Origin of the sequence: Nonomuraea rhodomycinica (assembly GCF_013363995.1) — a bacterium.
Lineage (GTDB): Bacteria > Actinomycetota > Actinomycetes > Streptosporangiales > Streptosporangiaceae > Nonomuraea > Nonomuraea rhodomycinica.
The window spans coordinates 480,413-536,441 of sequence record NZ_JABWGO010000005.1 but is presented as its reverse complement, the minus strand read 5'-3'; the positions used below and the strand labels follow the sequence as shown (position 1 = coordinate 536,441).

Sequence of the window (56,029 nt, the reverse complement as noted above, 5' to 3'; positions counted from 1 at the left end):
GCCGTGCGAGCCGGAGCGCATCCGCGGTGACCTCGACGGGTCGCTGCCGCCCGGGCTCGACGTGCTGGACGTCGTCGAGGCGGGGCCGGGAGGGCTTGCCGAGCGCCTGGAGGCCTCGGAGTGGGAGGTGCGGTTGCCGGGTGCGGATCCCGAGCTCGCCGGGGTGGCGGTGGAGAAGTTCCTCTCCGCCGGGGCCGTGGAGGTCGAGCGCCTCACCAAGAAGGGCCCGCGCCGCTTCGACGCCCGCGAGGCCGTGCTGAGGCTGGCGGTGTCCGAGGGGACAGGTAGAACCGCAGCTCAGGTGCCCGGACAGTCGTGTGTCATACTGCGCATGGTTGTTCGGCACATGACGCCTGCCGTTCGACCCGACGATGTGCTCGCAGGGCTGCGCCTTGTGGCCGACTTCGCGCCGCCGGTCCCCCCCGAGGTGACCAGGCTGGCGCAGGGGCCGCTGGACGTCGGCACCGGTGCGCTCGCCGACCCGTTCGACCTTGACCGCGAGACCACGCGCGGCGGCGAAGCGGGACCGGTGGGTGAGCACGTCGCCGGTTAAGGGAGTGTCCCGCACGCGTGGGGCACGACCGCTGACAGGACTTGGCGCCCGTGCCCCTTGGCGGGGGCGCGGGCGGACAACGAAACACGAGAGCTCCTGCGCGGCGCGGCGACGCGCCCGGGAGCTGACGGGAGAGCGCCCGCATGCTCGAGAACGAGCCCAACACCGGGGCCACAGGCTCCGACGGCGGAACAACTGAACAGTCACCCACCACCCCGCGACGCAGGGTCGCGAGCCGGCCCGCCGGGCCGCCGCCCGAGATCCCCGAGGACGAGCCCGCTCAGGTGACCGTCTCCGCGGCCGAGGCGGCGGCCGTCTCCGCGGCCCGCGCCCCGGAGACGACCGGAGGCGACGGCCAGGAGACCAGCGCGGTCGAGGCCGCGGTCGCGGATGCCGTCGCGGAGGCCGTCTCCGCGGGTGGCGAGGACGACGGCGCCGCCGAGGCCGAGAAGCCCAAGCGATCCAGGACGCGTTCGACGGCCACCACCTCGCGCCGCCGTACCAGCAGGAAGGCCGAGGAGGCCGAGCCGGCCACCACGGGAGCGTCGGCCGGCGCCGCCGACCAGAGCGCCGAGCAGGCCGCGCTGGAGACCGCCGACCGCGTGCTCGCGGCCGAGACCACCGCACCGGACACCGGGGCGGCTCCGGAGAGCGGCGCCGCCGAGACCGAGGCCGAGGCCGCGCCGGTCCGCCGCCGGCGCACCCGCAAGAAGGCGGAGCCCGAGGCCGCGACCGTCGCCGAGGCGACCGGCCCGACCGGTGACGCCGGCGCGATCGGCACCGAGGCCACCGCGATCGGCGCGGACACCTCCGCCGGCGGCGACGCCGCCACGGCCGGGTCCGCCCGGGCCGGGAGCGACACCGGCACGGACGCCCAGGCCGCGAGCGGCGCAGCGGACTCCGCGCGTGCGGGGCGGGCCGCGAGCGACGCCGTCGAGGAGGACATCCTCGACGAGCTGCCCGAGGACGAGCCGCTCGACGACGAGCCCGCCGGCGAGGACCTCGACGAGGACACCGACCGGCCGAGCCTGCTCGCCGACCCGTTCGGCTTCTCCGCGCGCCGCGCCGACGAGCCGGACGCCGTGTTCCAGCGCCCCGCAGCGATCTTCGCGCCGCTGTTCCAGGCGCCCGACCCGAGCCAGGCCCAGCCGTTCCGGCCCGAGCCCGTCCGCGCCGAGCCGGCGCGCCCCGAGCCCGAGGCGGCCGACGACGCCGACGAGAGCGACGAGACCGGCACGGACGACGTCGACGCCGTCGACTCCGACTCCGACCAGGAGGAGGAAGAGGGCGGCAGCCGCCGTCGCCGCCGCCGCAGGGGCGGCCGCGGCCGCGGCAAGGCCCGCGAGCGCGACGACTCCGACGCCGACGACTCCGACGAGGAGGGCGACGAGGGCGAGGACGAGCAGCCCGAGGAGCAGCAGGAGGAGGAGAGCTCCAGCTCGCGCCGCCGGCGCCGCCGCCGCAGGCGCGGTGCCGACGACGGCGCCGAGCCGTCCGGCGACGACCCGCCCAACACCGTGGTCCGCATCCGCGCGCCGCGCTCCGGCCGCGCCTCGCTGGTCGACACCTCCGCCGACGGCGTGCAGAGCGTGCGCGGCTCCACCCGGCTGGAGGCCAAGAAGCAGCGCCGCCGCGAGGGCCGCGAGCTGGGCCGCCGCCGGCCGCCGATCATCACCGAGTCGGAGTTCCTGGCCCGGCGCGAGTCGGTCGACCGGATGATGGTGGTGCGCCGCCAGGGCGACCGCACCCAGATCGCGGTGCTGGAGGACGGCGTCCTCGTCGAGCACTACGTCAACCGCGAGGCCAGCCAGTCGTACGTCGGCAACGTCTACCTCGGCAAGGTGCAGAACGTCCTGCCCTCGATGGAGGCGGCGTTCGTCGACATCGGCAAGGGCCGCAACGCCGTCCTGTACGCCGGTGAGGTCAACTTCGACACCGCCGGCCTGGAGGGCCAGCCCAAGCGCATCGAGTCGGCGCTGAAGTCCGGCCAGTCGGTGCTGGTGCAGGTCACCAAGGACCCGATCGGCCACAAGGGCGCCCGCCTGACCTCGCAGATCAGCCTGCCCGGCCGCTACCTGGTCTACGTGCCCGACGGCTCGATGACCGGCATCAGCCGCAAGCTGCCCGACAAGGAGCGCACCCGCCTCAAGAGCATCCTGAAGAAGGTCATGCCGGAGAACGCGGGCGTGATCGTGCGCACGGCGGCCGAGGGCGCCTCGGAGGATGAGCTGGCCCGCGACGTCGCCCGCCTGTCGGCGCAGTGGGAGAACATCCAGAAGAAGGCCAAGTCCGCCAGCCCGCCCGAACTGCTGTCGGCCGAGCCCGACCTCACCATCCGCGTGGTGCGCGACGTCTTCAACGAGGACTTCAGCTCGCTCGTCGTGCAGGGCGAGGAGGCGTGGGAGACGGTCGAGGAGTACGTCAAGTACGTCGCCCCGCACCTGGAGGAGCGGCTGTCGCGGTGGGACGGCGACCAGGGCGACGTCTTCGAGTCGTACCGGATCGACGAGCAGCTCGCCAAGGCCATGGAGCGCAAGGTGTGGCTGCCCAGCGGCGGCTCGCTGGTGATCGACCGTACCGAGGCGATGACCGTCGTGGACGTCAACACCGGCAAGTTCACCGGCCAGGGCGGCAACCTCGAGGAGACCGTCACCCGCAACAACCTGGAGGCGGCCGAGGAGATCGTCCGCCAGCTCAGGCTGCGCGACATCGGCGGCATCATCGTCATCGACTTCATCGACATGGTGCTGGAGTCCAACCGCGACCTGGTGCTCCGGCGGCTGCTGGAGTGCCTGGCCCGCGACCGGACCAAGCACCAGGTGGCCGAGGTCACCTCGCTCGGCCTGGTCCAGATGACCCGTAAGCGGGTCGGCCAGGGGCTGCTGGAGGCCTTCTCCACGCCGTGCGAGTGCTGCAACGGGCGCGGGCTCATCGTCTCCACCGAGCCGGTGGAGGCCAAGCCCGAGCCGCGGGGCACGCAGGGCAAGATGTCGGTGGAGAAGGCGGTGGCCGAGAAGCTGAGCGACAAGGGCGCGGAGAAGGTTTCCGCGGCCAAGGACTCCTCCGGCCGTGATACCGTGACCGGTGCGCTTGACGACGTCCCGGTTGAGGACGACCAGGCCGGCCAGTCTTCCGGCAGGGGGCGGCGACGCTCCCGCCGAGCCAAGTCCGCCGAGTAGCCCCCTGAGTGGCTGCTCGAAGGACTGTCCGACGATCCGTCCGGTTCGCTTCGGGCACCGTTAATCCGGTACCCTAGTGGATCGGTGCGTCAGGTGACGTGCCCTGTTGGCGCGCCCACTCGGTTCGTTGGTTCCAGACAGGACGGGTGCGGGCGCAGCACTCGGCAGTCAACGGCCGTCCCGTCCGGGACGGCCGTGGATCGCAACAGTAGACAGTAGAAGGGTTCCGCGGTGTACGCGATCGTTCGTTGCGGCGGCAGGCAGCAGAAGGTCTCCGTCGGTGACGTCCTCGAGGTGGACAAGGTCGCCGGCGAGGTCGGCTCTTCGATTTCGCTGCCGACGGTGCTCGTCGTCAACGACGGCGATGTGACCACGGAGGCGGGCAAGTTCACGGTCAGCGCCGAGATCCTCGGCGAGACCAAGGGTCCGAAGATCCGCATTCTCAAGTACAAGAACAAGACCGGTTACAAGAAGCGCCAGGGTCACCGCCAGCGGTACACCCAGGTGAAGATCACCGGTATCGACCAGGCCTGATCGGGAGTTTGAGAGATGGCACACAAGAAGGGCGCGTCGTCCACCCGGAACGGCCGTGACTCCAACGCTCAGCGCCTGGGCGTCAAGCGCTTCGGCGGCCAGCTGGTCAACGCGGGCGAGATCATCGTCCGTCAGCGTGGCACCCACTTCCACCCCGGCGACAACGTCGGCCGCGGTGGCGACGACACGCTGTTCGCGCTGACCGCCGGTCACGTGCAGTTCGGCGTCAAGCGCGGCCGTCGCGCCGTGAGCATCGTCCCGGTCGCGGAGTAGCTCGCGGAGTAATCCGCAACCGGAGAGCGTTACCAAGGGGTGGATCGGTTCCTCGATCCGCCCCTTCGTGTTTGTTCGTGACCGCCCGGCCGGGCCGGGTCTCGTGAGGGTCCGGCTCGGTTCGGGTCGGGTTCCGCCGCGATGCCGCCCGCCTTGGGGTGGTACGAGTGCCTGTGCGTCAGGGTCCGTACGAACGGCGGCTGGACAGTGGGCGCCGGGGCGAGAACCCGCGGCGAGCGGGCCGCGGCGGACCGTCCGCGGAAGACTTGGAGACAACCCCCGCACGGGGGCGTGAGGAGAGGCTGACATGCCGGACTTCGTGGACCAGGTGGTCCTGCACGTCAGGGCCGGTGACGGAGGGAACGGCTGCGCCTCCATCCACCGGGAGAAGTTCAAGCCGCTCGGCGGCCCCGACGGGGGCAACGGCGGCCGGGGCGGTGACGTGATCCTGGAGGTGGATCCCAACACCGCGACCCTGCTCGACTACCATCGCCGCCCGCACCGCAAGGCCGACAACGGCAAGCAGGGGCAGGGCTCCAACCGCGACGGCGCCAACGGCGGCGACGTCGTCCTGCCCGTGCCCAACGGCACCGTGGTCAAGGACGCCAACACCGGCGAGGTGCTGGTGGACCTGATCGGCGCCGGCACCCGCTACGTGATCGCCAACGGCGGCCACGGCGGCCTCGGCAACGCCGCGCTGGCCACCACCAAGCGCAAGGCCCCCGGGTTCGCGCTGCTCGGCGAGCCGGGCGACGCGCTGGACGTGGTGCTGGAGCTCAAGAGCGTCGCCGACGTCGCCCTGGTCGGCTTCCCCAGCGCCGGCAAGTCGTCGCTGATCGCGGCGCTCAGCGCGGCCCGGCCGAAGATCGCCGACTACCCGTTCACCACGCTGGTGCCCAACCTCGGGGTCGTCACGGCCGGCGAGACCGTCTTCACGGTGGCCGACGTGCCGGGGCTGATCCCGGGCGCCTCCCAGGGCAAGGGCCTCGGCCACGAGTTCCTGCGCCACGTCGAGCGGTGCGACATGCTCGTCCATGTCATCGACTGCGCCACGATGGAGCCCGGCCGCGACCCCGTCACCGACTACGAGGTGATCGAGGCGGAGCTGGAGGCGTACGGCAAGCTCGGCGACCGGCCGCGCATGGTGGTGCTCAACAAGGCCGACGTGCCCGACGCGAAGGAGCTGGCCGAGCTGGTCAAGCCGGAGTTCGAGGCGCGGGGGCTGCAGGTGTTCACGGTGTCGGCGGCCACGCACGCCGGGCTGCGGGAGCTGACGTTCGCCATGGGCGAGTGGGTCGCCGCCGCCCGCGCCAACCGGCCGGTCGAGGAGCCCACTCGCCTGGTGATCAGGCCGCGGCAGCTCGGCGAGAGCGGGTTCACCGTCCGCAAGGTCAACGACAACCTCTTCCAGGTCACCGGCGAGAAGCCGGAGCGCTGGATCCGGCAGACCGACTTCAGCAACGACGAGGCCGTCGGCTACCTCGCCGACCGGCTGGAGCGGCTGGGCGTCGAGCAGGAGCTGGTCAAGGCGGGGGCGAGCGCCGGCGCCGAGGTGGTCATCGGGTCCATGGAGGGCGGTTACATCTTCGACTGGCAGCCGACGCTGTCCGCCGAGTCCGTCCGGACGGGTCCGCGCGGCACCGACAACAGGCTCGGCTAGCGGCCCGCGCGCGCCTTGCGGCCCTCTCGGTCAGGGGGCCGCGCCTTGCGGCCCTCTCGGTCAGCGGGCCCGCGAGGCGCGGGCGGTCCGCTCGGTCGAGGTCCGTCGTTGCGCTGATCGACGCTAGGGTTGGTTAGTGCTCACTAAGGCGCGGACGTAGGGGAGAGGCGCGACCCGGTGCGACAGCCCACGACTCGCGAGCGCATCCTGGCCGCCGCCGCGCGGCTCCTGGACGAGGCCGGGCTGGCCAAGGCCACCACCAAGGAGATCGCACGGATGGCGGGCTTCTCAGAGCCCACCCTCTACAAGCACTTCCGGGACAAGGAGGACCTCCTGCTGGCGGTCCTCCACGACGGGCTGCCCTACATCGACGCCCTCTCCGACCTGCCCGCGCGGGCCGGCACGGGCACGGTCGAGGGCAACCTGCGCGACATGGCCGAGCAGGCGTCGGGGTTCTTCGACCGGTCCATCCCCGTGGGGTCGGCGATCTTCGCGGAACGCGACATGCTGGCCAAGCAGCGGGCCCGGCTGCGTGAGGCCGATCTGGGGCCGCAACTGGCCGAGCGGCTCGTGGCCGAGTACCTGCGCGCCGAGCAGCGGCTGGGCCGGGTCTCGGCGGAGGTGGCCCCGGAGGCGGCGGCCGCGCTGCTGGTGGGGGCGTGCTTCTACCGGGCGTTCGTGCGGGCGTACATGGGGGAGGGGCCGGGCTTCACGCCGGACGTCGTCACGGCCCTGCTCCACGGCCTCACACCCGGCGACTCCCCCTCGTGACGGACCTCCTTGGTGCCGGACCCCTTCGCGGCGGGCGCCCCTCGTGGTGGACCTCCTCGCGACGGACCTCTTCGCGGCAGGACCCCTTGTGGCGGACCTCCTGGTGACGGCCCCCTGGGGGCGGGCCCCCTGACCGGCGCCCCCATGACGGGCGCGGGAGCGTTGCCCGCCACCGGTGACGGGCTCGGCGTAGTGCGCCGGGCGGGCGGAAGAGCGGGTTCGCGCAGTGGGCCGGGCGTGGGAGACGGGATTCGCGCGGCGGGCCGCCGGTTCGGCGCTGTGTCGGGCCGGCCACGACATCCCCGGCGGGGCGGCCACGGCATCCCCGACGAGGCGGCCACGACGTTGCCGGTGAGGCAGCGGTGCGGGAGACGGGTGAATGCTCATGCCCGGCCTCGGATAGGCTTCCAGGTGTGCGCGAACGGATCAGCTCAGCGTCGAAGGTCGTCGTCAAGGTCGGCTCCTCCTCGCTGACCACCCCTCAGGGAACGATCGACGTGGACCGGGTCGACGCGCTGGTCGACGTCCTCGCCGCGCGCCGCCGTACCGGCACCCAGATCGTGCTGGTCTCCTCGGGAGCGATCGCCGCGGGCCTCGGCCCGCTCGGGCTGTCGGCGCGCCCGCGCGACCTCGCCACGCAGCAGGCCGCCGCCTCGGTCGGGCAGGGCGTGCTCGTCGCGCGCTACACCTCCTCCTTCGCCCGGTACGGCCTGCGCGTCGGCCAGGTGCTGCTGACCGCCGACGACATGATGCGCCGCGCCCACCACGCCAACGCCCAGCGCACCCTCAACCGGCTGCTGGAGCTCGGCATCATGCCGATCGTCAACGAGAACGACACCGTCGCCACCGACGAGATCCGCTTCGGCGACAACGACCGGCTGGCGGCGCTGGTCGCCCACCTGGTCCACGCTGACGCGCTGGTGCTGCTGTCCGACGTGGACGCCCTCTACGACGGCCCGCCGAGCCGCAGCGGGTCGCGGCGGCTGAGCGAGATCCGCGGCCCCGAGGACCTCGTGGGCGTCGAGCTGGGCAGGAACGGCGCGGCCGTCGGCACCGGCGGCATGGTGACCAAGGTCCAGGCGGCGCGCATCGCCACCGGCGCGGGCGTCCCGGTCGTGCTGACCGCCGCCGCGCACGCCGCGCAGGCGCTGGCCGGCGCCGACGTCGGCACCTACTTCCACCCGGGCGGCCGGCATCCCGGCACCCGGCTGCTCTGGCTGGCGCACGCCACGACCGGCCGGGGGCGGCTGCACCTCGACGACGGCGCGGTCGAGGCCGTCGTGACGCGCCGCAAGTCGCTGCTGCCGGCCGGGGTCACCTCCGTGGAGGGCGAGTTCGCCGCCGGCGACCCCGTCGACCTGTGCGCGCCCCGGGGCGCGGTGGTGGCGCGCGGGCTGGTCAACTTCGACGCGGGTGAGATCCCCGGCCTGCTGGGCCGCTCCACGCGGGAGCTGGCCAGCGAGCTGGGTCCGGAATATGAACGCGAGCTGATCCATCGCGACGACATCGTCATACTGGAGTCTCACGGCTGACCTGCCGCCGCCCGGCCGCGTCCGCGATCGGGAAGGCGGGTTCGCGGGGAGCGGCGACGCCCCCTGAGGCCGGCTGACGATCTGGCACGACAACGAGGAGCGTGTGATGTCCGAGGAGTTCCTGAAGGTCGCCCGCGCGGCACGAGAGGCCGCCGCTGAGCTGGCCCCGCTGCCGCGGGCGCCGAAGGACCGGGCGTTGCGCGCCGTCGCCGACGCCCTGGAGGCCCACGCCGCCGAGATCGTCGAGGCCAACGCAGAGGACGTCGAGCGGGCCCGCGAGCAGGGCACGTCCGAGGCGATGATCGACCGGCTGCGGCTCGACGAGGGCCGGATCCGGTCGGTGGCCGACGCGGTGCGGCAGGTGGCCGACCTGCCCGACCCGGTCGGCGAGGTCGTGCGCGGCTCCACCCTGCCCAACGGGCTGGAGCTGCGGCAGCTGCGGGTGCCGCTCGGCGTCATCGGCATCATCTACGAGGGCCGCCCCAACGTGACCGTCGACGCGGCGGCGCTCTGCCTCAAGAGCGGCAACGCGGTGCTGCTGCGCGGCTCGTCCAGCGCCTACTCCTCCAACACCGCGCTCGTGCGGGTCATGCAGGAGGCGCTGGCGGCGACCGAGGTGCCGGCGGGGGCCGTTCAGCTCGTGCCGGGCCTCACGCGCGAGTCGGTCAAGGAGCTGATGCGGGCGCGCGGGCTGGTCGACGTGCTCATCCCGCGCGGCGGCGCGTCGCTGATCAACTCGGTGGTCGAGGAGTCCACGGTGCCGGTCATCGAGACCGGGGTGGGCAACTGCCACGTGTACGTCGACGCCGAGGCCGACCCGCGCCTGGCGCTGGAGATCCTGGTCAACGCCAAGGCCCAGCGGCCGTCGGTGTGCAACGCGGCCGAGACGTTCCTGGTGCACGCCGACATCGCCGAGACGTTCGTGCCCATGGCGCTGCGGGCGCTGGAGGAGGCCGGTGTGACCGTTCACGGCGACGACCGCATCGCCCGCTTCGGCGAGGTGGTGCCCGCCACCGAGGACGACTTCCGCGCCGAGTACCTCTCGCTGGACATCGCCGCGGCGGTCGTCGACTCGCTGGAGGACGCGGTGGCCCACATCCGCGCGTACGGATCGGGGCACACCGACGCGATCGTCACCCGCTCGCAGGGGGCGGCGCGCCGGTTCGTGTCGCTGGTCGACTCGGCGGCCGTGGCGGTCAACGCCTCCACCCGGTTCACCGACGGCGGCGAGTTCGGGTTCGGCGCGGAGATCGGCATCTCGACGCAGAAGCTGCACGCGCGCGGCCCGATGGGCCTTCCGGAGCTGACCTCCACCAAGTGGGTCTACACCGGCGAGGGACAGCTGCGCACCTCCGAGGGCACGGTCATCGCCGGGGCGGGCTGCTGACGCGACACGGCGAGCGAAAGTCTCGGCGCGCCTCGGACAACACCGGCCCTTCCGGCGCTAAGGTTGTGCCCCTTATGGGCGTGCCGGGCAGGGAGGGACGGTGAGCAAGCTCGGCAAGGTCGGGCCGTATACCTTGCTCGAGCGGCTCGGCCGGGGTGGCATGGGCGAGGTCTACCTCGCCGGCTCCCGGCGCGGCGAAAGAGTCGCACTGAAGGTTCTGCACGAGCTCGCTCAGGATGATTCGTCCAGGATTCGGCTGGAACGCGAAGTTCGTGCGCTCCGCCGGGTGGAGAGCCCGTACGTGGCCAAGGTGCTCGACGCCGACCTCGACTGCGCCCGGCCGTACCTCGTCATGGAGAACATCGAGGGCGTCACGCTCCTCGACCGCGTCCGCCAGGACGGCCCGCTCGACATGGCGAACCTCGTGGACATGGCGCAGGGCATCGCGGCCGCCCTGGCGATCATCCACGCCGCCGGGGTGGTCCACCGCGACCTGAAGCCGGCCAACATCATCATGGGCGCCGAGGGCCCGGTCCTCATCGACTTCGGCATCGCGCAGGTGCACGACGCCACCCGGCTCACCCTGACCGGCACGTTCCTCGGCACCCCCGGGTACACCGCGCCGGAGGTCTTCGCCGACGAGCCGGTCGAGTCGCCGGCCGACATCCACGCCTGGGCGGCGACGGTGGCGTTCGCGGCGACGGGCCGCCCGGCCTTCGGGCGCGGCACGCCCGAGGCGCAGATGTACGCGGTGCTGAACGGCCAGGCCGACCTCAAGGGCGTGCCCGTGGCGCTGCTGCCGCTGGTACGCGCGGCGCTCAACCGGGAGCCCGCCAAGCGGCCCACGGCGGCGCTGCTGGCCGACCGGCTGTCGCGGCTGGCCCGGGTGACCGGCCGGGCCCGCTCCGCCAAGGCGTCGAAGGGCCTGCTCGCGGCCCCCGTGGCCGAGGACACGCGGGCTCCGGCGGCGGACGACGCGCACGACGGCCGTTCCGCGCCGAGGGGCCGGGCGGGCAGTGACACCGGTCCCCGCGGTCGCTCCGCGGGTGACCTGGACCCGCGCACCGGCGACTCCGACCCACGCCCGCGTCCGCGTCCAGGAGAGTCCGGGCCTCGCCCGCGCCCAGGAGACTCCGGCCCGCGGCTGCGCGCAGGAGAGGCCGGTCCGCGCCTCCGCGCAGGGGACTCCAACCCGCGCCTGCGCCCGGGGGACTCCGATCCGCGTCTGCGCCCCGGAGATTCCAACCCGCGCCTGCGCGCGGGGGACTCCGGTCCGCGTGCGCGCGCCGGCGACTCCGACGCGCGGGCGCGCACCGGTGGCGAGCCGGGGTCGCGTACGCGGTCCAGCGGCGACTCGGGGCCGCGTACGGGTGACTCCGGGCCGCGTCCGCGCGGCGGCGAGCCGGCGGGCCGGGCGGGAGGCGACGCGGCGGCCCGTGGGCGCGCCGCGGCCGACGCGGGCGCCCGCGCCCGTTCCGCACAGGACGGCGACGTCCCGCCGCCCCGGGGCCGGGCGGCGGCCGACGGCCCCCGCACCCGGACGGGCGCCACCGGGGACCTCACGCCGCGCCCCAGGACCGGCTCCACCGGAGACGTCGCCCCGAGATCGAGGACAGGCACCGGCGACACCGCGTCACGCCCGCGCTCCGGCGCCACCGGCGACACGCCGCGTCCCCGGACGGGCGCCACCGGAGACGTCCCGCCGCGCCCCCGGACGGGCGGCGGCGGGGAGGCCACGCCGCGGCCCCGGCCGGCGGGCGCCGCGAACGCCCGGCCGAGACCGGCCGCCGAGGTCGCCCGCGCCCGTACGGCCGCCGAGGCCGCGCGGGCGCGCACGACCGGCGACGTCACCCCGCGCCCCCGCGCGACCGGCGAGGCCGTCGCCCGTGGACGCGCCGTCGCCGACGGGAGCGCCCGGGCCCGCACCGCGGCGGAGGGGAAGGTGCCCGCGCCGCGCGGCCGGGCCGAGGCCAAGGCCCGCGGCCGGACCGCCGAGGGCGGCAAGCCGGTGACCGCGCGGGCCCGCGCCAAGGCGGCGGCCGCCCAGGCGCGCGGTGGCCGCGCCGCCCGGTTCCGGTCGGAGCCGGGCACCACCTCGCTGCCCGCGGGCAACGCCGCCCTGCTGCTGCTGGCGGTGCTGGCTGTGCCGTGCGTGGTGGCGTCGGTGATGTGGCCGATCGCCTCGATCGGCGTCACGGCGGTGTTCGTGGTGCTGACGCGGGCCATCTGGATGAGCCACTGGATGGTCCGCAACCGCGCGTCGCGGCGCTGGCGGGTGGCGCTGCGGGTGCTGTTGTTCCCGTTCGCGGCGACCGGCTCGGCGGTGACGGCGGCGGTGTGGCCCGGCGTGCCCGTCGTGGTGGCGGCGGGCGGGGCGCTCTGGCTCACCGGCGGCGGCCAGATCGGCTCCGACTGGTGGCAGCAGCCCGCGCCGGTGACCGCCGCCGGCGTGGTGTTCGGGATGTTGTGCGGCGGCATCACCGGCCGCGAGATCGAGCGGATCGGCGCCCGGCTGCCGGAGCTGCGCCGCGAGGGGCTGCGCGCACTGGCCGTGCTGGGCGGGTTCGTCGCCCTGTGCGCGGCAGCCGTGCGCGCGATCTCCCTGCTGCTCTAGCCCTGGCCGCCGTCGCGGCGGGAGAAGCGGTTGAAGATGCGCTCGCCGGCGTTGACGGCGCCCTCGGCCACGTCGCGCAGCACGCCGATGAACGGGTCCTGCGACTGCGACCAGGAGGCGCGGTAGGACTCGGCCGCCGCCTTGACCTCGTCGGTGACGCGGGCGTTGGCGTCGTCCTCGCGGCGGGGGTAGTCGCCGCCGACGATCCGGTCGTACTCGCCGCTGCGCTGCCACTTGTCCAGCTCGGCCACGCGCACCACGGCGAACGGGTGGGTGGTGCCGAGCAGGTTGAGAACCTTGAGGAAGCCATCGCGCAGGTCGCCCGCGGTGTCGTACTCGTGGAACTGCTCGAGGAAGGCCTCGATGTTCATCTCGTGGGTGTAGGCGCCACCGGCCAGCTTCATCAGGGCGCGCTTGGCGGCCTCCGGGTCCTGCCCGACGAGCAGGCCGCCGCGGTCGCAGGACAGCTCCGACTTGCGGTACCACTCCTCCAGGCCCGCCACGATGGCGCGCAGCCCGATGTAGCCGAGCGGGATCCACGCGACCCGGGTGGCCAGGCGGGTGAGGATGTCGAGCATGGTGCGGTAGACCGCGTGCCCCGACAGGATGTGGGCGGTCTCGTGGCCGACGACGAAGCGTTGCTCCTCCTCGTTCATGAGGTTGAGCAGACCGGTGGTCACGACGATGAACGGGTCGTCGAAGCCGATGGCCTTGGCCTGGACCTGCGGGTCCTGCTGGACGTAGATCTCGGGGATCCGGTGCAGGTCGAGGGTGTAGGCGGCGTCGCGCCCCATGTCGTACAGGGAGCGGAACTGGGTCTCGCTCACCCGTACGGACGAGGCGAGGTACATCAGGCGCAACCGGCGCTCGCTGATGAGACCGGACATCTGCTTGAGGACCGTGTCGAACCCACTGAGCTTACGCAGAGCGACCAGGGCGGACCGGTCTGCGGGGTGTTCGTAGGCACGGGACGAGATGCCGGGCAGTTGGACGCGGTTGCGGTCCGGGGTGGTCGTCATGCCCGGCATGCTACGTCGGCATCGGGGGCCGCGCGCGTGTCCGGGCGAGGGGGGTCCCCTCATCTTCGGGTAGGGGTCCCGCGTAAGGTCCGACTCATGATGAATGCGCCTGGTATCCAGGGGAAGCGACGCGTGGGTGTGATGGGTGGGACGTTCGACCCCATCCACCACGGTCACCTGGTCGCCGCCAGCGAGGTGGCGCACCACTTCGAGCTCGACGAGGTCGTGTTCGTGCCGACGGGCCGGCCGTACCAGAAGTCGGAGCGCGAGGTGTCGGCGCCGGAGGACCGCTACCTGATGACGGTGATCGCCACCGCGTCCAACCCGCGGTTCTCGGTCAGCCGGGTCGACGTGGACCGGCCGGGCCCGACGTTCACCATCGACACGCTGCGCGACATCTCCAGCGCGTACGGGCCCGACGCCGAGCTGTTCTTCATCACCGGCGCGGACGCCCTCGGCGCCATCCTCACCTGGCAGGACGCGAGCGAGCTGTTCGGCCTCGCGCACTTCGTCGGCTGCACCAGGCCCGGCCACACGCTGCACGACCCCGGCCTGCCCGAGGGCAAGGTCACGCTGCTGGAGATCCCCGCCCTGGCCATCTCGTCCTCGGAGTGCCGGCAGCGCGTGGCCCATGGCGAGCCGATCTGGTACCTCGTCCCGGACGGCATCGTGCAGTACATCAACAAGCGCAACCTCTACCTCCAGGACTGACACCCCGCCATCGCGTTCACGAGGTGTACGCCCAGGGCTTCCGTGGCGGGAGTGAGGTGTTGCGGCGGAGAAGGGTAGGCTCAACACAGGGCAGTTTTGCCGACACAGGAGGACAGACCCGCATCGTGACCGCATCCGACAGAGCCGTCCAGCTGGTCAGGATCGCCGCCGAGGCAGCGGCGGACAAGCTGGCCGACGACATCCTCGCCTACGACGTGAGCGAGCAGCTCGTCATCACCGACGCCTTCCTGCTCTGCTCCGCCACCAACGACCGCCAGGTCCGCGCCATCGTCGACGAGATCGAGGAGAGGCTGCGCACCGAGGCCGACGCCAAGCCCGTCCGCCGCGAAGGCGAGCGCGAGGGGCGCTGGGTCCTGCTCGACTTCCTCGACATCGTCGTGCACGTCCAGCACGAGGAGGACCGCACCTTCTACGCCCTGGAGCGGCTGTGGAAGGACTGCCCGGCGATCACGCTGCCGGAGAGCGTGATGCAGGCCAACATGCAGCGGGCCAGGAGTTGAGCAAGCGGATCGTCTGCCTCCGGCATGGGCAGACGCTGTGGAACGTCGAGCACCGCTTTCAGGGACACTCCGACATCCCCCTGGACGAGACCGGTCAGGCGCAGGCCGCCCGGGCGGCGTCGCTGCTCGCGTCCCTGCGCCCCAGCATGATCGTCTCTTCCGACCTCCAGCGGGCCAACGACACCGCGCTCGCGCTCGGCCGGCTCGTCGGCCTGGACGTGGCCGTCGACAAGGACTTCCGCGAACGGGGCGGCGGGCAGTGGGAGGGCCTCACCCGCGACGAGATCGCCGCCCGCTGGCCCGAGGAGTACGTGGCCTGGGAGGCCCCGGACGGTGAGCCCGTCACCGACGTGGCCGCTCGGGTCGCCGCCGCGATGCGCCGCTGGGCCGCCAGGCTCGACGACGACGGCCTGCTGGTGATCGCCTCCCACGGCGCCGCGCTGCGGCTCGGCATCTGCGAGCTGCTCGGGCTGCCCGAGGAGCTGTGGCCGGTGCTGGGCGGCCTGGGCAACTGCTCGTGGTCGGTGCTGCAGGAGGGCCGCAAGGGATGGCGGCTGCTGGAGCACAACGCGGGCACGCTGCCCGAGCCGATCAGCAGCGACGACCGGCCGGACGCCCAGACCTGACCCGCTCGTGAGCCGGTTCCGCGAAGGGCCGCGCGCCGCCGTCCGGGACGGTGCCGGCCCCCGCCGCGATTAGGCGAATCGTACGGATGGCTATATGCTTCCCGAGCGCCGTTGACGAGAGCACTCGTGGACGGTGACCAGGGGCTATGGCGCAGTTGGTAGCGCGCCTCCATGGCATGGAGGAGGTCTGGGGTTCGAATCCCCATAGCTCCACAATCGACGAAGTCCCGCCCGAATGGGCGGGACTTCGTCGTTCTCCGCCTCAAGCCCAGGTCACTGGCCGGGGCGGGGGATGGGATGGCCCTCGCTGGCCTGCACGAGCACGAACCCCTGCCCCTGGAAGGCGAGCTGGACGGCCTCGCCGCTGCCCCGGCCGATCAGCGCGCCCGCCTTGAACGTGCGGTTGATCCCCACGTGCAGCCCGGCGCTCCAGCACACGGCCGACTGGCCGTCGGCGAACGTCGGCGCCCGCGAGGCGTCGAGCATCACCGGGGCGCCGTGCGCGGTGACCGCCACCCAGCCGGTGCCGCCGATCGTCATGTTGAACAGGCCGCCCGCGGCGATGCCCGCGCCCTGGACCCGGTTGATGTCCCAGGTGAGCCCGGCGTCGAGGGCCAGCAGGTTGCGGCCGTTGACGGTCAGGGCCTCGTTCTCCAGGTAGAACAGGTGGATGTCGTCGGCGTTGTCGGCAAGGAACAGCTGACCCTCGCCGGTGACGCGCATGAGCGGCGCGCCCTCCCCGGTCATGACCTTCTTCAGCAGCTTGCCCACGCCGCCCGCGCCCTCGTACGCGAAGTCCATACGGCCCTGGAAGGCGACCATCGACCCCTGGCGCGCCAGCACCTCGGGCGGGAGCTGGACGCGGAGCATCTTGGAGTTCTGCAGGGCGAAGGTGGCGTGTCCCTGCTCGGTCCCGAGATTGCCGAAGAGCGCGCTGCGCATGGGGCCTCTTTCTGCGACATACCGGTCCGGGGATGGCCGGTACCAGGGTGACGAACGGCGCGCCGTCCGGGTTCCCGCCGCGCGGCCCCGCGCGCGGCCGGTCAGGCGGCGACGTGGTGCCGCAGGGCCAGCTCCTCCGGGTACGGCGACAGGAACGTCTGCCGGCGCACGTAGGCCGCCCCCTGGTTCTCCTCGCCCTCGGCGTCGTGCCGGATGAGGGCCGCCGGGACGCTCAGCGGCACCAGGCCGGCCCGGTAGGAGCCGATGACGCCGGCCAGGTGGTCACGCCGGGCCCGGTCGAGGCCGAGCATCCCCAGGCAGTGCTGGAGGGCGTTGACGTTGCGGCCGGGGCGGGCCCGGTGGGCGAGCGCCGCGCGGAACGCGCCCGCGTAGGCGGCGGCCGTCTCCGCGCGCGGCAGGGCGTCGGCGCGGGCCACGACGGTCCCGGCGGCGCGGTAGCCCGCCGGGTCGTGGGCGAGCAGCTGCATCTTGTGCCGGGTGTGGAAGGCCACCAGGTCGCGCGGCCGCCAGTCGCCGGTCAGCAGCGCGCGCAGCCGGGCGTGGGCGAAGATCCGTTCCGTGAACGCCTCGCGGAGCACGGCGTCGTTCAGCCGTCCCTCGTCCTCGACGGGCAGCAGCGGGTGCGCCTCGACGACCGCCGCGGCGAACACGCCCCGCTGCCGCCGGTCGAGCGGCGGACCGTCCGCGCCGGGGTAGAGCGGGATGCCGTGGACGCCGCAGGTGGGACTCCTCGCCTTGAACACGTAGCCGTCCACGTCGAGGGCGGCGGCGCGGGCCTCGGCCAGGGCCGTCATGCGGCCGGTGAGGTCGGCGCGGGTCTTCCTGGTCATCAGGCGCGGGCCGGACGGCGAGCGCTCCAGGCGCAGCGTCTCGCGGGGGGTGCCGAGGCCCAGCTCCATCTCGGGGCAGATCGGCACCCAGTCGACGTACGGGTCGAGCGGTCCGGACAGGAAGCGGTCGCGGCTGTGGCCGCCGTTGAAGCGCACCGGCTCCCCGAGCAGGCAGCTGGAGACGCCGACCCTGGGCCTGACCGGGCCGCCCGTGCCGGGGGCCGGGCCGCCCGTGCCGGGAGTGGGGCCGCCGGTGGTGGTCGTGGCGCCGGTGGTCATGCCGCCTCCAGCAGGGTGGACAGGCGGTGCAGGCCGCGGGCGGTGCGGGCCTTGACGGTGCCGAGCGGCACGCGCAGCCGCTCGGAGATCTCCCGCTGGCTGAGGTCGCCGTAGTAGGCGAGCGCGATGGCCTCGCGCTGGACGTCCGGCAGCTCCGACAGCGCCCTGCGGACCAGGTCGCGCCGCGCGACCCCCTCGCTCTCCTCGCGGCCGTCGTCTCCCACCGGCTCCCCGGCGGCCTCCAGCGACACGGTCGGCCGGCGGGCGCGCAGGTGGTCCACGGCGCGCTTGCGGGCGATGCCCAGCACCCACGCCTCCAGGCTGCGCCCGGGGTCGTAGCGGTGCCTGGACCGCCAGACCTCGATGAACACGACCTGCGTCAGGTCGTCGATCTCTCCTGGCGGGACGAGGCGGCGCAGGTACGACCGGACCAGGGGGCCGTGGGTGCGAAGGCACTCCGCGAATGGTTCCATGCGCTTACCCTTCCTCAGATAACCTCTTCAAAACTTATTCAACGCGACGCAGGCGGTGACGGGCAACCAAGAGCAGGGAGATCAGCGCAGCGCGTCGGCGACCGCGGTGACGGCGTCCCGCAGCGAGGCCACGCGGGTGACCCGGGGCGGGAGGTCCGGCCACCAGCCGGGCCCGCCGACGACGATCCGGGCCGGCGGGCGCAGCGCCGGAAGGCCGGTCAGCGGCGCGGGGTCGCCCGTGGCGGCCTGGTGCGACCAGACGAAGACCACGGCGGGCCCGAGGCGGCGCATCGCGTCGGCCAGCGCGGCGTTCGGGGTGCGGGCGCCGAGCACGCGCGTGTCGACCCGGAGGTCGGTGGCCAGCGCGGCGGCCAGCGCGTGCACGGGCAGGCTGTGCTGCTCCTCCTCCGCGCAGGCCAGCAGCACGGGACGGTCGTTGACCGGGTGGGCGGGGCGGGCGGCGAGCGGGTGCAGGGCGGCCAGCAGCCGCTCGGAGAACAGGTGCTCGACGTCGATCCCGGCGCCGGTCTCCTCCTGTCTGCGGCAGATCGTGTCGAACACCGGGCGCGCCAGGCGGTCCCAGGTGGGCACGACGCCGAGCCGGGCCAGGGCGGCGGCCAGGCCGTCGGTCACCGTCCGGCCGTCCAGCGCCGCCGCGGCCCTGGCCAGCATCGCGGCCGAGGGCACGTTCGCCGTCTCGCCCCCGACCCCGACTCCCTCCCGCGGCGCGGAGAGAGCCGGCGCGGTGCCCGCTCCGGACGAGGGCAGAACCGGAGTGTCGGCTCCCGGCGCGGGGAGCACCGGTGGGACGGGGACGCGCAGCGCCTGGCGGGCGGCGTCGGCCGGAGGGACGCCGGCGTGGACGAGCCGGCTCATCTCCTCCAGCCGGGCCAGGTCGGCCCGGTCGTAGCGGCGGTGGCCCCCGGGGCTGCGGCGGCTCGGGCCGATGCCGTAGCGCAGGTTCCAGGTGCGCAGCGTCGGCGCGGGCACGCCGAGCCGCCGCGACACGGCGCCGATGCCGTACCCGGCCTCCTCGGCGGCGCCCGCCGAACCCGTCTCCTCCATGCAGGTGTCCCCGTCCTCCTCCGACGCCCGCCCATTCTTTCGGACGCCGCCCACCGCGGGTTGCAACCGGCGGCGGCCCGCCGCCGAAGAGCTCCCCATGGACACCGCCATCGTGCTCTTCAACCGGGATCTGCGGACACACGACCATCCGGCGCTGGCCGAGGCGTGCGCGCGGGCGCGTCACGTGGTGCCGCTGTTCGTGCTCGACCCGGCCGTGCCCGCCGGGCGGCGCCTGCCGTTCCTGCTGGAGTGCCTGCGGGACCTGCGGGGAGCGCTGCGCGCCCGCGGCGGCGACCTGGTGGTGCGGCGGGGGGACACGGTGGCCGAGACGGTCCGGCTGGCCCGCGAGACGGGGGCGCGGGCCGTCCACGCCAGTGCGGACGTCAGCGCGCTGGCCCGGGACAGGGAACGGCGGCTGGCGGACGGGCCGTTCGCGTTCCGGACGTTCCCCGGGGTCACCGTGGTCCCGCCCGGCGAGCTGCTGCCGGCCGGGGGCGGCGACCACTACCGCGTGTTCACCCCCTACTGGCGGGCGTGGTCCGCGGCGCGGCGCCGGCCCGCCGCAGAGGTCCCGGCCTCGGTCACGCTCCCGCCCGGCCTCGACCCGGGCGACATCCCGGACGGATCGCCGCACGACGGCCCCCCGGACGGCATGCGGGGCGGGGAGGGCGCGGCCCGGGCCCGGCTGGAGCGGTGGGTCCGTGACGGCCTGGCCGGCTACGCGGACGACCGCGACGACCTGGCAGCCGACCGCACCTCCCGGCTCAGCCCGTACATCCGCTTCGGCTGCCTGTCGCCGCTGGAGCTCGCCGGGCTGCCGGGCGAGGAGTTCGTCAGGCAGCTGTGCTGGCGCGACTTCCACCACCAGGTCACGCTGGCCTTCCCCGAGCTGAACCGCCGCGACTACCGGCCGCGGGGCCGGCGCTGGCGCGACGAGGCCGACGCCGTGGCCGCCTGGCGAGAGGGCCTGACCGGCGTGCCGATCGTGGACGCGGGCATGAGGCAGCTCCGCGCCGAGGGCTGGATGCACAACCGGGCCCGCCTGATCACCGCCGGCTACCTGGTCAAGGAGCTGGGCGCCGACTGGCGGGCCGGCGCCGCGCACTTCTTCGAGCTGCTGCTCGACGGTGAGGTGGCCGACAACTCCGGCAACTGGCAGTGGATCGCCGGCACGGGCAACGACACCCGGCCCAACCGGGGCTTCAACGCCATCCGCCAGGCCACCCGCTTCGACCCCGACGGCGGGTACGTGCGCCGGTACGTGCCCGAGCTGGCGGACGTGCCGGCGCGGTTCGTCCACGAGCCGTGGCGCTCGCCCGTGCCGATCCGCGGGTACCCGAGCCCGCTGCGCCTGCGCGCCGCCTGAGCGCCCCACGACTCCCCGGCGTCCGTAACGGAGCCGTAACGGATCTTGGGGCGCGGGCGGCGGGTCTGGGAGGCTGGCGTCATGATCGCGCCCGCGCGCCCCGGAGGAGGCTCCCGATGACCGTCGTACGGGGCTTCGCGGCCGGCGACGAGGGCGCGCTGGTCGACGTCTGGAACCGCGCCATGCCGGCCGACCCGACCACCCCCGGCTGGTTGCGCGACTGCGTGCTGCTCGACCCGAACTTCGATCCCGAGGGCCTGCGCGTCGCCGTCACGGACGCCGGGGAGGTGGCCGGGTGCGCGTACGCGGTGCGCCGGCTGACCCCGCCGGCTCCCGGCGCCGGGCTGGAGCCCGAGACGGGCTGGATCCCGTTCCTGTTCGTGGCGCCGGAGCACCGGGGCGGCGGGCTCGGCCGGCGGCTCCTCGACGAGGCCCTCGCCTTCCTGGCCGCCCATGGCCGTACCCGGGTGGAGTTCGCCTGCTACACCCCTCACTACGTGCTGCCCGGGGCCGACCCGGAGCGCTACCCCGCGGGCTGCGCGCTGCTGCGGCAGGCGGGGTTCGAGACGTTCTCCCGGCCGGTCGCCATGGACCGCGGCCTGGCCGCGTACGTCACGCCCGACGTCGTGCGCGCGCTCCGCGAGCGCCGCGAGAGCGAGGGCTACCGCTTCCGGCGCCCCCTCGACGGCGAGCTGCCGGAGCTGATCCGGTTCGCGGCGGAAGTGTTCAGCGCCGACTGGGGTGAGGCGATCAGGGGGCATGGCGACCCGGCGCGGCTGCTCGTGGCGGTGCGGGAAGGGCGGGACCGGGAGGGGCGAGAGCGGGAAAGGATCGTCGGGTTCGCCGCGTACGGGGCGTACCGGGGGATCGCCGAGCGGTTCGGGCCGTTCGGCGTCGATCCGGCCGAGCGGGGGACCGGCATCGGCGCGATCCTGCTCCACGGGGCGATGACCATGATGCGCGCCGAGGGGCTGCACTCGTCGTGGTTCCTGTGGACGGGTGAGACGGGGCCCGCCGCCCGCCTGTACGCGAAGGCGGGCTACGAGGTCACGCGCCGCTTCCACGTGATGCGCCGCACCGCCGCACCGGGCTGACGGGCCGGTCGCGACGCGGGCCCGCCGGCGCCGAGGGGCACGTCCCGGCTCGCGCCGAGGGGCGCGTCCCGGCCCGCGTAGAGGGCGGTGAGGGCGCCGGCGGTGGCCGCGAGCGCGTGGCGCAGCTCGGGCGGCTCCAGCACCTCCACGTCCGTGCCCAGCCGCAGGAACTCGCCGGTGGCGTGCTCCACCGACTCGATGGGCACCGTCACCCGCGTCCAGCCCTCCTCGTCCGGCGGGCCGGCCGTGGCCCTGGCCGCCGTCACGACACCGGGCGTCATGAGGTCGGCCAGCCGCTCCAGCCCGCGCGGCGACAGCCGCGCCACGGCCTCGCCGCGCCGCAGCCGGGCCTCGAACTCCACCCGGTACGCCTCCCAGTGGGCCGCCAGGTCGAAGTCCGGCGGCCGGGCGAAGCGCTCCTCGCGCAGCGGGTGCAGCTCCAGGATCTGTGACACCCGGTACGTGCGCACCTGCCCGCCGCAGCGGGCCACGACGTACCACCGCCCGGCCTTGACCACCAGCCCGTACGGCTCCAGCCGCCGCTCCACCTCCTGCGGCGCCTTCCAGCGGCGGTACCTGACCCGCAGCGCGTGCTCCTCCCACACGGCGGCGGCCACGGCCGGCAGATGGGTGACCGGCTCGGCGTCGCGGTACCACGACGGAGCGTCCAGCAGGAACCGCTCCTGGATCCGGCCGGCCCGGTCGCGCAGCTCGACGGGCAGCGCCGCCATCAGCTTGAGCTGCGCGGCCGTCACCACCGCGCCCAGCCCCAGCTCGGCGGCCGGGCCGGGCAGCCCGGCCAGGAACAGCGACTCGGCCTCGTCGGCCGTCAGCCCGGTCAGCCGGGTGCGGTAGCCGTCGAGCAGCCGGTAGCCGCCGCTCGGGCCGGCGTCGCCGTACAGGGGGATGCCGGCGGCGTGCAGCGACTCGACGTCGCGGTAGATGGTGCGCACCGACACCTCCAGCCGCTCGGCCAGCTCGCGCGCGGTGAGCCGGCCACGCGTCTGCAGGAGTAACAGGATGGAGACGAGGCGGGAGGCGCGCACTCACTGACACTACCTGTCAGTGACCCGGCCCTAGGTTCGGCCGCGTGAACAACGACTTCGACTTCCTCGTCGGCACCTGGAACGTCCGCAACCGCCGTCTCGTCAGCAGGCTGACCGGCAGCGACGAGTGGGAGGAGTTCCCGGGCCGGTCCACCTGCGGGCGGTACTTCGGCGGCGCCGCGAACATCGACGAGATCGTCTTCCCCACGAAGGGCTTCTCCGGGCTGACCGTCCGCGTCTTCGACCCCGCCACGGAGCTGTGGTCCCTCCACTGGGCCAGCAGCGCCCGGGGCGTGCTCGACCCGCCCGTGGTGGGCCGCTTCGAGGGGAGCCGGGGCGAGTTCCACGCCGACGAGGAGCACGAGGGCACGCCCGTCCGGTGCCGGTTCGTCTGGCTCGTCCACGGCCCGGACTCCTGCCACTGGGAGCAGGCCCTCTCGGCGGACGGGGGGCAGACCTGGGAGACCAACTGGACGATGGACTTCACCCGGGCCTGACCCTGTCCACCGGACCCGGCTACTGCTGGGAGCCGGCCCAGAGGATCACGAGCAGGGCCACCGCGGCCAGCACCAGCAGCGCGCCGCCCGCCACGAGCACCCAGCGCACGCCCGGCGAGCGGGCGGGCTCGGCCTCGTACACGGGCACGTCGGGCAGCATGTCCGGCGTGTACGGCAGGCGGCGCGTGCCCGTGTCCTCCGTGAGCGACGGGTGCGGGGCGGGCGGGGGCGGCTCGGCCGGCGCGTCCTCGTCGGACGGACCGGGCCGTGCCTCCCGCACGCCGGCGTCGGACGGCGGGCTCTGGGCCGGGACGGGGATGTGGACGGTCTTGCGGGCGTCGGGGTCGTTCGGAAGGGGGCGGTCGGCGGTCATCGGGGCTCCTGGCCGTGCGGGGGGCGGCCCGTGCGGTTTAGACGGACTGTTCCTGTTCTTCCACCGCACGCGTGATCGACACCAGATCCAGACCACCTTGGTAGCGCACGCCGTTGACGAACAGCGTCGGCGTTCCGCGCACGCCGCCCGCCCGGCCCGACCTCTCGTCCCTGGCGATGCGCGCCGCCTGCGCCGGCACGTCCGGGAACGGCTCCACGTCCAGCTCGGCGGCGTAGCGGCCGAGGTCGGCGTCGGTGAGGAAGCGCTGGTTGGCGAAGAGCCGGTCGTGCATCTCCCAGAACCGGCCCTTGCCCGCCGCCGCCTCGGACACCAGCGCGGCCGCCATCGCCCTCGGGTGCAGCGTGCGCAGGGGGAAGTGCCGGAACACCAGGCGCACGTCCGGGTGCTTCCTGAGCAGCTCGTCCAGGATCGGCTCCAGCCGCCCGCAGTAGGGGCACTCGAAGTCGCCGTACTCCACGATCGTGACCTTGGCGTCGGCGGGGCCGCGCACGTGGTCGTCCGGCCCGACCGGCTCGGCGAGCAGGACGGGCAGCTCCTCCTCCGGCTCCGCCTCGGGCGGCGCGCACACGCCGCCCCGGTCCCACGCCATCCGGAACACGATCCAGCCGGTCAGCGCCGACAGCAGCGAGCCGGCCAGGATGCCGATCTTGGCCTGGGCCTGCACCGCCGGGTCGGTGAAGGCGAGGTCCACGATGAACAGCGACACCGTGAACCCGATGCCCGACACCGCCGCCCCGCCGAGGAGCTGGCCCCACACGAGGTTGCCGGGCAGCAGGCCCCAGCCGAGGCGCAGCGGCAGCCACGTGCCGAGCGAGATCCCGGCGAACTTGCCGAGCAGCAGCCCGGCCGCCACGCCGATCGTGACGGGCGAGGTCACCGCCTGGCGCAGCGTCTCGGCGTCGAGCCGGACGCCCGCGTTGGCCAGCGCGAACAGCGGCACGATCACGTAGCTGCTCCACGGGTGGAGCTGGAGCTGCAGCCGCTCGTTCACCGACACGGCCATCCGCACCTTGCGCGCCGCCTCGCGGGCGGCGCGGGCGTTCGGGTCGCTGGTGAGGCCCTGGACGGCCTCCCCGGCGGCCAGCAGTTTGTACTCGCTCGGCGCGTACACGAACACGAGCACGCCGAGCGCGATGCCGACCAGCGTGGGATGCACGCCGCTCTCCAGCGTGGCCACCCACAGGCCGAACCCGAGCACGATGTAGGCGGGCGCCCGCCAGATCCGCAGCCACCGCAGCGTCATGATGGCCGCCAGCAGCACCGCCGCCACGACCAGGGCGACCACCGACAGGTCGCGGGTGTAGAAGAGGGCGATGATGATGATCGCCAGTACGTCGTCCACGATCGCCAGCGTGAGCAGGAACGCGCGCAGCGGCTCCGGGCAGCGGGCGCCCACCACGGCCAGCAGGCCGAGCACGAACGCGGTGTCGGTGGCGATCGGCACGCCCCAGCCCCCGGCGCCCGGGCCGCCCGCGTTCAGCGCGAGGTAGACGGCCGCGGGGGCGATCATCCCGCCGAAGGCCGCCAGCGCGGGGACCGCGAGCAGCCGCCGGTCCTGGAGCTGGCCCAGCCGCACCTCGTACGACGCCTCCAGGCCGATGAGGAAGAAGAACAGCGCCATCAGCCCGTCGTTGACCCAGTGGCGCAGGTCGAGCGAGAAGTCGGCCCCGTCGAACGACAGGCCCATGGGGATGTGCCAGAACGCCTCGTAGGTGGCGCTCCACGGCGAGTTCGCCCACACGAGCGCGAGCAGGGTCGCGCCGAGCAGCACGCTCGTGCTGCCCGCCTCGGTCCTGAAGAACGCCCGCAACATTCCGATCCCCCCGGCGTCCGATGATAGGGGGCGTCCGCGGGCCGGTCGGAGGCGCGGTCCGGCGGACGGCGCCGCATGGCCGGCGGAGAGCGCCGGAATGGGTCACGGAATGGCGCCGGAAAACGACTCCCGGAAAAGGCGGAAGTTCTCCCGCGAATCCTGTTGCCCGCTACATGATCTTGGCCTTATCGTCGCGCCCCATGAGATTACGTGTGACCGCCGCGGCCGTCGCCCTCGCCGCGCTCCCGATGACGTCGACGATGACCGGGACGGCGATGGCCGAGTCCCCCGTCAAAGGCGCGGAACTGACCGCGCACCCGCTCTACGACAAAGGCGCCCTGCCCACGGTGAAATGCGTGGAGCGGCAGGTCAAGGCCCGCGACCGGGCGTCCGCCCGGGCCTACGTCAACGGCGTCGCCGGCTGCCTCGACGCCACCTGGGAACAGCATCTCACCGCCGCCGGGCTGCCCTTCAGGAAGGTCCGGGTGAAGCATTACAGTCGCCTTCCCAAGAAGTACTGCGGAATGAAGACCGACTCGTACGATTCGATGGCGTACTACTGCAACAGAACGGACACCATCGCGTTCCAGATCGGCAAGGACTGGCTGGCGAATCCGTACGACCTGTGGCTCGCGGACGTGACCGCCGGGCTGTACGGCTATCACGTACAGAATGTGGTCGGTATTCGTAAGGCGGTCGACAAGGAGCCGTACCGGAACCAGACGCACTGGCGTGAGGTGATGCGGCGCGAGAGCCTGCAGACCGCGTGCCTGGCGACGGCGTGGCTGAAGAGCGTGTGGCCGCTCGACCGGCGGACCCGGCGCGACTGGGACGACCTGCTGTCGCTGGTGCAGGGCGACGGGCGCGGCGAGCCGCGCTACTTCGGCCGGACCGGGACCATCAAGGCGTGGATGAGGCGCGGGTACGCCGCGGGGGATCCGGGGGCGTGCAACACGTGGGCGGCGCCGTCCTCCCAGGTCTCCTGAGGGCCGTCAGAGCGATCGGCCGCCGGTCTCCAGCGTGGCGAGGTAGGCGGCGGCCTCGGCGATCTGGTCCTCGGTGAAGACGCGGACGCCGTTGGCCTCCAGCAGCGCCGTGGTGACGCCCTGGCCCGGCACGCGCCGCCCCTGGAAGGCCCCGTCGTAGATGGACAGCGCCCCGCACGACGGGCTGCCCTCCTTCAGCACCGCCAGCCGTGCCCCGGACGAACGGGCCGCGGCCAGCGCCGAGCGGGCGCCCTCCAGGAAGTGCGCGGTGACGTCGGAGCCGTCGGCGGCCAGCACCCGGGCGGCGCCCGCCAGCACGGCGGCGCCGCCCGCGCCCGCCTCGATCTCGGCCGCGGGACGCGGCGTGGGCAGGCCGCCCTCGACCTCGGGACAGAACGGCACCAGCCGCCCCTCCTCGCGCCATCCGGCCAGCCGGGTGTCGGAGCTCGTCTTGGCCCCGCCGTCGTAGCGCACCCGCCGGCCCATCAGGCACGCGCTGACCAGGATCCTCTCCATGCCTCCGATCCTACGGACCCGCGTGGCACGCGCGTCCGCCCCTGTGCCGGCCGCCCCGCCGGATCAGGGGGCGGGGGCGGCGGGCGATAGCCTTTTGCGCGATGAACACCACCGTGGCCACGATCGTCATCGCCGGATCGCTGCTGCTCGCGCTGGCGAGCCTGGTCAACGCGATCCGTGACCGGCCCATGGGCATGGTCCTGCTCGTCGGGTTCGCCGTGCTGGAGGTGGCCGTGCTCGTCCAGGCGGGCATCGTGATCGCCGCGGTCGCCGGGGGAGAGGGGGCGCACGTGTCCAAGGGCACGCTGTTCGGCTACCTCGCCGGCGAGGCGGTCATCCCGCCCGCCGGGGTGTTCCTGGCGCTGGCCGAGCGGAGCCGGTGGGGGTCGGGGATCCTCGCGGTGGCCGGGTTCGCGATCGCGGTGATGACGGCGCGGCTGCTGCAGATCTGGCAGGGCATGCCGTGACCTCGCCGTCCATCGGCACCGGGCCGGGCCGGGCGCTGCTGGCCGTCTACGGGCTGTTCGCGCTGGCGGCGGGCGCGCGGGCCACGGTGCAGATCCTCACCCGGTTCGGCGAGGCGCCCCTCGCGTACTCGCTGTCGGCCTTCGCCGCGCTCGTCTACATCCTGCTCACGGTCGCGCTGGCGCGCGGGGCGCGCAGGCTGGCGCTGGTGGCGCTGTTCGTGGAACTGGCCGGGGTGCTGGTCATCGGCACGGCCAGCGTCCTCGACCCGGCCGCCTTCCCGGAGGCGACGGTCTGGTCGGTGTACGGCAGGGGCTACCTGTTCATCCCCCTCGTGCTCCCGTTCGTGGGCCTCTACTGGTTGCTGCGCAGGCGTTAGCGCCGGCCCTTCAGGGGCAGAGGCGAACACCATGAGCACGATCGAACACTCGGTAGACGTCAACGTTCCTGTCAGGGTCGCCTACAACCAGTGGACGCAGTTCGAGAGCTTCCCCGAATTCATGGAAGGGGTCGAGTCGGTCAAGCAGCTCACGGACACGCGCACCGCGTGGATCACCGAGATCGCCGGTGTGAAGCGCGAGTTCGAGGCCGAGATCTCCGAGCAGCACCCGGACGAGCGCATCGCCTGGCACTCGGTCGACAAGCCTCGGCAGGCCGGCGTGGTGACCTTCCACCGCCTCGACGAGAACACCACCAAGGTCACGCTCCAGATGGAGTACGACCCCGAGGGCTTCCTCGAGACGGCCGCTGACGCCCTGCAAATCGTCCGCCTCCGCGTCCGCAACGACATGGAGCGCTTCAAGCAGTTCATCGAGTCGCGCGGCGGCGAGACCGGCGCGTGGCGCGGCGATGTGCCCGGCCCTCACCAGCACGGCTCCAGCCTCGGCACCGGCGGCTCGCTGACCCCGCCCGGCTCGGGGGAGCCCGTGCCGCCCGGCACAGTGGGCGGCAGTGACTACCCGCCCGGCACCGGCACCGGCCCCACGCTCCCGCCGCCCGGGCCGCTCGGTCCGCACGACGACCCGCCCGCGGGTCCGCGCCCCGTCCTGTGACGGCGGGTGGGTCCTAGGGAGATCCATCGACAGCAGAGCCCCCGGTACGCCGGGGGCTTTGTCATGCGCCAGGAATAAATGCCCGTTTTGGGGCTGTTAGGATTGCCATTCGTCCCATGATTTGATGAGTGGAGGATCTCCCCCAGATGAGCGTGCTCACCCACGAGTCCAGAGGCAGGACCGGCCCCCTCGCCTGGCTCCTGGTGCTGGGAATCGTCCTCGCCGCCCTGAACCTCCGCACGGCCGTGACCAGCGTGGGACCGCTGCTCGACCAGCTCGCCCAGGGCCTCGGCATGACGAGCGTCGGCACCGGACTCCTCACCACGCTACCCGTGCTCGCCTTCGCGACGGTCGGCGCGATCACCCCCACGCTGTCGCGGCGGATCGGCGAGCACCGGCTGCTCCTGCTCGCCCTCGTCACCCTCGGCGCGGGCCTGCTGGTCCGGGCGCTGGTGGACTCCGCGCCGGTCTTCCTGCTGAGCAGCGCCGTGGCGCTGTCCGGCGGCGCCGTCGGCAACGTCCTCATCCCCACCCTGATCAAGCGCCACTTCCCGGCCCGTACCGGGATCATGACCACCGTCTACACGACCGCGCTCGCCGCCGGCACGATGCTGGCCGCCGCGGCCACCGTGCCGATCGAGCGCGCCTCGGGCGACTGGCACATCGCGCTCGGCGTGTGGGCCGCCCTGGCCGCCGTGGCCACCCTGCCGTGGCTCGCGCTGCTGCGCAGCGACCCGGCCCGCCGCCGGACCGCCGCGCAGGGCGGCGAGAGCGGCACGGCCGGCGCCCCCGCCGGGCTGCGCCGGCTCGCCCGCAGCCGCCTGGCCTGGACGATCGCCGTGTACTTCGGCACCCAGTCGATGATCGCGTACATCATGTTCGGCTGGCTGCCCACGATCCTCACCGACGGCGGCTACAGCACCGGCGAGGCCGGGTTCGTGCTCGGCGTCTTCACCGCGCTCAACATCCCCGTCTCGATCCTCGTCCCCGTCGTCGCCTCCCGCTTCCGCGACCAGCGGCCCGTGGTGGTCGGGCTGGTCGCGGCGTACACGGCCGGCTTCCTCGGGCTGTGGCTCGCGCCCGTCTCGACCGCCATGGTGTGGGTGGTGCTCATCGCCCTCGGCATGGGCTCGTTCCCGCTGGCGCTCATGATGCTGGGCCTGCGCACCCGCACCGCCGAGGCCACCGCCGCGCTGTCCGCCTTCGGGCAGAGCGCCGGCTACCTCATGGCCGGCGCCGGGCCGCTCGCCGTGGGGCTGCTGCGCGAGCTCACCGGCGGATGGTCGCTGCCGTACGCGATGATCTTCATCGTGCTGGCGGCGCAGCTCGTCACCGGCCTGTACGCGGGCCGGCAGCGCTTCATCGAGGACGAGCGGCGCGAACGCGTGGACGCCGAACCTGCGACAATTCCGGCGTGAACTCCACCGTCGTCACCTTTCCCGCGGGCCAGGTCAGCGGCCGCTCGCGGATCGTCGGGACCGTGCCGGTGGGGGAGCGGCACGGCCTCGTCGTCTCCGAGACCCCGTTCCACCCCCTCGACCACACCTGGCCCGACCAGCCCGCCGACCGCGGCACGATCGGCGGGCTGCCGGTCGTCGACTGCGTGACCGGCGCCTGGTCGGACGGTGAGATCCACCTCGGGGCGGACATCCCGGCGCGGCGCGGCGCCGAGGGCTGGCAGTGGCTCGTCGTCCACGTCACCGACGCGCCGCTGCCCGTCGGCGAGAGCGTCGAGCTGGCCGTGGACCCCGCCTACCGCGCGGCCCTGTCGGCCGGGCACACCGCCTGCCACCTGGCCGCCCTCGCCCTGAACGCGGCGCTGGCCGATCGCTGGCGCAAGGAGCCCGCCCTGGACGCGCTCGGCCGTCCCGACTTCGACCAGACGGCGATCACCTCCTCGCGGATCGAGCCCGACGCCAGCGTGGACGTCTACCGGCTCGGCAAGTCGCTGCGCAAGAAGGGCTTCACGGCCGACGGCCTCGACACGGCCCTCGCCGAGGTGGCCGCCGCGGCGAACGACCGGCTCAAGGAGTGGGTGGCGGCCGACGCGCCCGTACGGCTCGACGTGCCCGGCCCGGAGCTGACGGCCCGGCGTACCTGGCACTGCTCGCTGCCCGAGGGTGAGGCGTCGATCGCGTGCGGCGGCACGCACGTGACGCGCACCTCCGAGCTGGGGGCGGTCACGGTGGAGCTGGCCCTGGAGGAGGGCACCACCCTGACCATGCGCACCACCGTGACCCGCTGACCTCCGGCTGGTCCGTCGCAGGCCGGGGCGGTCCGTCGCCTCCCCGGCCGGTCCGTCAGAGGCCGGCCAGGAACCCCGTCACCCGCTTCCAGGCGTCCTCGCAGGCCGCCCGGTGCTCGCCGTACCCGGCGTCGAAGAACCCGTGCGGCGCGCCCGGATAGGTGACCAGCTCGTGCCGCACCCCGGCCGCCGTGAGCGCCGCGCCGAACTCCGTCACCTGCTCGGCGGGTATGCCCGCGTCCGCGCCGCCGAACAGGCCCAGGATCGGCGCCGACAGCTCGTCCGCCTGCTGGGTGGGCCCCGGCCCGTACGGCCCCGCGACGCCCGGCACGCCGTAGAAGCCGATCACACCGGCGAACCCGAACCGCGGCGCGGAGGCCAGGAACGCGTTGCGCCCCCCCATGCAGAAGCCGAGCGCCACCGCCGGGCGGCCGAGCCGCTCGGCCGGCCATGATGTCGGCCTGGATGCCGTCGCGGCTCAGCCTGGTGATGTGCTCCATGAAGGAGAAGCCCTCGCCGCGGTCGTCGTCGGGACGGGCCTCGTAGGCGGCGAAGGTCGCGCCGTCGGCCGAGGTGAGGCGGAGGGGCGCGGTGCGCGTGCCGGTGGCGGGCGGCTGAAAGGCCGCCGTCGGCCGCCTGGCCAGGCGCATCCGCCAGCTCTACACCAACGCCGCGGACGACGACGTGTCGTTCAGCGAGCTCGCCGTCCTGTCGCGGCTGGACCGGGAGGGGCCGCTCACCTCGGCGCGGCTCGCGGCCCTGGAGCGCGTCACCGCCCAGGCCATCGGCACGATCCCCGGCGGGCTGCACCGGCGCGGGCTCGTGGCCCGCGACCCCGACCCGGCCGACGGGCGGCGGGTCATCACCTCGATCACCGGTAAGGGGCGGGACGCGCTGGCCAGCCGCGACCTGCTCATCACCGAGCGGCTGGCGGCGGCCGTGGACACGCTCACGCCGGAGGAACGCCGGCGCCTGGCCGACGCCCTGCCGATCCTGGCGGTCCTGGCGGCCTGGCGGACCGCCTCTAAGGTCCGCCGTCCTGGCCGGCCCGCTGTCTCCACCGGTTTGTCAGCATATGATGACAAGTGCGGCTGTGTCAGCATATGCTGACACCATGACCGCGAACGCCACCGATCTGGCCCGCGCGGCGGCCGACCCCGACCCCGGCGTGGGGCTCGCGGCGGTCGCGGCCCTCAGGACCCTGCTGGAGGAGCTGGAGGCGACGCACGTGTCCAACGCCCGCGACCGCGGCTGGTCCTGGGAGCGGATCGCCGACGCGCTCGGCGTGAAGCGCCAGACGGTCCACCGCAAGCACGCCCGCAGACTCGGAAGGTGACGCGATGCCGCCCCACGGACACCCGGCCCCGCACCAGGGCCTGGCCGACTTCACCGCGCCCGCGCGCCGGGCCCTGGTCAGAGCCGGCACGATCGCGCTCGACGCCGGCCATCCGGCCCTGACCACCGGGGTCGTCCTGCTGGCCCTCGCCGAGACGCGCCCCTTCGGCCTCGCCTCGTTCACCGCCACGCGCGAGGAGATCGACGCCCGCGTCGACACGGGCCCGGACGCGCGGGCGCTGCTCGCCACGCTCGGCATCGACCTCGACGAGGTGCGCCGTCGCACCCGCGCCGGCGCCGACGACCCGGACCGGTGGCGGCTCACGCGCTCGCCGCTGCGGCCGCTCAGGATGACGCTGCACGGGCCGCTGGGGTCGATCCCGCTGGCCGCGCACGTGCGCAAGGTGGTGGAGGTGGCGCGCTGGCGGCCGGGCCCGGTGACCGGCGAGAGCCTGCTGTGGGGCCTGCTGGCCGACGGCGGCAACGGCGCGGCCCGGATCATGCGCTCCGCAGGGGTGGACCTGTGCGCCCTCGTCCGGGAGCTCGGCATGCCGGTGCGGCGGGCGGCCTAGCGCGTGGTTCCCGCTCGGGTGGCACGGGGAGTGCGGGATCTCCGATACACTTGGCGAGGAATCAAGGGGCTATGGCGCAGTTGGTAGCGCGCCTCCATGGCATGGAGGAGGTCTGGGGTTCGAATCCCCATAGCTCCACCCGATCGAAACGGCGGCACTCATCCGAGTGCCGCCGTTTCGTTGTCCCGTCGCCCGCTCAGGTCGGTGGGTGACGGGAGGACGCGGTCGGTCCCGGCGACGACAATCCGCCGTACCTGTCGAACATCCTCGCGGCGACGGTCGCCGCCGGGATCGGCGTGCTGGCGTCGTTCGCGGGGTTTCTGGCGTTCAGGCGCGCCTGGGCGGGCGCCGTCGTGGTCGGCGTCTGGCTGCTTGCGGTCGGCCGGACGGTGTACGTCTGGTGCGCCTGACCACGGGGCCGCGGCCTCACACCGTCCGGAGCATGCCGCCGTCGACGAAGTAGGTCGAGCCCACGGAGTAGCTCGCGCGGTCGGAGCAGAGGAAGACCAGGAGGTTCGCAACCTCCTCCGGGGTGGCGAAGCGGCCGATGGGGGCGTGCTCGCGGGCGACGTCGTCGAGGTGGCGCCGCCAGTCGTCACCGCTGAGCTCCTTCGCCGTCTTCACCCAGTCGGGGGTGAGGACCAGGCCGGGGTTGACGCAGTTGACGCGGATGCCGTCGCCCACGACCTCGGTGGCCAGCACCTTGGAGAACATCATCAGCGCGGCCTTGGTCACGTTGTAGATGGGCTCGTACCACAGGGGCTGCACCGCACAGATCGAGGCGTTGTGCAGGATGACGCCGCCGCCGCGCCGCCGCATGCCGGGCACGAGCCCGCGGGCCAGCCGCACGGCCGCCATCACGTGCAGGTCCCAGTACTCCTGCCACTTCTCGTCCGGCGCGTCGAGGATGGTCTCGTTGGACCCGGCGCCCGCGTTGTTGACGAGGAGGTCGGCGCCCCCGAAGGCGTCCTCGGCGGCGCCGGTCAGCGCGGCCGTGCCGGCGGCGGTCGCCACGTCGCAGGCCACGGGCACGACGCGTACGCCGTGCTCCTCGGCGATCGCGCGCGCCTCGCGGTCGAGGCGGTCGGCGCCCCGCGCCGCGAGCACCAGGTGCGCCCCCTCGGCGGCCAGCCCCCGCGCCACCGCCAGGCCGATGCCCGAACTGCCGCCCGTGACGACGGCGACCTTGTCAGCCAGCCCCAGTTCCACGAGACCTCCACGGAGACGGTTCCCTCACCGCCTCCTACCCGAAGGAGAGCACTCCGGACTCCAGGACGATGAACGCCCCGATGGTCATGAAGACGAACGGGACGATCCAGTGGCCGTACCGCTCGACGACCCCGATGACCGTGCGGTGCGAGCCGAGCCAGGAGCCCGCCAGGCACCACAGGGCGACGCCCGCGGCGAACACCGCGACCGTCACCAGCGACGGCACCGGGCCGATCGTGCGGAACACGGGCGTGTAGACCGACAGGTTGTCCGCGCCGTTGGCGATGGTCACGCCCGCCACCGCCGCCATGCCCGACGCGACCGCGGGCGGGGGCGGGTCGTCGCCGGAGTCCTTGCGCGAGCGCACGGCCGCGACCAGCCCGCGCACCCCCAGGGCGAAGGGGAGGAGGCCGAGCAGGCCCACCCAGCGGTCCGGGACGACCGTCAGGCCGAGCGCCGCGACCGCCGACAGGGCCACCAGGGCGGCGATCCCGGTGTACTGGCCGGCCCAGATCTGCCACGGGCGGGGCGTCCCGCCGGCGCGGGACGACAGGAACAGGACGGTGAGGACGACGAGGTCGTCCACGTTCGTGCCGGCGAACATCCCGGCGGCCGTGACGAGGGTGCCCGCGACGCCGTCCATGACGGCCGAACCTATCGCGGCACGGGGGGCGGAGATCGGGGCGGGATCGGCTTGCCTGGCGGGCTTCTTAAACGCCGGGGTGACCGAGCGTCAAGTCTGACCGTTTTCTACCAGTAAGTGTTTCCTTGTCCCTTTGTCGGGCACCGATGGGGCAGACCGGCCACCGCCAGGCCGGGTGCCGACAGAAGGAGCGCGTGTCATGAGTGACAAGTCCAGAGTGGCGCTCGCCCTCGCCATGGGTTACTGCCTCGGCCGGCGTCGCAAACTGCGCATGGCGGCCGCTCTGGCAGCGGCGGGGGCGGCGGGCCGGCTGCGCAAGAACGGCGGCGGACTGTTGCAGCAGGGCCTGAAGGCGCTCGGCACGTCCCCCCAGATCGAGGAGATCACCAACCGGCTCCGGGGCGAGCTCCTGGAGGTCGGCAAGGCGGCCGCCATGGCGGCCGCGAGCAAGCAGGTGGAGAACCTCACCTCGAAGCTGCACGACCGCGCCGAGACGCTGCGGCACCCGAGCCCGCCGAGCCCTCCGGGCCCGCTGCGCCGCCGGGGCCGTGCACGGCCCTCCGACGAGGAAGAGGAGTACGAGGGCGAGGAAGACGAGTACGAGGACGAAGAGGGCGAAGAGCCCGAGGAGCCCGAGGAAGGCGAGGAGCCCGAGGACGAGTACGAAGAGGAGGAGGAAGAGGAAGAAGAGGAGGAGCCCGCCGAGGAACGGCGGCGCGGGCAGGGCACCCGGGTGCGCGCGCAGGGCGCGTCCGGCGGGTCGCCCGTGAGCCGGGCCGCCACGGCCGGCACCTCGGGTGTGCGGTCGGCGGTCGGCAGGGTCTCCGGGACCGCGACCCGGTCGTCGGGGTCCAAGACCTCCACCGGCAAGTCCTCGACCTCCACCGGCAAGTCCTCCACCGGCAAGTCGTCGGCCTCCCGGTCGTCCGCCTCCTCCACGTCGTCCCGTGCCTCGGGAAGCAAGTCCTCCGGAAGCAAGTCCTCCGGAGGAAAGGCGTCGGGGAGCAAGTCCTCCGGGAGCAGGACGTCCGGCGGTGAGGAGAAGGCGGGCGCCCGGCCGGCCCGGCGCAAGGCCGAGTCCGGTGAGAAGAGCGCGCAGGCCAGTAGGACGCGGAGGTGAGCCAGGTGGCTGACGCATCGAGGACCGACGAGTCCACCAGGGAAGGTCCTGGGAACGAGGTCGTCGACGCCCTGCAGGACCTCGCCATGGCCTTGGCCGAGCGGGCCCTGGGGTCCATCACCGAGAAGCTGGAGGAGATGACGGGGCGGCTCACCGACGTCGCCGAGGGCGACGGCTCGGGGCTGCTCCAGGCCATCACCGGGGGCGCCGGCGCCTCGGGGCTGCTCGGCGCGCTCACCGGGGGCAAGGACGGCGGGTTCTCGCCCGGCAAGATGCTGCTGAAGGGGGCGACGAAGGCCGTCACGGGCTCCGTCGGCGAGAAGCTCGGCGGCCTGTTCGGCGGGGGCAAGGGCGGCAAGGGCGGCAAGAGGAAGCTCAAGCTCACCCACATCTTCGAGACGATCGACATCGGCGCGCCGGTCCGCATCGTCTACAACCAGTGGACGAAGTTCGAGGACTTCCCGACCTTCACCAAGAAGGTGGACAGCGTCACCCAGGAGTCCGAGGAACAGACCTCGTGGAAGGCGCAGGTCTTCTGGTCGCACCGGAACTGGAAGTCCACGATCCAGGAGCAGATCCCGGACGACCGCATCATCTGGCGCTCGGAGGGCCCCAAGGGCTGGGTCGACGGGGCCGTGTCGTTCCACGAACTCGCCCCCAACCTGACCCGCGTCGTCGTCGTCCTCGAATACCACCCGCAGGGGCTGTTCGAGCGTACGGGCAACCTGTGGCGGGCCCAGGGCAGGCGGGCGCGCCTGGAGCTCAAGCACGTGGCCCGGCACATCATGCGGAACGTCATGCTGCACCCGGAGGAGATGGCCGACGACGGGTGGCGCGGCGAGATCCACGACGGCGAGATCACCAAGGACCACGAGACCGCCATGCGCGAGGAACGGGAGCGCGAAGGCGGCGCAGAAGGCGAAGAGGGCGAAGAGGAAGAGCGCCCCGAGGAGTACGAGGGCGAAGAGGGCGAGTACGAGGAGGGCGAGGAGCCCGAGGAGGGCGAAGAGGAGGAAGGCGAGGAAGAGGAGCCCGAGGAAGAGGGCGAGGAGGAAGAGGAGGAGCAGCCCGTCGGCCGGGGTGACGAGGGCGAAGAGGGCGAAGAGGGCGAAGAGGAGGAAGAGGAAGAGGAGGAGGCGCCGCGGGCGCGGCGTCCCGCGCGTCGCCGGACGGCCGCGCGGAGCGGCTGAGCCGGTGGCGTGAGAATCGAGGGGTGAGCGTATGACTATCCAGCCCGCGGGCGGCGGTGGCGGCATAGCCCAGCGACCCTCCGCGTCGGGCCTGGCGGACGTGATCGACACCATCCTGGACAAGGGCCTGGTCATCGACGCGTACGTGCGGGTCTCCCTGGTGGGGATCGAGCTTCTGACCATCGACGCGCGGATCGTGGTGGCGAGCGTGGACACCTACCTGCGCTTCGCCGAGGCGGTGAACCGGCTGGACATCTCGGAGCAGGGCGGCCAGGGGCTGCCCGAGCTGATGCAGAACATCAAGCAGAACAAGATCTCCCGAGAGGGCAAGAGCGCGGCCCAGGGGGTGCTGGAGGCCGCGGCGGAGAAACTCGACGACCTGATGGGCGGCTCCGGGAGCGAGGAAGAGGCGCGGCCGAGGCGCCGCCGCAGGGGGGAGAGCTGATCATGACGGACACCTCCACACGCGGGCAGGAGGGGCAGGAGTCCGCGCCGGACACCGCAGTGGGCGTCTACCTGTACGGGATCGTGCCGGCCGACGTGCAGGTGTCGGACGAGGCGCGCGGCGTCGGCGAGCCGTCCGCCGCGGTCACCCTCGTCCGGCACGGCGAGATCGGCGCGCTGGTCAGCGAGCTGGTCCTGGGCCGTCCCCTGGGCACGCCCGACGATCTCATGGCGCACGAGCGGCTGCTTGACGCCACCGCGGCCGAGGTGCCGGTGCTGCCGATCCGCTTCGGCGCGGTGATGACCAGCTCGGAGGCGGTCGTCGAGGAGCTGCTCGCGCCGCACCACGACGACTTCCGCACGGCGCTGGAGGAGCTGGAGGGCCGCGCCGAGTACGTCGTCAAGGCCAGGTACGTCGAGCGGGCCGTCCTCGCCGAGGTGCTGGAGGAGCAGCCGGAGGTGGCGCGGCTGCGCGAGGAGGTCCGGAGCCTGCCGGAGGACGCGGGCCGGGAGGCGCGCATCCAGCTCGGCGAGCTGGTCAACCAGGCCGTCAGCGCCAAGCGCGAGGCCGACACGCAGGAGCTCCTGGAGGCGCTGGCCCCGGTCTGCGTCCTGACGTCCGTCCGCGAGCCCACCCACGAGCAGGACGCCGCCCACATCGCGCTGCTCGTGGAGCTGGACCGCCAGGAGGACCTGGAGGAGGTGCTGGACCGGTTCGCCGAGCAGTGGGAGGGCCGCGTCCAGATGCGGCTGCTCGGGCCGCTCGCACCGTACGACTTCATCGTCACGCCGGCGGGGTGAGGGCGCATGGGCCTGCTCGGTCTCCTGTTCGGCTGGCCGCTGGCGCCGATCAAGGGAGTGATCCGGCTCGGTGAGCTGATCCAGGAGCAGGTCGAGCGCCAGATGAGCGACCCGGCCGCGGTGCGGCGCGAGCTGGAGGAGATCGAGCGGGACGCGGCCGAGGGACTCATCTCCGAGGAGGAGCAGGAGGAGCGGATGCGCGAGGTCCTGGCGAGGATGATCGGCCCGCCCGCCGGAACGGCCCCCGCCGGACCCGGCCCGGCCGAAGGCGCTTCTGATGACGGCGGATCGGGCGAAGGCGGCCCGGACGAGGGCAGGAGGTGATCGCGTGCCGGCCAGGCGACGCAGCCGCACGGACGACGTGTCCGAACGCGAGCGGGACGATCTCCCACCGGACGAGGACGCCGTGGACGACGCGGACGAGCCGACCGCCGAGAACGACGAGGACTACCAGGACGAGGACGTCCAGGACGAAGAAGCGGACGACTACCAGGACGAGGAGGAGGACGACTACGAGGAGGAGCGGCCACGGAGGCGTGGCCGGCGGCTGTCCGCGGCGACCGCCGGCGAGGCCGGGCTACGGCACATCGCCGAGCTGACCTCCCGCGAGCCCGAGGGCGTCACGCTGGTCAAGCCCTCCGACGGCGGGTGGACCGTGGGCGTCGAGGTGGTGGAGGACCGCCGGATCCCGTCGTCCGGCGACGTCCTCGCGATGTACGAGGCCGAGCTGGACGCGGAGGGCGGGCTGCTCTCCTACCGGAGGCTGCGCCGTTACCGGCGCGGCAGCGGCGACAGCGAGAGGGGTTGACCGTGGAGCCAGCGCGGACGGGAATCGGGCGCCAGGCCTACCCCTCGTCCTCGGGCGGGCGCGAGCCGACCAATCTGGGGGACATCCTGGAACGCGTCCTCGACCGGGGAGTGATCATCGCCGGTGACATCCGGGTGAACCTCCTCGACATCGAGCTGCTGACGATCAAGCTGCGGCTGATCATCGCCTCGGTGGACACGGCGCGGGAGATGGGCATCGACTGGTGGGAGCACGACCCGTGGCTCACCGGCAAGGACCGCGGCCTGGAGGAGGAGAACCGGCGGCTGCGCGACCGGGTCGCCGAGCTCGAGGAGGGCTACCCGCGCTCCCGCCGCGCCGACCGCGAGGTGGAGGGGCGTTCCGGCCGTCGCGCGGTCGAGGGCGAGGCGGAGGGGCGTTCCGGCCGTCGCGTCGTCGAGGGGCAGGTCGAGGGGCGCTCCCGCCGTCGCGCCGTCCGCGGCGAGGTGGAGAGGGAGGAGGACGACCGTGGCCGCTGACCCGGGTGCGGGCACGTACCTCTACGCCGTCGCCGCCGAGGAGGACTCCGGCCGCGAGGGTGCGCTTCCCCAGGGCGTCGCGGGCGGCGAGGTGCGCGCGATCGGGCGGGCCGGGCTGGTCGCGTACGTGAGCACCGTGCCGCTCGACCAGTTCGGCGAGGAGCCGCTGCGGCGGTCCATGGAGGACCTCGACTGGCTGGAGGAGACCGCGCGCGCCCACCACCGCGTCGTCGAGGCGGTGGCGCGGGAGGCGGCCGTGGTGCCCGTGCGCCTGGTCACGGTCTACAGCGGCGACGAGCAGGTGGAAGCGCTGCTGGAGGAGCGGTGCGACGACTTCGCGCGGGCGCTCGCCCGCGTGGCCGGGCGCCAGGAGTGGGGCGTGAAGGTGTACGCGGCCGCCGGCGAGGAACCCGCCCGCGAGGAAGAGGGCGGGAAGACGCCGGAACGGCCCGGCACGGCGTACCTGAAGCGGCGCCAGGAGCAGATCCGCGGGCGCGAGGAGGCGTGGCGGCGGGCCGGCGCCCGGGCCGAGGACATCCACGGCGCGCTCAGCTCCATCGCGGTGGCGAGCCGCCGCCACCGCGCCCAGGACCCGCAGCTGTCCGGACGTCCCGAGTCGATGGTGCTGAACGGCGCCTACCTGGTGGACCGGGAGCGGGGGGAGGAGTTCGCGCGGGCCGTGGAGGAGCTGCGCGGTCCGGGCGGCGACGTGCAGCTCACCGGCCCCTGGGCGCCGTACTCGTTCGCCGTGCTCGACGACGAGGGCGATGGCGGGCCGCGTGGAGGGGACCTGATGTGACGTTCGAGGAGACGCGCGGGGACCGGCTCGCCGCCGAGGGGCGGCTGCCGCCCGAACGGGTCGCCCTCGTGGACCTGCTGGACCGGTTGCTGTCCGGTGGCGTGGTCGTGAGCGGGGACATCGTGCTGTCGATCGCGGACATCGACCTCGTCCGCATCTCGGTGCGGGCCCTGTTCATGTCGATCCGCGAGTCCGAGCCGATCCGCGCCTACGACCCCGTCCGCGGGCACGCCACCCGGACGGACCGCGAGCCGTACGAGCCGGGGCGATGAGCTCCATGGACGAGCCCGGCAGGGAGGTGCGCTCGCCGCGCCTGCGGATCGAGGCCGACCGGGAGGCGGTCGAGCGCGACCTGTCCCGGCTCGTGCTCACCCTCGTGGAGCTGGTGCGCCAGCTCGTCGAGCGGCAGTCCGTACGTCGCATGGAGGAGGGCGACCTGTCCGACGAGCAGGTCGAGGTGCTCGGCCTGACGCTGATGCGGCTGGAGGACGCCATGACCGAGCTGTGCGACCGGTTCGGCCTGTCGCCGTCCGACCTCAACCTGGACCTCGGCCCGCTCGGCACCCTCCTGCCCCAGGACCCCGGAGTTCCGGAAGTGCCCAAGGGTCCGGACGGGGGCCGCTGACGCGTCCGGGACCGGGCTCCCGCCCCTCGCGGCGGGAGCCCGGCCCCAGGCTCAGCCGGCCGTCACCGGGCCGGTCACCGGGCCGTCAGCGGACCGTCACGGTCGCCTTGGCCTGGACGGTGGTGCCCGCCACCGTGCCGGTCACCGTGAACGTGCCCGGCTGGGCGTACCGCTCCGGTCCCACCGCCTCCCAGGCGACGGCCACGGAGCTGTCCTTCGACCCGTCGTTGCAGGTCGCCACCACGGTCCCGGGCAGCGACGGCGCCACCCCCGCCCGGGTCGTGACCGCCTCCTCGGCGATCGAGGTGATGGTCACCGCCGCGGTCGTGCGGACGTACACGGTGGCCTGGGCGGGCTGCCGGACGCCCTCGGCGAGCCCGGCGACGGTGAAGCTGGTGCCGCCGGTCCTGACCTGCTCGGGCGTGACCTGCTGCCAGGTGACGGCGGCCGAGCCGCGGGCGCCGTCCGCGTACACGGTCTCCACGGTGGCCGGCAGCTCGGGCAGCGCCCCGGCCAGGGTGGGGACGTGCACGGGGCGGACGGAGTCCGGCGGGACCTCGTACGTCTTGACCTCCAGCAGCCCGACCGACGCCCCGCCGGCCTCCAGCTGGACGCGCAGCTTCGAGGTCGTGACCGTGTCGAAGGACACGGCGTTGTAGGCGTCGACCGCCGTCGGGTAGGAGGCGACGCCGGTGACGTCCTCGAAGGAGTCCCCGTCCCACTGCTGGATCTTCCACGAGGCGGGCACGCGGACGCCGCCGTCGTCGTCGAAGAAGTACACCTCGGCCTTGTTCAGCCGCACCGGCGACGGCCAGTCGAGCTGCACCCACTGCGTGCCCTGCTGCGGCCAGGTGCCCCAGCGCGGGTTGGCGCCGTCGTTGGAGCGCGGCGGGTCGATGCCGTCGTTGACGGCCGTCACCTTCTCCCAGGGGGAGGTGTAGGAGGCGGTGGGCGTGGCCCGGGGCGCCGCGTTCACCTGCTGGGCCTGGGCCGTGGCGGTCACGGTCACGGTCGCGGAGCTGCTCTTGTCGCCGTCGGAGGCGGTGAGCCGCAGCCGGTACGTGCCGGGCTCGGAGAACGAGACGACCGTGCTCGTGCCCGTCGGGTCGGTGAAGAACGCCTCGCCGGGCCCGTCGACCTTGGCCCACTGGGTGGTCAGCTTGCCGGACGGCAGCGCGTCGTCCTTGACCACCGCGTCGATCCTGGCCTGGCCCGGGCGGCTGAAGGCGGGATCGGCGACGGCCACCACGCTGGGCGCCCGGTTGACGACCGGGCCCGGGTCGGCGCCCGTGCGGTACGCCTGCACCTCCTTCAGGCCCGTCGCGTAGCCGGGCTGGTGGGTGACCAGCACCCGCAGCCTGCGCGCGGTGACGGCCGGGAAGCCGACCTCGTTGAGGTTCGCCCGCGGGTGGACCGGCTTCCTGGCCTGTCCGGGCACGTCCTTCCAGGTGTCGCCGTCCTGGTACTGCACCGCGTAGAAGGCCGGCTCCCGGTGCCCGCCCGCCTTGCGGTCGTCGAAGAAGTACAGCCTGAGCCGGTCGACCTGCTGCGCCGAGCCGAGGTCCAGCTCCAGCCAGTCCTGCAGCCTGCCCGACCCCTTGCTGTCCCAGTACGGCTCGTTGATCGTGAACCCGTCCACCGCCCCGGCCGGGTCGCCGTGGGAGGCGGTGGCGGCCTTGACCAGGTCGGGGCGGGTGGAGCGCAGGTCCACGCCGGCCTTCTGGAACAGGTCCTCGATGCGGTCGCCGGAGAGCTCCACCTGGACGGGCGCCTTCATCGAGGGCGCCTTCTCGGTGTACACCGCCTGGCCGCCCTCGACCTTGCCGGTGGCCGGGTCCCAGGTGGCGTGCGCCAGCCCGGACAGGGTCACCTTGCGCCTGCCGTCGACCAGGATCGAGTACCCCTCGGGGACCCCGGCGTAGTGCCGGGTCCCGTCGCCCGGCTTGTCCCAGACGATGGTCAGGTCCTTGCCGCGGTAGTCGACGCCGTTGACGGTGAAGTGGTCCCAGCCGATGTCCACCGGCCACAGCTCCACCTTGCCGTCGGAGCGCGGGCGCAGGCCCATCACGTCCTCGATGACGGTCCAGTTGCTGCTGCCGAGGATCGTGTGGTGGATCCAGGAGCGGTAGCCGATGGTCCTGGTGTCCGGCTTCCAGTCGGCCCAGAACTCGTTGGCGTCGGGGTAGCGGGTGTCGCCGCCGACGTACTGCGACCAGGCGTTCCAGTACAGGAGCTGCTTGTACTGCTCGGCCGTGATGTACGGCGACTGGTACTGGCGCAGCGCCTTGCCGAACAGCGCGAAGTTCCGGGTGGAGTTGATCTGCGAGAAGTTGTTGGAGCCGGGGTTGCCGGCCGCGGCGGCCTCCGCCTTGTCCTTCTGGTTAGCGGTATAGGCCGGGAAGATCGGATATTCGGCGGGATCTGCCCACAAACGGAGCGCCTCCCGATATTTCGGGTCGTCGGTGGGCACCAGGCCGGTCGCGTACGGGATGTAGTTGTTCGACTCCTTCCACGGGATCAGCTTGCCCGTCTGCAGGTCACGGTGCTTGAACAGCTTGTCCTGCTCGTCCCACATCAGGGTGAGGATGCCGTTCCTCACCTTGTCGGCCACGCCGCGCATCTCGGCGGCCTTGGCCGCGTCTCCGGTCAGCTCGTACGCCTGCGCCGCCGCCATCGCGTTGGCGTAGACGTAGGCGCCCTCCAGCCGCTCGTTGGCCCGCCCGTAGTAGTGGAACGACACCGCGTCGGCGTCGTTGCCGGTCATGTACTCCCGGTCGTACTCGATGACCCCGTTGTCGTTGGAGTCGTAGGCGGCGAGCTGCCCGTGGACGTCCTTCTCGGCGTAGCGGGCGAGGTTGCGCAGGATCGCCGGCTGGCCGCCGTGGATCTGGTAGCTCTCCAGCGCCGCCGCCGAGATGTACTGGGTGTAGCTGTTCGACCAGTTCTCCGGGTCGCCCGGGTTGTCGGTGTACTTGGAGTTGCGCGACACCTCGCCGGCCGACACCCACGGCCCGTACGAGTAGATCGGGTCCCGCAGGTACTTCAGGTCCTGCACGAACATGGGGACGGTCAGCACGATCGCGTTGTTGTAGCCCAGCGCGCCCTCCACCGACGTCGGGAACTGGTAGTCGTTCCCGGGGATGTCGGCGTCGAGGAAGTTGAAGCGCATGAGCCACCAGCGGTAGTACACGAACTTCTTGATGTTCTCGTCCGGCACGTCGATGTAGGGGATGTTCCGCGCCCACCAGGCGTTGTAGTCCTGGAGCTGGCGGCGCAGCGCCTGCTCGGGCGAGCGGCCCCGGTAGCCGTCGTACTCCGAGCGGGAGGCGGGCAGCTCGTCGGTGACGAAGCCCATCTGCACCTTGGCCCGCACCGTCCGGCCGGGCGCGACCGTGACCGAGCCCTTCAGCGTGCCGTCCGAGGCCTTCAGCCCGTCACCGCTGAGCCTGGGGAAGATCGTGGTCAGCCGGTTCTTGGCGAACACCGCGCCGGTCAGCTCCCGGTCGCCGTCCGCGGTCCTGGCGTACGGGGAGGTCACCGTGATGGGGACGTCCTTGGTCGCCGGACCCGTGTTGGTGATCTCCAGTGTCGTCACGGCGACGTTCTCGTGCGTGATGAACTTCTTCACGCCGACCGCGAGGCCGTCCCCGGTGTACCGGCCGCTCCAGTGGCTGGGCATCTGCAGCCGCTTGGAGACGTCCTCGTCCAGGCCGGTGCCGAAGGAGATCGTGTAGGCGTCGCGGTTGTCGATGCTCTCCCAGTACGCGACGTACCCGCCGAAACCGATCTTCTTGGGGTCGTGCTCCTTCATGAACAGCGCCCGGCCGCGCGACATCAGCCAGGTGCCCGCCGGGTCGTCACCCGGCCGGGCCAGCATGCGGTCGATCCAGTAGGAGTCGCCGCCCTTCTCCTTCCGGTAGATCTCCTCCATCATCCTGCGCGGCTGGTAGCCGACGGGCTCGTCGGGCACCGGGTCCGCGCCGGTGAAGGCCGGCATGCCGAGCGGGTCCTGGGCCGCCGTCCCGGCCGTCCGCGCCGCCTGCGCGGAGGCGGCCGGCGGGGTGCCGGCGAGCAGGCCGCCCGCCAGGGTCAGGGCGACCAGACAGGGCAGGGTTCTACGCAAGGGGTCTCCTCCAGCGGGGGGTGTGTCACTCGGCGAGGCGGGTCGGGGCACTCGGCCGAGAGGGGGGGTCACTCGGCGACGGGAAGCCAGACGCGCATGGTGGCGGGGCCGCGGTTGCCCCACCGGTGATAGGGGACGAGCCGCAGCACGGTGTCCGCGCCGCCGCTCACCTGGTCCGGTTCCGGCCCGTACGGCCAGCCGTTGCCCCGGGGCGCCGCGCGCACCGCGGCGACCTCCAGCTCGACCGCCTCGCCGCCGGCCGGGCCGTCCTCCTCCGGGACCTGGGCCTGCGAGCCCGGGACCTGGGCCTGCGAGCCCGAGACCGCCTCCTCGGGCGGGACCTCCGCGGGCGGGGCGGACACGCGGACGGTCAGGTGCGCCAGCGGCGGCTCGTCGCCCACCGACTCCGCGCAGTACACGAGCGGCCCCCGCTCCACCGCCGCGCAGCCGCGCAGGGCGTCGACGCGCCGGTCCGGGTACGTCCAGCGCGGCTCCATGGGCAGCTCCAGCCGGATCACGTCCCCGGCCCGCCACGGCCCCTCCGCGGTGGCGTAGCCGGGCGCGACCGGCCGGGCCGGGCCGGACCCGGCGGACAGCGTGGCGCCGCCCGCCCAGGAGGGCACCCGCAGCGACACGGCGCCCGCGCCGTCCTCCAGGACCCGCACGGTCACGCCGCCCGACCACGGGTAGCCGGTCTCCACCCGCAGCGCCAGCTCGCCGTGCCGGATCTCGGCGGGCGTGTGGTGGTGGATCCGCACCCCGCCGGAGTCGGCGGCGGCCACGTACGCGCCCAGCGAGGCGAGGGTGCGGGCGATGTTGTTGGGGCAGCACGACACGTCGAACCACTGCGAGCGCAGGCTGCCCTCGGCCGCGTGGTTGACGCCCTCCGGCGGGCCGGCGGCCACCCGCACCTGCAGCGGGTTGGCGTAGAAGAACGAGCGGCCGTCCAGCGCCACCCCGGTGGCGAGCATGTTGTACATCGTCCGCTCGGCCACGTCGGCGTACCTGACGTCGCCGGTGGCCAGCAGCAGCCGGTGCGCCAGCATGATCGAGGCGATGCTCGCGCAGGTCTCGTTGTAGGCGCGGTCCGGCGGCAGCTCGAAGTCCTCGCCGTACGACTCGTCGGCGTGCCGCGAGCCCATGCCGCCGGTCAGGTGGGTGCGCCGGGCCAGGGTCCGCTCCCACTGCGCCTCGACGGTCTTGAGCAGCTCCTCGTCGCCGGTCTCGACGGCCACGTCCACCACGCCGGAGGCCAGGTAGAGGGCGCGTACGACGTGGCCGCGGAAGACGTGCGCCTGCCGTACCGGGACGTCGTCCTGGAAGTAGCCGCGGCCGAAGGGGATGTCGCCGAGCGCCGGCAGGCCGCGGCGCTCGACGAAGCGGCGGGCCATCTCCAGGTAGCGCTCGGCCCCGGTGGCCCGGTACAGCTCGACCAGCGCCATCTCGACCACCGGGTGGCCGCAGGTCTCGGTGGTGTCCATGAAGCGCCGGCACACGTGGTCGGCGGCGCGGACCGCGATCTCGGTCAGCCGGTCCTCGCCGTGCATGCGCAGCCGGGCCACGCCCGCCTGGACGAGGTGGCCGTAGCAGTACAGCTCGTGGCCCCACTCGAAGTCGGTGTAGCGGTTGCCGCTCCAGCGCGTGTTGAGGTAGCCGTCGCCCTCCTGCGCCCGGCCGACGGTCTCGGCGAGCTCCGGCAGCGCCGGGTGGTCGGCCCAGGCCATGCCCTCCAGCAGCTTGTAGATCTCCGAGTCGCTGAACTCCCGGCCCCGGCGCGGGCGCTGCCCGCGGAAGTTGCCGATCCAGCCTTCGCGCTCCATCCACTCCTGGCAGTGCGCCATGGTGACGTCCCGGTTGAGGGCGGCACGGTCGCCCCAGAACCCGGCGGCCAGCCGCACGGAGTCGAGGCCCAACGGGGACAGCACGCCCGAGGAGGGCAGGACAGGGTTAGCCACGCAGAGCTCCCGACATGAATCCGCGCACGTAGTGGCGCTGCAGGACGATGAAGAGGACGAGGCACGGGACGGCCATGACCATGACGCCGGCCTGGAGCATGCCGTAGTCGATCGCGCCGAACGTGCGCTGGGTCATGCTGACCACGGCCACGGGCAGCGTGAAGGAAGAGCCGTCGTTGAGCAGGATGAGCGGGGCGAAGAAGTCGTTCCAGGAGGCGAGGAAGGCGAACAGGCCGACCGTGACGAGCGCCGGCCGCACCGCGTGCAGCAGGATGCGGGAGAACGCCCGGAAGGTGCCGCACCCGTCGACCAGCGCCGCCTCCTCCAGCTCGCGCGGGATCGCCTCGAAGGCGTTGCGCATCATGAACAGCGCGAACGGGAGCTGGAACATGACGAACACCAGGGACAGGCCGACCAGCGAGTTCTGCAGGCCGATGAAGCCGAGCAGCACGTACAGCGGGATGAGGATCGTCGCGTACGGCACCATGAGGATCGCCAGCGTGGCCAGGAACAGAAGGTTCTTGCCGGGGAAGTCGAAGCGGGCGAAGGCGTAGCCGCCGAGCGCCGACACCACGAGCGTGCCGGCGACGGTCATGGCCGACACGAGCACGCTGTTGGTGGCGTACGTGCCGAGCCCCTCGCCGAACCGGGCCATCTCCAGGTAGTTGGACGGGTCCTCCAGCGACGCCCAGCCGCTCCACACCAGCGGGAACAGGAACAGCACGGCCAGCGCCGACAGGGTGAGAGCGCGGGTCACCGCAGCCTCCGCATCATCAGGGCGTTCAGCCCGACCAGGCCGACCAGCAGCACGACCGACAGGGCGGCGGCGCCGCCGAGGTCGAAGCGGAAGAACGCGTCGCGGTAGACGACCATGACCATGGAGACGGTGCTGTTGTCGGGGCCGCCGTTGGTGAAGATGAAGAACTGGTCGAAGGCCAGCAGCGAGCCGGTGACGCTGAGGATCAGCATCAGGGCCAGCGTGGGGCGCAGCAGCGGCAGCGTGATCCTGGTGAAGATCTGCCAGCGGCCGGCGCCGTCGCTGCGCGCCGCCTCGTAGACCTCGACCGGGATCGCCTGCAGCCCGGTCAGCAGGATGAGCATGTTGAACCCGGCGAAGCGCCACAGCACCAGCGCGATCGTGGAGAACAGCGCCATGTTCGGCGTGCCGATCCACTTGACCGGCTCGTGGGTGATCCCCAGCGCCCGCAGCATCGGGTCGATGGGGCCGAAGTCGTTGTTGAGCATGCCGTAGAACAGCAGCGCGGCGGCGGCGAAGCCGACCGCGCCCGGCAGGAAGAACGCGGTGCGGAAGAAGCCGACGCCGGGCCGGCGCTCCTGCACGAGCAGGGCGAGGCCGAGCGCGACCGACGACAGCAGCACCGTGGTGATCGCCGTGTACTTCAGCGTGAAGAGCACCGCGTCGAGGAACAGCGGATTGTCGGCGATCCTGGCGTAGTTGTCCGGGGCGTTGAAGCGGGCCGGGCCGAGCAGCGGCCAGCGGTTGAGCGACATCCACACCACGAGCACGAGGGGCACGACGAACAGCACCCCGACGATGACCGCGGTGGGCGCCGCGTACAGCCAGCCCTGGACCTTCTTGCCGCGCCATCGGGCGGGCGGCGCGCCGTGCGCCGCCCGCCGTCCGGAGCGCGTGAGCGTCAACGTCATTGCTGCAGCGACTTCGTGATCTCGGCGTTGAGCTGCGGGAGCTTCGAGGCGTCACCGAAGATCGCCTCACGCGCCAGGCGCAGCCACGGCCCCTGCGGGTCGTTGAAGGTCTGGCCGAAGCGCGGCGCGAACGGGGTCTGGCCCTTGGCCACCAGCGAGTTGATCAGCACGACGCGCGGGTCCTCGGCGGAGTACTTGTTGCCGGCCAGGTCGGTGCGGGCGAGCACGTCCTTGTTCTTGGCCATGACCTCGACCTGCGCGTCCTCCGACATGGTCCAGGACAGGAAGTCCCAGGCCGCGTCGGCGTTCTTGGTGGTGGAGGAGATGCCGATCGAGTCGCCGCCGACGAAGGTGGACTCGCCGCCGTCGGGGCCGGCGATCGGGGTCACGCCGATCTTCATGTCCTTCGGCATGAGGCCGAGCGTGGTCGAGGGCATCGGCATGACGCCGATCTCGCCCTTGGGGAAGAAGCCGGTCCAGGTGGGGCCCTGCTCCTCCTTGGCCGTCGGGCCGGTGGCCTTCTTGTCGTACAGCTCGCGCCAGATCGTGAAGACCTCGGTCATCGGCGGCTGGTCGTTGAGCGAGGTGGTGCCCTCGGGGTTCATGACCTGGCCGCCGGCCGCCCAGACCGAGGGCCAGAAGGTGAAGACGTAGCAGCCGCCGCAGTTGCCGCCGAAGAACGTGCCGTGGACCTTGCCGTCCTTGCCGAGCTTGTCCTGGATGGTGGTCGCCTGCTGGGCGAACTCCTTGAGCGTCTTCGGCCCCTTCTCCGGGTCGAGGCCGGCCTTCTGGTACAGGTCCTTGTTCCAGAACCAGACCGACAGGTCGAGGGTGTGCGGCAGCGTGTACTGCCGGCCGTCCATCGTGCCCAGCTTCATGTGCGAGGGCGCGAGCTTGTCCTTGTACGGCAGGGCGGCGATCCGGTCGGTGATGTCGAGGAACAGGCCCTGCGCGGTGTAGTTGGGGACGAAGATGACGTCGGCGGCGAACACGTCGGGAAGCTGCTTGGCCCCGGCGGCGGCCGCGATGCGGGGCTGGTAGTTGTCCGTCGGGATGACGGTCAGTTTGACCTGGTTCTTGTGGCTGCTGTTGTAGGCCTTCACGAGCCGCTCGCTCTGGGCCTGGGTGGCGGCGCGCGTCCACATGGTGATGGTGGCCGGGCCCTCGGCGGGCTCGGCCGACGACCCGGCTCCGCCACCGCCGCCGCAAGCCGCGGATGTGAGCGCTAACAGTCCGAGGATGGCGATCCCGGCCAGCCGTCGTCTCATGGTTGTCTCCTTCGGGACCCCCGAGAACTAAAAGGTTTTCGGAAACGTAGAAGAAACATCGGAGCCTGTCAATGGGTGTTAAGGTGCGTGGCAGTTGTCAGGTGACTGAAAAGGGTTTCGAAACATGGCGGGTAGGCGCGTGACCATCAACGACGTGGCCTCCCTGGCGGGGGTGTCGATCGCCACGGCCTCCAAGGCGCTCAACGGGCGGCAGGACGTGCGGGCCTCGACCCGCGAGCGGGTGCTCGCCGCCGCCGCGGAGCTGTCGTTCCAGCCGAACGCCCTCGCGCGGGGGCTGCTGTCGGGGCAGACCCGCACGGTGGGGCTGCTCACCTCCGACAGCGTGGGCCGCTTCGGGATCCCGGTGCTGCTGGGGGCCGAGGACGCGTTCGGCGCCGGCGAGATGGCGGTGATGCTGTGCGACGCGCGCGGCGACGCCATCCGTGAGCAGCACCACCTGCGCGCGCTGCTGTCGCGCCGGGTGGACGGGATCATCGTGGTCGGCGAGAGCACCAACCCGCGGCCTTCGGTCAGCAAGGACGTCCCGGTCCCCGTCGTGTACGCCTACGGGCCCTCCGACGACCCGGAGGACGTGTCGTTCGTGCCCGACGACGTGGGCGGCGCGGCGATGGCCGTGGAGCACCTGCTCGCCCTCGGCCGGCGCCGGATCGCGCACGTCACCGGCCCCCGGCACTACAAGGCGGCCCGCGACCGCGCCGAGGGGTTGCGGATCGCGCTGGAGGCGGCCGGCTGCGAGCAGGCCGGCGAGACGATGTGGGGCTCGTGGTCGCAGCGCTGGGGACGGCACGCCGCCGAGATGCTGCTCATGGCCGAGCCCGGCGTGGACGCGGTGTTCTGCGGCAGCGACCAGGTCGCGGCCGGCTTCGTGGAGGCCGCCCGCGAGCGGGGCCGCTCCGTGCCCGGCGACATCGCGGTGATCGGCTACGACAACTGGGAGGTGCTGTCCACCGAGACGCGCCCCGCGCTCACGACCGTGGACATGAACCTGGAGCTGCTCGGCCGCACGGCCGCCCAGCACCTGTTCGCCGCCATGGACGGCCGGGCCACCCCGGGGGTGCACCGCATGCCCTGCCATCTGGTGATCCGCGACTCGACCGCCGCCGCGTGAGGAACCCCGTGCCCGCAGGGGAAGAGGGCCGGAACGGACGATCACAAGCGCGCATGTGACGTTTCCGTAATCCCGCGAGCTCTTGACGGGACCCATTGTTAACGTTCACAGTCTTCCCAGGCCCAGCGTGAGAGGGCCGGGAAGGAGCACCTCGTGGGATCGTCGCAAGCCCGGCGGATGCCGGTCATGGCGGACGTCGCCCGTGAGGCGGGAGTGTCGCACCAGACGGTCTCACGCGTGCTCAACGAGCATCCTAACGTGCGCAGCGAGACCCGCACCCGGGTTCTGGAGGCGATCGACAAGCTCGGCTACCGCCGCAACCTCGTCGCCCGCGCCCTGGTGACCAAGCACTCCCGGACGCTCGGGGTGGTCAGCTTCGACACCACCCTCTACGGCCCCGCCAGCACGGTGTACGGCATCGAGCAGGCGGCCCGCGCGGCGGGCTACTTCGTCAGCATCGTCAGCCTCAAGTCCATCGACCGCAGCGGCGTCCGCGACGCCCTGGACTACCTGGCTGACCAGGGCGTCGACGGCATCGTGGTCGTCGCGCCGCAGCGCTCGGCGGCCCAGACCCTGGCCGACCTGGCGCCCGGCGTGCCCATTGTGGCGGTCGAGGGCGGCGAGGCCGGCGACGTGTCGGTGGTCTGCGTGGACCAGGTCGAGGGGGGCCGGCTCGCCACCGAGCACCTGCTCGCGCTGGGCCACGAGACCGTCTGGCACGTGCGGGGCCCCTCCGACTGGCTGGAGGCCGAGGGCCGCGTGGCCGGGTGGCGGGCGGCGCTCGCCCAGGCCGGGCGCGCGGCGCCGGAGCCGCTGGCCGGCGACTGGAGCCCGCGCTCCGGCTACGAGGCGGGCCGCAGCCTGGCGTCCATGGCGGGCGTCAGCGCGGTCTTCGTGGCCAACGACCAGATGGCCCTGGGCGTGCTCAGGGCGTTCTCGGAGCAGGGGGTGAAGGTGCCCGACCAGGTGAGCGTCGTCGGCTTCGACGACATCCCGGAGTCGGAGTTCTTCTCGCCTCCCCTCACCACCATCAGGCAGGACTTCGACGCGGTCGGCAGGAACAGCATCGAGGTGCTCCTCCGGCAGATCGAGGGCGAGGGGCCGCGCGCGTGCGAGCGTCTCGTCGTCCCGCCCTCCTTCGTGGTCCGCGCCAGCACGGCGCGGGCCTGAACACCTATCGGCGATATCGGGGACATCGGGGAACACGAAAGCGCGGCGCTCGCGTCAGGTCGCTGATGTTAGCGCTCACATAAGGAAAAGAGGACTCCACGTGTTGAAGAGGATCTCGATGCTCGTCGTCGCCGGCCTCGCCGCCGCGACACTGACCGCGTGCGGCGGCAGCGGGGGCGGCAGCGGCTCGGGCGGCGGGGACGGCTCGATCACCATGGGCTTCGCGCAGGTCGGCGCCGAGAGCGGCTGGCGCACCGCGAACACCAAGTCCGTGCAGGAGTCGGCCAAGGCCGCCGGGATCACCCTGAAGTTCTCCGACGCCCAGCAGAAGCAGGAGAACCAGATCAAGGCGATCCGCTCCTACATCCAGCAGAAGGTGGACGTCATCGCCTTCTCGCCGGTGGTCGAGTCGGGCTGGGACACCGTGCTCAAGGAGGCGAAGAACGCCAAGATCCCGGTCATCCTCACCGACCGGGCCGTCGACTCCAAGGACACCAGCCTCTACAAGACCTTCCTCGGCTCCGACTTCGTCGAGGAGGGCCGCAAGGCCGGCAAGTGGCTGGTCGAGCAGTACAAGGACGCCAAGGACCCGGTCAACATCGTCGAGCTCCAGGGCACGACCGGCTCCGCCCCGGCCAACGACCGCAAGGCCGGCTTCCAGGAGATCATCGGGGCCGACCCCAAGTTCAAGATCATCGCCTCGCAGACCGGCGACTTCACCCGCGCCAAGGGCAAGGAGGTCATGGAGGCGTTCCTCAAGGCCAACCCCGACATCGACGTCCTGTACGCCCACAACGACGACATGGGCCTGGGCGCCATCGAGGCCATCGAGGGCGCCGGCAAGGTCCCCGGCAAGGACATCAAGATCATCACTGTGGACGCCGTGCACGACGGCATGCAGGCCCTGGCCGACGGGAAGATCAACTACATCGTCGAGTGCTCCCCGCTGCTCGGCCCGCAGCTCATGGACCTCGCCAAGAAGGTCGTCAAGAACGAGAGCGTCCCGGCCCGCGTGGTGACCGAGGAGACCACGTTCACCCAGGAGCAGGCCAAGACCGCGCTGCCCAGCCGCAAGTACTGACCCGGTGATCGGGCCGGCCGCCCCGGCCGGCCCGATCGCGCAGATCACGCGAACAGGAGGGGGCGCCGCCTTGGACGTACCCGCTCCGGTCCTGCGGATGAGCGGGATCGGCAAGCAGTTCCCCGGTGTGAGGGCACTGGACGGCGTGGACCTGCGGCTGCTGCCGGGCGAGGTCCACGCGCTCATGGGCGAGAACGGCGCGGGCAAGTCCACGCTGATCAAGGTCCTGACCGGGGTCCACCCCGCCGACTCGGGCACGATCGAGCTGGCCGGCCGGACCGTGTCCTTCGCCGGGCCGCTGGAGGCCCAGCAGGCGGGCATCAGCACCGTCTACCAGGAGGTCAACCTCTGCGCCAACCTGTCGGTGGCGGAGAACATCTTCATCGGCCGCGAGCCGCGCCGCCGCGGCCGCATCGACTGGAAGCGGATGCGGGCCCGCGCCGCCGAGCTGCTGCGGCGGCTGGAGCTCGACATCGACGTGTCCGCACCGCTGTCGTCGTACTCCCTGGCGCTGCAGCAGATGGTGGCCATCGCCCGCGCCATCGACGTCGAGGCCCGGGTGCTCATCCTCGACGAGCCCACCTCCAGCCTCGACGCGGGCGAGGTGCGCCAGCTCTTCCACGTGATGCGGCGGCTGAAGGAGGAGGGCATCGCCATCCTCTTCGTCTCCCACTTCCTCGACCAGATCTACGAGATCTCCGACCGGATGACGATCCTGCGCAACGGCCGGCTCGTCGGTGAGTACCTCACCCGCGAGCTGAGCCAGGTGGCGCTCGTCTCTAAGATGATCGGACAGGAGCTGGCCGAGCTGGAGCGCCTGCACGGCGAGGCCAGGACCTTCGACCGGCCCCTGGTCGAGGCCCGCGAGCTGGGCCGGACCGGGGCCGTCGAGCCGTTCTCGCTCACCATCCACGAGGGCGAGGTCGTGGGCCTGGCCGGGCTGCTCGGCTCCGGCCGCACCGAGATCGCCCGACTGCTGTTCGGCGCCGACCACGCGACCGGCGGCGAGGTCGCGGTCGGCGGCGCGCCCGCCGCGCTGCGCACCCCGCGGGCGGCGATGGCGCACCGCATCGCGTTCTGCTCCGAGAACCGCAAGCGGGACGGGCTCATCCCCGACCTCACGGTCCGCGAGAACATCGTCCTCGCCCTCCAGGCCACCCGCGGCTGGACCCGGCCCGTGCCGCGCGACCAGCAGGACGAGCTGGTCGGCCGCTACATCAAGGCACTCAAGATCAGCCCGCCCAACCCCGACCACCTGGTGCGCAACCTCAGCGGCGGCAACCAGCAGAAGGTGCTGCTCGCCCGCTGGCTCATCCTGGAGCCGCGGCTGCTCATCCTCGACGAGCCGACGCGCGGCATCGACGTCGGCGCCAAGGCCGAGATCCAGCGGCTCGTCACCGAGCTGTCCGACGGCGGCATGGCCGTGCTGTTCATCTCCGCCGAGCTGGAGGAGGTGCTGCGGCTCAGCCACCGGGTCGGGGTGCTGCGCGACCGAAGGCTGGTGGCCGACCTGCCCAACGACGACACCCTCACCACGGACACCCTCATGGAGACCATCGCGAGCGGGGGCCGGGCATGAAGCGACTCCTCTGGCCGCTGCTCGTCCTGGCCGCGCTGCTGGCCGTCAACCTGTTCTTCACCCCGTCCTTCTTCTCCGTCGAGATGAAGGAGGGGCACCTGTACGGCAGCCTCATCGACATCCTGCGCTTCGGCGCCCCGCTCATCCTCGTCTCGCTCGGCATGACCCTGGTCATCGCCACCGGCGGCATCGACCTGTCGGTCGGCTCGGTGGTGGCGATCTCCGGAGCGCTGGCGTGCCTGCGGATCAGCGAGGACGGGGGCGTCTTCTCCGCCGTGGTGCTGGCGCTCGGGCTGTGCGTGCTGCTCGGCCTGTGGAACGGATTCCTCGTCGCCGGGGTCGGCATCCAGCCGATCATCGCCACGCTCATCCTCATGGTCGCCGGGCGCGGGCTGGCCCAGCTCATCGCCGACGGGCAGATCATCACGGTCAACAGCCCGTCGTACAAGGTCATCGGCGGCGGCTACCTGCTGACCGTGCCGTTCGGCATCCTGCTCGTGCTCGTCGTGCTCGGCGTCACCGCGTTCCTGACCCGGCGGCTCGCGCTCGGCGTGCTCATCGAGTCGGTCGGCGGCAACGCCGAGGCCAGCCGGCTCGCGGGCATCCGGTCGCGCGGGATCGTCATCACGGTGTACGCCTTCGCCGCGCTCTGCGCGGGCGTCGCCGGGCTCATGATCAGCTCGAACGTCTCCAGCGCCGACGGCAACAACGCCGGCCTGTGGATCGAGCTGGACGCCATCCTCGCGGTCGTCATCGGCGGCACCTCGCTGGCGGGCGGCCGGTTCTCCCTCGGCGGCACCGTGCTCGGGGCGCTCATCATCCAGACGCTGACGACGACGATCTACTCGGTGGGCGTGCCGCCGGAGACCACGCTGCTGGTCAAGGCGCTCGTGGTGGCGGCGGTCTGCCTCGTCCAGTCGCCGAAGTTCCGTGACAAGGTGTTCCGCCGGGCCGGGCCGCGCTCCTCGCCCCGGCCGGCGGCCGAGGAGAAGGTGCGGGTGACGGCATGACGACGGCCATCCTCGACCGGCTCGGCGCGCGCGGCCGTTCCGTGCCCGCCAAGTACGTGCCGGTGCTCGTGACCGCCGGGCTGTTCGTGGCGATGTTCGTCGCGGGCGGCATCCGCTACGAGGGGTTCGCCACCGGGCAGGTGATCCTCAACGTCTTCATCGACAACGCCTTCCTGCTGGTGGTGGCGGTCGGCATGACGTTCGTGATCCTGACCGGCGGCATCGACCTGTCGGTGGGCTCGGTCGTCGCGCTGTCCACGATGATCTCGGCGAGCCTCATGGCGGGGCCGGGCTGGCCGCCGTACCTGGTGGTGCCGCTGGTGCTGCTCATCGGGTCGGCGCTCGGGCTGGTGATGGGCTACATCGTGCACGCCTTCGACATCCAGCCGTTCATCGTCACGCTGGCCGGGATGTTCCTGGCCCGGGGCCTGTGCTACACGATCGGCACCGACTCGATCCCCATCGAGGACCCGACGTTCACCGCGTTCGCGCAGACCAGGATCGACCTGTTCGCCGACCTGTGGATCTCGCCGAGCGTG

Annotated in this window: 57 protein-coding genes and 2 tRNA genes (2 of these 59 cut by a window edge); 42 read left to right on the top strand and 17 right to left on the bottom strand. The window is 72.9% G+C overall.

The features are described 5' to 3' along the window. The 9 genes from HT134_RS23945 to HT134_RS44800 form a co-directional block, all read left to right on the top strand. Positions 1-553, top strand: the 3' portion of a protein-coding gene (locus HT134_RS23945; protein ID WP_312888367.1) for a TIGR03936 family radical SAM-associated protein. 200 nt of this gene lie to the left of the window's left edge; 553 of the gene's 753 nt are visible here — the last part of the coding sequence; its start codon lies off the left edge, out of view; the stop codon is at positions 551-553. Positions 554-696: 143 nt separating this feature from the next. Beyond that, on the top strand, positions 697-3,732 hold the full coding sequence (locus HT134_RS23940) for an Rne/Rng family ribonuclease (RefSeq protein ID WP_246365019.1): 3,036 nt from the start codon (positions 697-699) through the stop codon (positions 3,730-3,732). Positions 3,733-3,963: 231 nt separating this feature from the next. After that, positions 3,964-4,266: a 50S ribosomal protein L21 gene (gene rplU, locus HT134_RS23935; RefSeq protein ID WP_101789902.1), complete on the top strand. Its 303-nt coding sequence runs from the start codon at positions 3,964-3,966 to the stop codon at positions 4,264-4,266. A 15-nt stretch (positions 4,267-4,281) separates the two neighbouring features. Continuing rightward, complete coding sequence (rpmA, locus tag HT134_RS23930) at positions 4,282-4,539, top strand: 50S ribosomal protein L27 (protein WP_020546367.1); 258 nt, start codon at positions 4,282-4,284, stop codon at positions 4,537-4,539. Positions 4,540-4,846: 307 nt separating this feature from the next. After that, positions 4,847-6,199, top strand: coding sequence for a GTPase ObgE (obgE, locus tag HT134_RS23925; protein WP_175602657.1), 1,353 nt, complete (start codon positions 4,847-4,849; stop codon positions 6,197-6,199). A 177-nt stretch (positions 6,200-6,376) separates the two neighbouring features. Beyond that, complete coding sequence (locus HT134_RS23920; protein ID WP_175602656.1) at positions 6,377-6,970, top strand: TetR/AcrR family transcriptional regulator; 594 nt, start codon at positions 6,377-6,379, stop codon at positions 6,968-6,970. A gap of 413 nt (positions 6,971-7,383) precedes the next feature. Then, positions 7,384-8,502, top strand: coding sequence for a glutamate 5-kinase (gene proB, locus HT134_RS23915; RefSeq protein WP_312888364.1), 1,119 nt, complete (start codon positions 7,384-7,386; stop codon positions 8,500-8,502). Positions 8,503-8,608: 106 nt separating this feature from the next. After that, positions 8,609-9,889, top strand: coding sequence for a glutamate-5-semialdehyde dehydrogenase (locus tag HT134_RS23910; RefSeq protein ID WP_175602655.1), 1,281 nt, complete (start codon positions 8,609-8,611; stop codon positions 9,887-9,889). Positions 9,890-9,989: 100 nt separating this feature from the next. Continuing rightward, the gene (locus HT134_RS44800; protein ID WP_312888363.1) at positions 9,990-12,503 is read left to right on the top strand and encodes a protein kinase domain-containing protein; all 2,514 of its coding nucleotides are present in this window, start codon (positions 9,990-9,992) and stop codon (positions 12,501-12,503) included. On the opposite strand, the gene HT134_RS23900 is transcribed toward HT134_RS44800, so the two are convergent. Next, positions 12,500-13,531: a M48 family metallopeptidase gene (locus HT134_RS23900; RefSeq protein ID WP_175602654.1), complete on the bottom strand. Its 1,032-nt coding sequence runs from the start codon at positions 13,529-13,531 to the stop codon at positions 12,500-12,502. The genes HT134_RS44800 and HT134_RS23900 overlap by 4 nt on opposite strands. A gap of 87 nt (positions 13,532-13,618) precedes the next feature. Here HT134_RS23900 and nadD point away from each other — a divergent pair, with 87 nt between their 5' ends. The 4 genes from nadD (at position 13,619) to HT134_RS23880 (ending at position 15,593) form a co-directional block, all read left to right on the top strand. Beyond that, complete coding sequence (gene nadD / locus HT134_RS23895) at positions 13,619-14,233, top strand: nicotinate-nucleotide adenylyltransferase (protein ID WP_175602653.1); 615 nt, start codon at positions 13,619-13,621, stop codon at positions 14,231-14,233. A 125-nt stretch (positions 14,234-14,358) separates the two neighbouring features. Then, the gene (gene rsfS, locus HT134_RS23890) at positions 14,359-14,754 is read left to right on the top strand and encodes a ribosome silencing factor (protein WP_175602652.1); all 396 of its coding nucleotides are present in this window, start codon (positions 14,359-14,361) and stop codon (positions 14,752-14,754) included. Beyond that, entirely contained in the window at positions 14,751-15,380 is a 630-nt protein-coding gene (locus HT134_RS23885; RefSeq protein WP_175602651.1) for a histidine phosphatase family protein, read from the top strand. Before rsfS ends, HT134_RS23885 begins: the two co-directional genes overlap by 4 nt. Before the next feature lie 140 nt (positions 15,381-15,520). Then, positions 15,521-15,593 (top strand) — tRNA-Ala (locus HT134_RS23880). A 60-nt stretch (positions 15,594-15,653) separates the two neighbouring features. Here the strand turns inward: HT134_RS23880 and HT134_RS23875 are convergent. The 4 genes from HT134_RS23875 to HT134_RS23860 form a co-directional block, all read right to left on the bottom strand. Continuing rightward, a complete protein-coding gene (locus HT134_RS23875) occupies positions 15,654-16,322 on the bottom strand; it encodes an AIM24 family protein (protein WP_175602650.1) in 669 nt (222 codons plus the stop codon). 101 nt (positions 16,323-16,423) lie between these two features. Then, entirely contained in the window at positions 16,424-17,452 is a 1,029-nt protein-coding gene (locus HT134_RS23870) for a YbgA family protein (RefSeq protein ID WP_175602649.1), read from the bottom strand. Next, positions 17,449-17,925 (bottom strand): RNA polymerase sigma factor, encoded by a 477-nt coding sequence (locus tag HT134_RS23865; RefSeq protein ID WP_175602648.1) that lies wholly within the window; start codon positions 17,923-17,925, stop codon positions 17,449-17,451. The genes HT134_RS23870 and HT134_RS23865 overlap by 4 nt, the downstream gene beginning before the upstream one ends. Before the next feature lie 81 nt (positions 17,926-18,006). Further along, entirely contained in the window at positions 18,007-18,990 is a 984-nt protein-coding gene (locus HT134_RS23860; RefSeq protein WP_175602647.1) for a MerR family transcriptional regulator, read from the bottom strand. A gap of 97 nt (positions 18,991-19,087) precedes the next feature. Here HT134_RS23860 and HT134_RS23855 point away from each other — a divergent pair, with 97 nt between their 5' ends. Beyond that, positions 19,088-20,356, top strand: a complete 1,269-nt coding sequence (locus HT134_RS23855) for a cryptochrome/photolyase family protein (RefSeq protein ID WP_175602646.1) — start codon at positions 19,088-19,090, stop codon at positions 20,354-20,356. Positions 20,357-20,472: 116 nt separating this feature from the next. Then, complete coding sequence (locus HT134_RS23850) at positions 20,473-21,450, top strand: GNAT family N-acetyltransferase (RefSeq protein WP_175602645.1); 978 nt, start codon at positions 20,473-20,475, stop codon at positions 21,448-21,450. Here the strand turns inward: HT134_RS23850 and HT134_RS23845 are convergent. Next, positions 21,396-22,496 carry a helix-turn-helix transcriptional regulator gene (locus HT134_RS23845; protein ID WP_175602644.1) on the bottom strand — a complete coding sequence of 367 codons (1,101 nt, stop codon included), beginning with the start codon at positions 22,494-22,496 and terminating at the stop codon, positions 21,396-21,398. The genes HT134_RS23850 and HT134_RS23845 overlap by 55 nt on opposite strands. A 44-nt stretch (positions 22,497-22,540) precedes the next feature. On the opposite strand from HT134_RS23845, the gene HT134_RS23840 reads away from it, so the two are divergent. After that, complete coding sequence (locus tag HT134_RS23840) at positions 22,541-22,993, top strand: hypothetical protein (RefSeq protein WP_175602643.1); 453 nt, start codon at positions 22,541-22,543, stop codon at positions 22,991-22,993. 19 nt (positions 22,994-23,012) lie between these two features. Here HT134_RS23840 and HT134_RS23835 read toward each other — a convergent pair whose 3' ends face one another. Next, positions 23,013-23,366 carry a hypothetical protein gene (locus HT134_RS23835; RefSeq protein WP_175602642.1) on the bottom strand — a complete coding sequence of 118 codons (354 nt, stop codon included), beginning with the start codon at positions 23,364-23,366 and terminating at the stop codon, positions 23,013-23,015. A gap of 37 nt (positions 23,367-23,403) precedes the next feature. Next, complete coding sequence (gene nhaA / locus HT134_RS23830) at positions 23,404-25,200, bottom strand: Na+/H+ antiporter NhaA (protein WP_175602641.1); 1,797 nt, start codon at positions 25,198-25,200, stop codon at positions 23,404-23,406. A 212-nt stretch (positions 25,201-25,412) separates the two neighbouring features. Between nhaA and HT134_RS23825 the strand changes: the two genes are divergently transcribed. Beyond that, positions 25,413-26,186: a neutral zinc metallopeptidase gene (locus tag HT134_RS23825; RefSeq protein ID WP_175602640.1), complete on the top strand. Its 774-nt coding sequence runs from the start codon at positions 25,413-25,415 to the stop codon at positions 26,184-26,186. A gap of 6 nt (positions 26,187-26,192) precedes the next feature. Here the strand turns inward: HT134_RS23825 and HT134_RS23820 are convergent, their stop codons facing one another. Then, a complete protein-coding gene (locus HT134_RS23820; RefSeq protein ID WP_175602639.1) occupies positions 26,193-26,702 on the bottom strand; it encodes a 2-thiouracil desulfurase family protein in 510 nt (169 codons plus the stop codon). A 101-nt stretch (positions 26,703-26,803) separates the two neighbouring features. Between HT134_RS23820 and HT134_RS23815 the strand changes: the two genes are divergently transcribed. The 5 genes from HT134_RS23815 to HT134_RS23795 all read left to right on the top strand — a co-directional run bounded on the left by HT134_RS23815 (position 26,804) and on the right by HT134_RS23795 (position 30,464). Beyond that, positions 26,804-27,169 (top strand): hypothetical protein, encoded by a 366-nt coding sequence (locus tag HT134_RS23815; protein WP_175602638.1) that lies wholly within the window; start codon positions 26,804-26,806, stop codon positions 27,167-27,169. Continuing rightward, entirely contained in the window at positions 27,166-27,546 is a 381-nt protein-coding gene (locus HT134_RS23810) for a hypothetical protein (protein ID WP_175602637.1), read from the top strand. Before HT134_RS23815 ends, HT134_RS23810 begins: the two co-directional genes overlap by 4 nt. A 31-nt stretch (positions 27,547-27,577) precedes the next feature. Next, positions 27,578-28,219: an SRPBCC family protein gene (locus HT134_RS23805; RefSeq protein WP_175602636.1), complete on the top strand. Its 642-nt coding sequence runs from the start codon at positions 27,578-27,580 to the stop codon at positions 28,217-28,219. Positions 28,220-28,365: 146 nt separating this feature from the next. Continuing rightward, a complete protein-coding gene (locus HT134_RS23800) occupies positions 28,366-29,637 on the top strand; it encodes a CynX/NimT family MFS transporter (protein ID WP_175602710.1) in 1,272 nt (423 codons plus the stop codon). Further along, a complete protein-coding gene (locus HT134_RS23795; protein ID WP_175602635.1) occupies positions 29,634-30,464 on the top strand; it encodes an alanyl-tRNA editing protein in 831 nt (276 codons plus the stop codon). Before HT134_RS23800 ends, HT134_RS23795 begins: the two co-directional genes overlap by 4 nt. A gap of 55 nt (positions 30,465-30,519) precedes the next feature. Here HT134_RS23795 and HT134_RS44795 read toward each other — a convergent pair whose 3' ends face one another. Further along, the gene (locus HT134_RS44795; protein WP_217708227.1) at positions 30,520-30,867 is read right to left on the bottom strand and encodes a dienelactone hydrolase family protein; all 348 of its coding nucleotides are present in this window, start codon (positions 30,865-30,867) and stop codon (positions 30,520-30,522) included. 281 nt (positions 30,868-31,148) lie between these two features. Here HT134_RS44795 and HT134_RS23785 point away from each other — a divergent pair, with 281 nt between their 5' ends. From HT134_RS23785 to HT134_RS23770, 4 genes are all read left to right on the top strand, one after another. Continuing rightward, positions 31,149-31,574 carry a MarR family winged helix-turn-helix transcriptional regulator gene (locus tag HT134_RS23785; protein ID WP_217708226.1) on the top strand — a complete coding sequence of 142 codons (426 nt, stop codon included), beginning with the start codon at positions 31,149-31,151 and terminating at the stop codon, positions 31,572-31,574. Between the two features lie 4 nt (positions 31,575-31,578). After that, positions 31,579-31,800 carry a helix-turn-helix domain-containing protein gene (locus tag HT134_RS23780; RefSeq protein WP_175588552.1) on the top strand — a complete coding sequence of 74 codons (222 nt, stop codon included), beginning with the start codon at positions 31,579-31,581 and terminating at the stop codon, positions 31,798-31,800. A gap of 4 nt (positions 31,801-31,804) precedes the next feature. Further along, positions 31,805-32,371: a Clp protease N-terminal domain-containing protein gene (locus tag HT134_RS23775; RefSeq protein WP_175602634.1), complete on the top strand. Its 567-nt coding sequence runs from the start codon at positions 31,805-31,807 to the stop codon at positions 32,369-32,371. Between the two features lie 65 nt (positions 32,372-32,436). Beyond that, a tRNA-Ala gene (locus tag HT134_RS23770) sits at positions 32,437-32,509 on the top strand. A gap of 288 nt (positions 32,510-32,797) precedes the next feature. Here the strand turns inward: HT134_RS23770 and HT134_RS23765 are convergent. Together HT134_RS23765 and HT134_RS23760 are read right to left on the bottom strand one after the other, a co-directional pair. Then, on the bottom strand, positions 32,798-33,580 hold the full coding sequence (locus HT134_RS23765; RefSeq protein ID WP_175602633.1) for an SDR family NAD(P)-dependent oxidoreductase: 783 nt from the start codon (positions 33,578-33,580) through the stop codon (positions 32,798-32,800). A gap of 34 nt (positions 33,581-33,614) precedes the next feature. After that, positions 33,615-34,223 (bottom strand): cadmium resistance transporter, encoded by a 609-nt coding sequence (locus HT134_RS23760; RefSeq protein WP_175602632.1) that lies wholly within the window; start codon positions 34,221-34,223, stop codon positions 33,615-33,617. 199 nt (positions 34,224-34,422) lie between these two features. On the opposite strand from HT134_RS23760, the gene HT134_RS23755 reads away from it, so the two are divergent. The 10 genes from HT134_RS23755 to HT134_RS23710 are packed head-to-tail and all read left to right on the top strand — an operon-like array spanning position 34,423 to position 40,507. Continuing rightward, positions 34,423-35,343 carry a hypothetical protein gene (locus HT134_RS23755; RefSeq protein ID WP_175602631.1) on the top strand — a complete coding sequence of 307 codons (921 nt, stop codon included), beginning with the start codon at positions 34,423-34,425 and terminating at the stop codon, positions 35,341-35,343. Positions 35,344-35,348: 5 nt separating this feature from the next. Beyond that, positions 35,349-36,533 (top strand): SRPBCC family protein, encoded by a 1,185-nt coding sequence (locus tag HT134_RS23750; RefSeq protein ID WP_312888361.1) that lies wholly within the window; start codon positions 35,349-35,351, stop codon positions 36,531-36,533. A 31-nt stretch (positions 36,534-36,564) separates the two neighbouring features. Continuing rightward, a complete protein-coding gene (gene gvpJ, locus HT134_RS23745) occupies positions 36,565-36,978 on the top strand; it encodes a gas vesicle protein GvpJ (RefSeq protein WP_175602630.1) in 414 nt (137 codons plus the stop codon). Positions 36,979-36,980: 2 nt separating this feature from the next. Then, on the top strand, positions 36,981-37,778 hold the full coding sequence (locus HT134_RS23740) for a GvpL/GvpF family gas vesicle protein (RefSeq protein WP_175602629.1): 798 nt from the start codon (positions 36,981-36,983) through the stop codon (positions 37,776-37,778). Positions 37,779-37,784: 6 nt separating this feature from the next. Continuing rightward, positions 37,785-38,102 (top strand): gas vesicle protein GvpG, encoded by a 318-nt coding sequence (locus HT134_RS23735; RefSeq protein ID WP_175602628.1) that lies wholly within the window; start codon positions 37,785-37,787, stop codon positions 38,100-38,102. A gap of 4 nt (positions 38,103-38,106) precedes the next feature. Next, positions 38,107-38,586: a gas vesicle protein GvpO gene (gene gvpO / locus HT134_RS23730; RefSeq protein WP_312888360.1), complete on the top strand. Its 480-nt coding sequence runs from the start codon at positions 38,107-38,109 to the stop codon at positions 38,584-38,586. A 2-nt stretch (positions 38,587-38,588) separates the two neighbouring features. After that, positions 38,589-39,083 (top strand): gas vesicle protein, encoded by a 495-nt coding sequence (locus HT134_RS23725; protein ID WP_175602626.1) that lies wholly within the window; start codon positions 38,589-38,591, stop codon positions 39,081-39,083. After that, a complete protein-coding gene (locus tag HT134_RS23720) occupies positions 39,073-39,882 on the top strand; it encodes a GvpL/GvpF family gas vesicle protein (protein WP_175602625.1) in 810 nt (269 codons plus the stop codon). Before HT134_RS23725 ends, HT134_RS23720 begins: the two co-directional genes overlap by 11 nt. Then, the gene (locus HT134_RS23715; RefSeq protein ID WP_175602624.1) at positions 39,879-40,154 is read left to right on the top strand and encodes a gas vesicle protein; all 276 of its coding nucleotides are present in this window, start codon (positions 39,879-39,881) and stop codon (positions 40,152-40,154) included. The genes HT134_RS23720 and HT134_RS23715 overlap by 4 nt, the downstream gene beginning before the upstream one ends. Continuing rightward, on the top strand, positions 40,151-40,507 hold the full coding sequence (locus HT134_RS23710; RefSeq protein WP_246365015.1) for a gas vesicle protein K: 357 nt from the start codon (positions 40,151-40,153) through the stop codon (positions 40,505-40,507). Before HT134_RS23715 ends, HT134_RS23710 begins: the two co-directional genes overlap by 4 nt. An 85-nt stretch (positions 40,508-40,592) precedes the next feature. Here the strand turns inward: HT134_RS23710 and HT134_RS23705 are convergent, their stop codons facing one another. The 5 genes from HT134_RS23705 to HT134_RS23685 form a co-directional block, all read right to left on the bottom strand. Next, positions 40,593-44,630 carry an Ig-like domain-containing protein gene (locus tag HT134_RS23705; RefSeq protein WP_175602623.1) on the bottom strand — a complete coding sequence of 1,346 codons (4,038 nt, stop codon included), beginning with the start codon at positions 44,628-44,630 and terminating at the stop codon, positions 40,593-40,595. A 68-nt stretch (positions 44,631-44,698) separates the two neighbouring features. Then, the gene (locus tag HT134_RS23700; protein WP_175602622.1) at positions 44,699-46,585 is read right to left on the bottom strand and encodes a glycoside hydrolase family 127 protein; all 1,887 of its coding nucleotides are present in this window, start codon (positions 46,583-46,585) and stop codon (positions 44,699-44,701) included. Next, entirely contained in the window at positions 46,578-47,342 is a 765-nt protein-coding gene (locus tag HT134_RS23695; protein WP_175602621.1) for a carbohydrate ABC transporter permease, read from the bottom strand. Before HT134_RS23695 ends, HT134_RS23700 begins: the two co-directional genes overlap by 8 nt. Then, entirely contained in the window at positions 47,339-48,253 is a 915-nt protein-coding gene (locus HT134_RS23690) for a carbohydrate ABC transporter permease (RefSeq protein ID WP_175602620.1), read from the bottom strand. Before HT134_RS23690 ends, HT134_RS23695 begins: the two co-directional genes overlap by 4 nt. Then, a complete protein-coding gene (locus tag HT134_RS23685) occupies positions 48,250-49,521 on the bottom strand; it encodes an ABC transporter substrate-binding protein (protein WP_175602619.1) in 1,272 nt (423 codons plus the stop codon). Before HT134_RS23685 ends, HT134_RS23690 begins: the two co-directional genes overlap by 4 nt. A gap of 139 nt (positions 49,522-49,660) precedes the next feature. Between HT134_RS23685 and HT134_RS23680 the strand changes: the two genes are divergently transcribed. The 6 genes from HT134_RS23680 to yjfF form a co-directional block, all read left to right on the top strand. Then, entirely contained in the window at positions 49,661-50,650 is a 990-nt protein-coding gene (locus tag HT134_RS23680) for a LacI family DNA-binding transcriptional regulator (RefSeq protein ID WP_312888359.1), read from the top strand. A gap of 186 nt (positions 50,651-50,836) precedes the next feature. Then, on the top strand, positions 50,837-51,820 hold the full coding sequence (locus tag HT134_RS23675) for a LacI family DNA-binding transcriptional regulator (RefSeq protein ID WP_175602706.1): 984 nt from the start codon (positions 50,837-50,839) through the stop codon (positions 51,818-51,820). 100 nt (positions 51,821-51,920) lie between these two features. Continuing rightward, the gene (locus tag HT134_RS23670) at positions 51,921-52,901 is read left to right on the top strand and encodes an ABC transporter substrate-binding protein (RefSeq protein WP_312888358.1); all 981 of its coding nucleotides are present in this window, start codon (positions 51,921-51,923) and stop codon (positions 52,899-52,901) included. A gap of 70 nt (positions 52,902-52,971) precedes the next feature. Then, positions 52,972-54,480 (top strand): sugar ABC transporter ATP-binding protein, encoded by a 1,509-nt coding sequence (locus tag HT134_RS23665; RefSeq protein WP_246365012.1) that lies wholly within the window; start codon positions 52,972-52,974, stop codon positions 54,478-54,480. Then, entirely contained in the window at positions 54,477-55,490 is a 1,014-nt protein-coding gene (locus HT134_RS23660) for an ABC transporter permease (protein ID WP_175602617.1), read from the top strand. Before HT134_RS23665 ends, HT134_RS23660 begins: the two co-directional genes overlap by 4 nt. Beyond that, on the top strand, positions 55,487-56,029 hold the 5' portion of the coding sequence (yjfF, locus tag HT134_RS23655; RefSeq protein WP_175602616.1) for a galactofuranose ABC transporter, permease protein YjfF. Its footprint extends 456 nt past the window's final position; 543 of the gene's 999 nt are visible here — the first part of the coding sequence; the start codon lies at positions 55,487-55,489; the stop codon falls past the right edge of the window. Before HT134_RS23660 ends, yjfF begins: the two co-directional genes overlap by 4 nt.

Excerpts from the sequence above, each read along its gene's own strand:
- HT134_RS23940 (WP_246365019.1), top strand. The coding sequence starts at position 697 with ATGCTCGAGAACGAGCCCAACACCGGGGCCACAGGCTCCGACGGCGGA.
- rpmA (WP_020546367.1), top strand. The coding sequence starts at position 4,282 with ATGGCACACAAGAAGGGCGCGTCGTCCACCCGGAACGGCCGTGACTCC.
- obgE (WP_175602657.1), top strand. The coding sequence starts at position 4,847 with ATGCCGGACTTCGTGGACCAGGTGGTCCTGCACGTCAGGGCCGGTGAC.
- HT134_RS23910 (WP_175602655.1), top strand. The coding sequence starts at position 8,609 with ATGTCCGAGGAGTTCCTGAAGGTCGCCCGCGCGGCACGAGAGGCCGCC.
- HT134_RS23900 (WP_175602654.1), bottom strand. The coding sequence starts at position 13,531 with ATGCCGGGCATGACGACCACCCCGGACCGCAACCGCGTCCAACTGCCC.
- nadD (WP_175602653.1), top strand. The coding sequence starts at position 13,619 with ATGATGAATGCGCCTGGTATCCAGGGGAAGCGACGCGTGGGTGTGATG.
- HT134_RS23875 (WP_175602650.1), bottom strand. The coding sequence starts at position 16,322 with ATGCGCAGCGCGCTCTTCGGCAATCTCGGGACCGAGCAGGGACACGCC.
- HT134_RS23870 (WP_175602649.1), bottom strand. The coding sequence starts at position 17,452 with ATGACCACCGGCGCCACGACCACCACCGGCGGCCCCACTCCCGGCACG.
- HT134_RS23865 (WP_175602648.1), bottom strand. The coding sequence starts at position 17,925 with ATGGAACCATTCGCGGAGTGCCTTCGCACCCACGGCCCCCTGGTCCGG.
- HT134_RS23860 (WP_175602647.1), bottom strand. The coding sequence starts at position 18,990 with ATGGAGGAGACGGGTTCGGCGGGCGCCGCCGAGGAGGCCGGGTACGGC.
- HT134_RS23855 (WP_175602646.1), top strand. The coding sequence starts at position 19,088 with ATGGACACCGCCATCGTGCTCTTCAACCGGGATCTGCGGACACACGAC.
- HT134_RS23850 (WP_175602645.1), top strand. The coding sequence starts at position 20,473 with ATGACCGTCGTACGGGGCTTCGCGGCCGGCGACGAGGGCGCGCTGGTC.
- HT134_RS23835 (WP_175602642.1), bottom strand. The coding sequence starts at position 23,366 with ATGACCGCCGACCGCCCCCTTCCGAACGACCCCGACGCCCGCAAGACC.
- nhaA (WP_175602641.1), bottom strand. The coding sequence starts at position 25,200 with ATGTTGCGGGCGTTCTTCAGGACCGAGGCGGGCAGCACGAGCGTGCTG.
- HT134_RS23820 (WP_175602639.1), bottom strand. The coding sequence starts at position 26,702 with ATGGAGAGGATCCTGGTCAGCGCGTGCCTGATGGGCCGGCGGGTGCGC.
- HT134_RS23815 (WP_175602638.1), top strand. The coding sequence starts at position 26,804 with ATGAACACCACCGTGGCCACGATCGTCATCGCCGGATCGCTGCTGCTC.
- HT134_RS23805 (WP_175602636.1), top strand. The coding sequence starts at position 27,578 with ATGAGCACGATCGAACACTCGGTAGACGTCAACGTTCCTGTCAGGGTC.
- HT134_RS23800 (WP_175602710.1), top strand. The coding sequence starts at position 28,366 with ATGAGCGTGCTCACCCACGAGTCCAGAGGCAGGACCGGCCCCCTCGCC.
- HT134_RS44795 (WP_217708227.1), bottom strand. The coding sequence starts at position 30,867 with ATGGGGGGGCGCAACGCGTTCCTGGCCTCCGCGCCGCGGTTCGGGTTC.
- HT134_RS23780 (WP_175588552.1), top strand. The coding sequence starts at position 31,579 with ATGACCGCGAACGCCACCGATCTGGCCCGCGCGGCGGCCGACCCCGAC.
- HT134_RS23775 (WP_175602634.1), top strand. The coding sequence starts at position 31,805 with ATGCCGCCCCACGGACACCCGGCCCCGCACCAGGGCCTGGCCGACTTC.
- HT134_RS23760 (WP_175602632.1), bottom strand. The coding sequence starts at position 34,223 with ATGGACGGCGTCGCGGGCACCCTCGTCACGGCCGCCGGGATGTTCGCC.
- HT134_RS23755 (WP_175602631.1), top strand. The coding sequence starts at position 34,423 with ATGAGTGACAAGTCCAGAGTGGCGCTCGCCCTCGCCATGGGTTACTGC.
- gvpJ (WP_175602630.1), top strand. The coding sequence starts at position 36,565 with ATGACTATCCAGCCCGCGGGCGGCGGTGGCGGCATAGCCCAGCGACCC.
- HT134_RS23740 (WP_175602629.1), top strand. The coding sequence starts at position 36,981 with ATGACGGACACCTCCACACGCGGGCAGGAGGGGCAGGAGTCCGCGCCG.
- HT134_RS23735 (WP_175602628.1), top strand. The coding sequence starts at position 37,785 with ATGGGCCTGCTCGGTCTCCTGTTCGGCTGGCCGCTGGCGCCGATCAAG.
- HT134_RS23710 (WP_246365015.1), top strand. The coding sequence starts at position 40,151 with ATGAGCTCCATGGACGAGCCCGGCAGGGAGGTGCGCTCGCCGCGCCTG.
- HT134_RS23690 (WP_175602620.1), bottom strand. The coding sequence starts at position 48,253 with ATGACGTTGACGCTCACGCGCTCCGGACGGCGGGCGGCGCACGGCGCG.
- HT134_RS23685 (WP_175602619.1), bottom strand. The coding sequence starts at position 49,521 with ATGAGACGACGGCTGGCCGGGATCGCCATCCTCGGACTGTTAGCGCTC.
- HT134_RS23675 (WP_175602706.1), top strand. The coding sequence starts at position 50,837 with ATGGCGGACGTCGCCCGTGAGGCGGGAGTGTCGCACCAGACGGTCTCA.
- HT134_RS23660 (WP_175602617.1), top strand. The coding sequence starts at position 54,477 with ATGAAGCGACTCCTCTGGCCGCTGCTCGTCCTGGCCGCGCTGCTGGCC.